At 45.4% G+C, this 43,220-nt stretch carries 35 protein-coding genes; 14 read left to right on the forward strand and 21 right to left on the reverse strand.

The features are described from left to right. Positions 1–120 precede the first annotated feature (120 nt). A complete protein-coding gene (locus QUA04_RS15230) occupies positions 121–867 on the reverse strand; it encodes a Uma2 family endonuclease (RefSeq protein WP_333258172.1) in 747 nt (248 codons plus the stop codon). A 197-nt stretch (positions 868–1,064) separates the two neighbouring features. Between QUA04_RS15230 and prfB the strand changes: the two genes are divergently transcribed. Beyond that, positions 1,065–2,199 (forward strand): peptide chain release factor 2 gene (gene prfB, locus QUA04_RS15235; RefSeq protein WP_333258173.1). Its coding sequence is split into 2 segments (ribosomal slippage): positions 1,065–1,136 and positions 1,138–2,199, totalling 1,134 coding nucleotides; the frame shifts between segments, so codons are not numbered across the junction. Positions 2,200–2,371: 172 nt separating this feature from the next. Continuing rightward, complete coding sequence (rpsU, locus tag QUA04_RS15240; protein WP_006632476.1) at positions 2,372–2,566, forward strand: 30S ribosomal protein S21; 195 nt, start codon at positions 2,372–2,374, stop codon at positions 2,564–2,566. Positions 2,567–2,577: 11 nt separating this feature from the next. Here rpsU and QUA04_RS15245 read toward each other — a convergent pair whose 3' ends face one another. The 11 genes from QUA04_RS15245 to fbp all read right to left on the reverse strand — a co-directional run bounded on the left by QUA04_RS15245 (position 2,578) and on the right by fbp (position 14,642). After that, a complete protein-coding gene (locus tag QUA04_RS15245) occupies positions 2,578–4,041 on the reverse strand; it encodes an AtzE family amidohydrolase (protein WP_333258174.1) in 1,464 nt (487 codons plus the stop codon). 14 nt (positions 4,042–4,055) lie between these two features. Then, entirely contained in the window at positions 4,056–4,232 is a 177-nt protein-coding gene (locus QUA04_RS15250; protein ID WP_333258175.1) for a DUF4089 domain-containing protein, read from the reverse strand. Between the two features lie 119 nt (positions 4,233–4,351). Further along, entirely contained in the window at positions 4,352–4,840 is a 489-nt protein-coding gene (locus tag QUA04_RS15255; protein ID WP_333258176.1) for a KGK domain-containing protein, read from the reverse strand. A 169-nt stretch (positions 4,841–5,009) separates the two neighbouring features. Further along, on the reverse strand, positions 5,010–5,462 hold the full coding sequence (locus QUA04_RS15260) for a hypothetical protein (protein WP_333258177.1): 453 nt from the start codon (positions 5,460–5,462) through the stop codon (positions 5,010–5,012). A 95-nt stretch (positions 5,463–5,557) separates the two neighbouring features. Then, positions 5,558–6,013 (reverse strand): KGK domain-containing protein, encoded by a 456-nt coding sequence (locus tag QUA04_RS15265; protein ID WP_333258178.1) that lies wholly within the window; start codon positions 6,011–6,013, stop codon positions 5,558–5,560. Between the two features lie 533 nt (positions 6,014–6,546). Further along, positions 6,547–7,038: an ureidoglycolate lyase gene (locus QUA04_RS15270; RefSeq protein ID WP_333258179.1), complete on the reverse strand. Its 492-nt coding sequence runs from the start codon at positions 7,036–7,038 to the stop codon at positions 6,547–6,549. 101 nt (positions 7,039–7,139) lie between these two features. Further along, positions 7,140–8,690, reverse strand: a complete 1,551-nt coding sequence (locus QUA04_RS15275; RefSeq protein ID WP_333258180.1) for a cobyrinate a,c-diamide synthase — start codon at positions 8,688–8,690, stop codon at positions 7,140–7,142. A gap of 256 nt (positions 8,691–8,946) precedes the next feature. Beyond that, positions 8,947–10,311, reverse strand: coding sequence for a glucose-6-phosphate dehydrogenase assembly protein OpcA (opcA, locus tag QUA04_RS15280; protein WP_333258181.1), 1,365 nt, complete (start codon positions 10,309–10,311; stop codon positions 8,947–8,949). Between the two features lie 136 nt (positions 10,312–10,447). After that, complete coding sequence (gene zwf / locus QUA04_RS15285) at positions 10,448–11,977, reverse strand: glucose-6-phosphate dehydrogenase (protein ID WP_333258182.1); 1,530 nt, start codon at positions 11,975–11,977, stop codon at positions 10,448–10,450. 261 nt (positions 11,978–12,238) lie between these two features. Next, entirely contained in the window at positions 12,239–13,393 is a 1,155-nt protein-coding gene (gene tal / locus QUA04_RS15290; RefSeq protein WP_333258183.1) for a transaldolase, read from the reverse strand. A gap of 175 nt (positions 13,394–13,568) precedes the next feature. Next, a complete protein-coding gene (fbp, locus tag QUA04_RS15295) occupies positions 13,569–14,642 on the reverse strand; it encodes a class 1 fructose-bisphosphatase (protein ID WP_333258184.1) in 1,074 nt (357 codons plus the stop codon). A 322-nt stretch (positions 14,643–14,964) separates the two neighbouring features. On the opposite strand from fbp, the gene QUA04_RS15300 reads away from it, so the two are divergent. The 7 genes from QUA04_RS15300 to QUA04_RS15330 all read left to right on the forward strand — a co-directional run bounded on the left by QUA04_RS15300 (position 14,965) and on the right by QUA04_RS15330 (position 28,637). Next, positions 14,965–15,099 (forward strand): DUF4058 family protein, encoded by a 135-nt coding sequence (locus tag QUA04_RS15300; protein WP_445242330.1) that lies wholly within the window; start codon positions 14,965–14,967, stop codon positions 15,097–15,099. Between the two features lie 205 nt (positions 15,100–15,304). Then, complete coding sequence (locus tag QUA04_RS15305) at positions 15,305–17,836, forward strand: ankyrin repeat domain-containing protein (protein WP_333258185.1); 2,532 nt, start codon at positions 15,305–15,307, stop codon at positions 17,834–17,836. A gap of 29 nt (positions 17,837–17,865) precedes the next feature. After that, on the forward strand, positions 17,866–19,224 hold the full coding sequence (locus tag QUA04_RS15310) for a protein kinase domain-containing protein (RefSeq protein WP_333258186.1): 1,359 nt from the start codon (positions 17,866–17,868) through the stop codon (positions 19,222–19,224). A 415-nt stretch (positions 19,225–19,639) separates the two neighbouring features. Beyond that, a complete protein-coding gene (locus QUA04_RS15315) occupies positions 19,640–21,913 on the forward strand; it encodes an AAA-like domain-containing protein (RefSeq protein WP_333258187.1) in 2,274 nt (757 codons plus the stop codon). A 36-nt stretch (positions 21,914–21,949) separates the two neighbouring features. Then, positions 21,950–25,456, forward strand: coding sequence for a WD40 domain-containing protein (locus QUA04_RS15320; protein ID WP_333258188.1), 3,507 nt, complete (start codon positions 21,950–21,952; stop codon positions 25,454–25,456). A gap of 4 nt (positions 25,457–25,460) precedes the next feature. Next, positions 25,461–25,553 carry an AAA-like domain-containing protein gene (locus tag QUA04_RS15325; RefSeq protein ID WP_333258189.1) on the forward strand — a complete coding sequence of 31 codons (93 nt, stop codon included), beginning with the start codon at positions 25,461–25,463 and terminating at the stop codon, positions 25,551–25,553. A gap of 9 nt (positions 25,554–25,562) precedes the next feature. Then, positions 25,563–28,637, forward strand: coding sequence for a WD40 domain-containing protein (locus QUA04_RS15330; RefSeq protein ID WP_333258190.1), 3,075 nt, complete (start codon positions 25,563–25,565; stop codon positions 28,635–28,637). A 217-nt stretch (positions 28,638–28,854) separates the two neighbouring features. Here QUA04_RS15330 and QUA04_RS15335 read toward each other — a convergent pair whose 3' ends face one another. Further along, positions 28,855–30,057: a phytochelatin synthase family protein gene (locus QUA04_RS15335; protein WP_333258191.1), complete on the reverse strand. Its 1,203-nt coding sequence runs from the start codon at positions 30,055–30,057 to the stop codon at positions 28,855–28,857. 802 nt (positions 30,058–30,859) lie between these two features. Between QUA04_RS15335 and exaC the strand changes: the two genes are divergently transcribed. Both exaC and QUA04_RS15345 read left to right on the forward strand, forming a co-directional pair. Further along, positions 30,860–32,380 (forward strand): acetaldehyde dehydrogenase ExaC, encoded by a 1,521-nt coding sequence (gene exaC, locus QUA04_RS15340; RefSeq protein WP_333258192.1) that lies wholly within the window; start codon positions 30,860–30,862, stop codon positions 32,378–32,380. Between the two features lie 159 nt (positions 32,381–32,539). Beyond that, positions 32,540–32,887: a DUF779 domain-containing protein gene (locus tag QUA04_RS15345; RefSeq protein ID WP_333258193.1), complete on the forward strand. Its 348-nt coding sequence runs from the start codon at positions 32,540–32,542 to the stop codon at positions 32,885–32,887. Between the two features lie 104 nt (positions 32,888–32,991). On the opposite strand, the gene QUA04_RS15350 is transcribed toward QUA04_RS15345, so the two are convergent. The 4 genes from QUA04_RS15350 to QUA04_RS15365 form a co-directional block, all read right to left on the reverse strand. Then, a complete protein-coding gene (locus QUA04_RS15350) occupies positions 32,992–33,483 on the reverse strand; it encodes a DUF3598 family protein (protein WP_333258194.1) in 492 nt (163 codons plus the stop codon). A 113-nt stretch (positions 33,484–33,596) separates the two neighbouring features. Next, on the reverse strand, positions 33,597–34,667 hold the full coding sequence (locus QUA04_RS15355; RefSeq protein ID WP_333258195.1) for an FAD-dependent monooxygenase: 1,071 nt from the start codon (positions 34,665–34,667) through the stop codon (positions 33,597–33,599). A gap of 211 nt (positions 34,668–34,878) precedes the next feature. Continuing rightward, positions 34,879–35,430 carry a DUF2854 domain-containing protein gene (locus QUA04_RS15360; protein WP_333258196.1) on the reverse strand — a complete coding sequence of 184 codons (552 nt, stop codon included), beginning with the start codon at positions 35,428–35,430 and terminating at the stop codon, positions 34,879–34,881. 164 nt (positions 35,431–35,594) lie between these two features. Further along, positions 35,595–35,741 (reverse strand): hypothetical protein, encoded by a 147-nt coding sequence (locus tag QUA04_RS15365; protein WP_190657804.1) that lies wholly within the window; start codon positions 35,739–35,741, stop codon positions 35,595–35,597. Between the two features lie 9 nt (positions 35,742–35,750). Here QUA04_RS15365 and QUA04_RS15370 point away from each other — a divergent pair, with 9 nt between their 5' ends. Further along, positions 35,751–36,011, forward strand: coding sequence for a hypothetical protein (locus tag QUA04_RS15370; protein ID WP_006632500.1), 261 nt, complete (start codon positions 35,751–35,753; stop codon positions 36,009–36,011). A gap of 202 nt (positions 36,012–36,213) precedes the next feature. Then, positions 36,214–36,384: a hypothetical protein gene (locus tag QUA04_RS15375; RefSeq protein WP_333046052.1), complete on the forward strand. Its 171-nt coding sequence runs from the start codon at positions 36,214–36,216 to the stop codon at positions 36,382–36,384. A gap of 209 nt (positions 36,385–36,593) precedes the next feature. Here the strand turns inward: QUA04_RS15375 and ppk1 are convergent, their stop codons facing one another. Together ppk1 and QUA04_RS15385 are read right to left on the reverse strand one after the other, a co-directional pair. Beyond that, positions 36,594–38,777, reverse strand: coding sequence for a polyphosphate kinase 1 (gene ppk1 / locus QUA04_RS15380; RefSeq protein WP_333258197.1), 2,184 nt, complete (start codon positions 38,775–38,777; stop codon positions 36,594–36,596). Between the two features lie 125 nt (positions 38,778–38,902). Beyond that, on the reverse strand, positions 38,903–39,121 hold the full coding sequence (locus tag QUA04_RS15385; RefSeq protein ID WP_006632503.1) for a helix-turn-helix domain-containing protein: 219 nt from the start codon (positions 39,119–39,121) through the stop codon (positions 38,903–38,905). Positions 39,122–39,287: 166 nt separating this feature from the next. Between QUA04_RS15385 and QUA04_RS15390 the strand changes: the two genes are divergently transcribed. Beyond that, positions 39,288–39,758 carry a hypothetical protein gene (locus QUA04_RS15390; RefSeq protein WP_333258198.1) on the forward strand — a complete coding sequence of 157 codons (471 nt, stop codon included), beginning with the start codon at positions 39,288–39,290 and terminating at the stop codon, positions 39,756–39,758. A gap of 145 nt (positions 39,759–39,903) precedes the next feature. Here QUA04_RS15390 and QUA04_RS15395 read toward each other — a convergent pair whose 3' ends face one another. Further along, a complete protein-coding gene (locus tag QUA04_RS15395) occupies positions 39,904–41,292 on the reverse strand; it encodes a UDP-glucose/GDP-mannose dehydrogenase family protein (RefSeq protein WP_333258199.1) in 1,389 nt (462 codons plus the stop codon). A gap of 179 nt (positions 41,293–41,471) precedes the next feature. Beyond that, on the reverse strand, positions 41,472–42,410 hold the full coding sequence (locus QUA04_RS15400) for a UDP-glucuronic acid decarboxylase family protein (protein ID WP_333258200.1): 939 nt from the start codon (positions 42,408–42,410) through the stop codon (positions 41,472–41,474). Between the last annotated feature and the right edge of the window lie 810 nt (positions 42,411–43,220).

Raw genomic sequence — 43,220 nt, forward strand, 5'->3', positions numbered from 1 at the left:
GATCGCTGGTATTTATAATTATGAACTTTCTTTAAAGACTAAATTAGAGCTCGCCTGAGACTTTCGCAAGAGGTCTATTAGTCACAAGGAAGAATGCGCTCAAGCCGATCGAATTTCACGTCACGATTCAGGCAGGTTATCGGGATCGATCCCTTGCGATCGCAAATACTCAGCTAGGCGTTCGGCCCGCTGTTGTAGACCCTCAGCTCGCTGTTGTTCTACTCTCAACTGTTCGCGCATCTGCCCCGCCACTGCATCGGGCAGGGGATAGGCATTTCCTGACTCGTCGTACCAAACCAGAATTTCTTGCTCGATGCCCCCAATAACTTGCTGAGATCGCCCCATGCCCAGTCCCACTTCTGGCATCCAATAGGGTTCGCCAATCTGCTGCCGATACTGCCCGTCAATCAGCTTGTAGGCTTCAAACGGTTGATGCCGATCGCGTCGCCAAAATTCGGGGTTGTAAATAATGTAGTACAAAACCCCTAACCCGGTATAAATCGACATTTTCTCGTCGTACTCTCCACCGGGTTTGTGAGACACCATTTCCAATGCTAAGATCGGCACAACCTCGTTTTCTTCCCAGACAGCATAGCTGCGGCGAGATTTGCCTCCTTTTCGGCGCTCCACCCCCAAACTGAGAAACCCGTCGGGGACGACAGGCACTTTGGGACTGATTCCTGTGGTGTGATACACCGCCATATCCACCCCAAAGTACCAATCCATGCGAGCCGACCAAATGCTGGTCAGGACAAACAACAATAGGTTCGGCAGCAGATTCTGGTCTTCGTTATCCACAGGAGTATCGTCCGAACATGGCAGGTCTTCGGTGGACGGCAAGCTTAATTTTAGTTCTGGGGAAATCATAGCAGTTAACTTCCATCGAGATCGTTAACCTGATTTTAGATTATAGCAACTTTTTTTGAATTTTTAATGCGGTAAAGTTTTTAATTCAACGGGTTGGCACTATATTTAATCAGGAAGAAGCAATAACATTTTGTTTGTTGAAATATCCCAATTTCAGCTAAACTTAAAAATACACCCCACAACTAGGAGAACTCACAGTGGAAGTTCTAGACATCAAACACAATATCGAAACATTGTCCGATCGACTGGGTGCAACCCAGGACTATCTTTGACATCCCCGCACTCACAGCCAAAATTCAAGACTTAGAGCAAATCTGCGCCCAACCAGCATTTTGGGACGACCAAGATCGAGCTCAAGAAACCCTCCAAGAACTTAATGACTTCAAATCTCATTTAGACCAATATCGCGGCTGGCAAACGAGCTTGGAAGATGCTAAAGCTATTTTAGAACTGCTGGAGTTAGAAGCCGACGAGTCCCTGTTCCAAGAAGCCTCATCGAGTCTTTCTCAGTTAACCCGCGAACTCGACCAGTGGGAACTGCAACAATTACTATCGGGGCCCTACGATGAAGGCGGCGCTGTTTTGACGATTAACGCCGGGGCCGGCGGCACAGATGCTCAAGATTGGGCCGAAATGCTGCTGCGGATGTACACCCGCTGGGGGGAACGTCAAGGTTACAAAGTACATTTAATGGAAATTTCCGAGGGAGAGGAAGCAGGTGTTAAATCTGCTTCTTTGGAAATTGTCGGCCGTTACGCTTACGGTTATATGCGATCGGAAAAAGGCACTCACCGCTTGGTCAGAATTTCGCCTTTTAATGCTAACGACAAGCGTCAAACCAGTTTTGCAGGCGTCGAAGTGATGCCAATTCTCGATCGATCCGTCAAGTTGGACATTCCCGAAAAAGATTTGGAAATCACGACTTCCCGCGCTGGCGGCAAGGGCGGGCAAAATGTTAACAAGGTAGAAACCGCAGTCCGCATCGTTCACCTTCCTACCGGTTTGGCCGTTCGCTGTACTGAAGAACGCAGTCAGTTGCAAAATAAGGAAAAAGCTCTGGCATTACTCAAGGCTAGGCTGTTGGTGATTGCTAAGGAACAGCGGGCTTCGGAAATTGCCGAGATTCGCGGCGACATGGTGGAGGCGGCTTGGGGCAACCAAATTCGCAATTATGTTTTTCACCCATACCAAATGGTCAAGGATTTGCGTACTGGAGTGGAAACAACCGCCATCGAAGATGTGATGAACGGCGAATTAGAGCCGTTTATTCAAGCTTACCTGCGGCAGGAAAATCAGTTGATAGCCCAAACCGATTCAACCGCGCGAATATAATTGGCGCCTTCACATACAAAGTCCGTCTGCGCGGACTAAAGAATCAAGAGCGGTGATGGCAGCGGATTTGGTATAATTTTGGGGTTTTGGTCGATCGCCCGACCTTCAACAGGTCGCGCGGCCAAAAACCTTGATATGATAAAACTTGATCTACCGAACAAAAGGAGAAATAATGACCCAAGTTGTAATAGGCGAAAATGAAGGGATTGAGTCAGCCCTGCGACGGTTTAAGCGACAAGTTTCTAAAGCGGGTATTTTCCCCGACATGAGAAAGCACCGCCACTTTGAAACCCCGTTGGAAAAGCAGAAGCGCAAAGCTATTGCCAGAAGGACTAAGAGACGCTTTCACCGCAACAACAAACCCTAGAATTATTAGCACTAAATTGATTCGGCAGATATAATGCCTTGCGATTCTAGTACCGCAGCGACTCGGAGAATCACCGCTTCGCTGTAGGGAGCACCAATAATTTGTACCCCCAAGGGCAAAGCGCCGGGCCGCTGTACGGGCACGCAAAGAACGGGCAAGCCAATAAATGATAGGGGTTGGGTGAACAGTCCGAGATTGGGACGCACTAAGATTTCTTGTCCGGCTATTACCATTTTCTCGACGCCAATTTCAGGGGCAGCTATCGGGGTTGCGGGTGCGAGGATGATGTCTGTTTGTTGGAATATTTCGCGAATTCGATCGCGGTACCACTGTCTGAATCTCTGCGCTTGCAAGTACCAAGTCGCAGGGATCAGGGTTCCGGCTAAAAAGCGATCGCGCGTGGCGGGATCGAAGTCTTGAGGGCGCGATCGCAAATTGTCTAAATGCAAGTTTCCGCCCTCGCAGGCGGTAATGATAAATGCAGCAGCCCTGGCGCGATCGGATTCCGGTATGGTGACAGTTGCAAGCCCCCCTATTTTTGGGGGGTTTGTTGTTTTTTCTGTGTCATTACCACCATCCAAGGCATTTGTCAAGGCTTTAGCAACTATTTCTACAGCATCGATTGCTTCCGGTTCGGCCCCTGTGGCGAAATACCCCTCAGCAACAGCAATTCGCAATCCTTCGATGCCTTGATTTAACTGCGGCGAACAAAGTTCAGGCGGGCGTTGAGTGCAAACTGGGTCACGAGAATCAGGGCCTTGCAGGATATCGTACAACAGCGCCATATCTCTGATCGATCGCCCAAACGGCCCCACACAATCCAAACTACTCGAAAATAAATAAGCGCCAGCCCTGGACAAACGGCCGTAAGTAGGCTTAAACCCAAATACACCGCACAAAGCAGCCGGTACGCGGATGGAACCGTTAGTATCAGAACCGAGAGTGATGGGTACAAAACCGGCGGCGACTGCTGCTGCGGAACCGCCGCTGGAACCGCCGGCGATGCGCGTAGTATCGTGGGGATTGCGAGTCGGGCCGTAGTGGCTGTTTTCCGTGACGAAACCGTAGGCATACTCATCCATGTTGAGCGTACCTACGAGGATTGCACCGGCTTGTTTTAGTCGGGCGACCACCGCCGCGTCCTGGGTAGCCGGAGGATTGTCAGCGTTGATTTTTGACCCAGCTAGGGTGGTAATTCCGCCGATGTCAAACAGGTTTTTGACTGCGAAGGGAACGCCTGCTAAAGGGCCTGGGTTTTGGTTATTTGCGATGGAATTATCTATATTTTCCGCTGCTGCGAGTGCGCTTGATGCAGTGATTGCAGTAAAGCAATTAAAAGCTTTATCCTTAACAGCAATCCGTTCCAAAGCAGCACTTACCGCCTCTGTAGCCGTAACCTTACCACATTTAACAGCCGCTGCCGTAGCAACCGCATCAGCCTTATCTAAAAAACATCTGCGTTCATCTGCCCTCATCTGCGGTTAATAATCTAAGGTTCAAACACCGGCGCGACTTCTACTTCTGGGGGTAAAGGGAATTCAGTAACGAGTCGGGCGATCACAGCTATCCTCTCGAAGTTTACCACAACGCCTGGACGGTGTTCCGGGTCTAAGGGTAAGTTTATCAGTTCAGCGGTGCGATCGACATATTCTTCTATATTTATCATTAGTCCATCCCAAAAAAACATCAGCGTTCATCCGCGTACATCTGCCCTCATCTGCGGTTGAAAATCTAAGGTTCAGATATAGGTGCGATGATTATTGTATTGTAATCGCGATCGGGCTGTCAGTTATTATTGCTCAGCTTTTTATATTCCTCTGATTGTCTGATATCATCTAAAGGCGATATAGGTTCAGTTGGGCGATCGGGACTGAACTCTATACATATATCAATAACAGCTTCCTTATACTTTTTATAATCATTATTTTCGTAATATGAATTTACGACTCTTGCCTGCACTATCAATTTCCCTTCCTGCCATCCTCCCGAATCCACTTTTAGAAGTTTACAATTTACTGAGTTTATACATTTCCATTGAATTTCACTGCACTTAAAACCTTTTGAATCGAACGAAATCGTGCTTAAATCTGATTTGATATCCACACGTTCCGTAGAACCACCGCGATACATTGGTTGGCTGTGATAGCTTGTTAAAAACCTTTCTTTAAATTCTTGACTCACTAAATCCTTAAGTTTCGCTACTGTAAATGTATTATTGTTATCAAACAACAAAACATCATCATCGCGGTCTAGTGGTTTAAATTTCTCATTCATAAAATTTGATGCGGTCGTGTACCGTTAAATATCAGGGGTGTAAAAGCATGAGTTACAAATGTTCCGGTGGGCAATGCCCACCCTACGAATACAACTATTTTGACATTTTTTAGGCCAGATTAATTAGTATATTTCAGAAATTCAGCCCGGTTCGATGTTTGTTTCCCACTCAAACACTGACAGTTTCCCGCAACTTCTCAACTGCAACGTCTAGGGGAGGCAAAGAAAAATCCTCAGCATCCATCAATTCCTTAACCTTCTCAAAAATCTCAACCTCCGCCTCTTCCTGATCCGTCAGCTTATCATAAAAATAAGGGTCAGTAAACCACTGTTCAAACGCTATCATTAACAAGCCATTGGGCGAAAGTTCAAACCGCCAATACTTAGAAATTCTGCTGTCAACCACTTCAAACATCGGCGCCGGATTATGGATGGGATAATAGCTATAATTATCATTGCAGATGTAGTACCAAATAGTCCCTTTCCATTCTCGGATAGCATAAACAACATATTCCTTGCCTATAGTTAGCGGTAACTCAACCTTTCTAGTGTAACCGCGTGGCGGATCTATATATGTTTCAGGAAGAGATGCACCCGTATTAGCAATACAGCGAATTTTCATGATTTTCCCAATTTATCGTTATTGGAGATTTATGGTTACTTTTTAGCAATAATTTATGTGATTTTATCGCCTGCCTCCGTATCTTTGTCGGGCTATTAGGTGTTATTAGTGAGGTTTTTGTACTCCTCAGATTGACGGATGTCATCTAAAATAGATTCCGGTTCGGCAGGTTCATCAGGACAAAATTCTAATTTAATTACCTCGATTGTGTAGTAGCCACTGCTTGTTGCCCAACTTAGAGATGCTTCTATTCTTAGTTTGCCTTTTTGCCAGCCTTGAGAACCAATCTTTAGAAGATGACAATCTATTCCTTGAGAAGGAAAAATCCATTTACTCTCAAAAGCTCTAATATTTACTTCTCCAATTGAAAAATCCGAAAACAAACTAAAAAATATTGGATTAATCCTACCCGTTGTTCCCTCGGGTCTTTTGTTAAGTTTTTCAGCAAGTTTCTTACTCATTAATTCTTGAAATCTATTAAGTGTAAAAGTATCTTTTTGAATCAGTAAAATATCTGTGTTGCAGTCTAATTCTTTAAACTTAGCGTTCATAGTCGTTTGTTGATTTGGCACACTTTATTGAGAAAATATCATAATTACTTGTAGTAGTCAATACCGCTTTCAAAGCGAGATGTATTTGAATTTTACATAGGAAATGAGTTTGTTTGTCTGTACGACCTCATGTTGAAAAATTGCTGCGACTTGAGAGTCCGAAAAAACTTGTTTTTGCAGGTGCAGTTTCCGCCAGCAACTTACCCCGCGAAATCACATACCGAACCGCAGCGCGCCTCCTAATTGCATCATAACAATCATCAGCATCCAACACAATTAAAAACGACATCGCGCAGAACAATGCTATACTTTTGCTCAGGCATGAACATTGCACTTATTTTAATACTTGTAAACTTTATCCTTCCTAGTGGCGATTCAGCCTAGTGAGGCCAAAAAAATTCCCCAATCACTTGCGAACCCCCTCCTTCTTCTCCTCTGCGTCCTCTGCGCCCTCTGCGGTTAAAAAATATTACTCACAAAAGCAAGCTATAACGAGAATCACCCGCAGAAAGCGCAACTACAAATCGCCAATATCAGACAATCTCAAACTCCAGATTGTGATTTTTTACCAAATCAAAAGTAAAATGGTCAACCACATTAGTATTGCTCAATTCCAGATTGTAAAAATCAACAAAATCCGCATCAAAATACGGTCCAGCGTGCCAAGTCCCCACATCTAACTTAATAAAACAATTGCCCGGAATCTGAAAAGCAGCCATATCCTCTAAACTCGGTTTATAGCTATCCCCAGGAGGCGCAACCGCCATCAACCAATCCTTCCCATCCAAAGAACCCAAACACTGAGTACATTGAATATGCCGCGTAATTTTGCCAAACTTGCGACCTTTCTCGTGCAGCCGCATAATGTAAAATCTAGGAATACCATTTTGCAAGTTTAACTGAGCATCCTCAGCATCGAAAGACTTGCCATCAACAGCCGCAAAGATAACTTGACCGTAACTCTGAAAATTCTCCGGTGTCACCCATTGTGCGGATAACTGCTTAGTCGAAATTGATTCGCTCATAAATCCCAACATCTCTAGCTTGATCCGTCACGAACATTCTAATACAGTAACTCGTCTCTTTTCTCTTCTGTGTGTCCTTTGTGGCCTCTGCGGTTAATTAATTAAATAAAAAAATCTAGTTTGCTTTCTCGATCGCCCAAATTACCCTTACAATCAAACTCAGCACACTGCTGCAAAAAACGAGCCGGAATATCAGGGCGAGCACCCCAATGCAAATGCAAATAAGAAGCGTGCACCTGACAAACTCCCCAACCTTCAGCAACCGCCTCAACCTCCCCCCGCTTCCCATACCTCCAACTGTGATAAACTGGATTACTCGGTTCAACAGTTAAATGCGATCGATGAAACTCATGTCCCCAAACCTCATCAAGAGCAGTTAACACCGAACTATCCCTCACCGCCACAGCTTCTCGGTATCCCAGCGTCAAACGCTTTCCCATCGCAGCAGCAGTTTTCAACACTCCCACCCCTTCCCAAGAATTGCCATCGAAGTCTACAATAGAATCGCACAAATACATCAAACCGCCGCACTCCGCATAAGTCGGCATTCCCGAAAAAACCGCGCTTCTTACCGCATCCCGAATTAAAACATTACTGCTCAATTTTTGAGCAAACACTTCGGGAAAACCACCACCAAAATATAACCCTTGTACATTGTCAGGAAAAACCGAGTCATCAAGGGGACTCCAAAATACCAACTGGGCACCCAACTCTTCCAACAAATCAAGATTGTCCTGATAGTAAAAATTAAAAGCCCGATCGCGCGCAACTGCAATCCTCACTCCAAATTGTTTTCCCAAAGAGTTGACAACATCATCTTTTTGAGTTATAATCCCCGAAGGGAGAGTGTGTCTACCCAAAAGTTGCTCAGACCCCTCACCCCCCTCATTTCGAGTTGCAGTCAACAAAGGCAAAAGTTGCTCCCAGTCAAAACTAACAGCAGCCAAATCAGCCAACTTATCGATCGCAGCATGAAGATTCGGCAACTCCTCAGCAGGAATCAAACCCAAATGTCGATCGGGAATAGTAACAGCCTCATCCCTACGCAAAACGCCTAAAATCGGGAAATTGAGCGGTTGGAGAGCATCTTGAAGCAGTTCTAGATGTCGATCGCTCGCCACCCGATTCAGCACCAAACCAGCGAATTTAAGGTCAGGGTTAAAAGAACGAAAACCGTGGGCGATCGCAGCCACAGAACCAGAGAGCCTGCTGCAATCTATCACAAACAATACCGGCAAATTCAGCAAATAAGCCACATGAGCCGTAGAAGCAAAGGAAAAATCATAATTGCCTTCTTCTTTTCGATAATTAATCCGTGTATCCGCGTCAAAATCCGTGTCGTGGCTTCGTGATTCCTTATTTTTTCGACTCACTCCATCAAATAGTCCCATCACCCCTTCAACTAAGGCATAATTCGCATCTTGAATATGACGATAAAAACACTTCTGCACGTAACCTTCAGAGGTTAATATCGCGTCTAAATTCCGACAGGGCCGACCAGTGACAAAAGCATGAAACATCGGATCGATGTAATCCGGACCTACCTTAAAAGATTGAACATTCAAGCCGCGACGGATTAAATAAGCTAAAAGGGCGATCGTCACAGTCGTCTTTCCCGCGCCGCTGCGTTCGCCAGCAATTACTAAAGCCATAGTTCTAGATTAGTTACAAAAAATACATATTTAACGAACCGCGAAGACGCGAAGGGCGCGAAGGAAGAATGAGAAGAAGAGAGGTAATTTAGTGGCTTTTGGGAAGTAATTTAGAGTTTCGAGTTAAATAACAGGATTAATTCAAAACTCCTAACTTAAAATTCATAACTCCTAAAAAAGTAAGGCAGACATTGCCTGCCCCACTGAATATTAACTCAATCCTTCTTCCTTCTTCCTTCTTCCTTCTTCCCTCTTTTTACCGCTTAGCTAACTTCAGTATTTGAGCCGTCACTGCCAAACTTTCTTCGTAAAGCACATCTCGGCCCCAACTCTGCAAGTGCTGGCCCAGCAACTGTTCCGTCACCTGATCGAACAGAGGACTCACCTGGTTAAACCGATCGGTTTGAGCGCCACCCTTCGTTTCCATCCGCATACAGCCGCCCACTTCCGAACACAGAACCGTACCGCAGTCAGCCTTTTCGTTTGTAGAATTCAAACGCAAAGCAATCAAATCGCCCGCGACATCGCCCGAATCAGCAGTAGGAATAGCAGCCAACTCCGCTTCGACAACCCGTTCGTCGGGCCCCGCGAATTTAATTCGCTTGATTTGGTAATCGCCCTCTTCCTGTTTGAAAGCAACCGGACGCCACTGAAGCCGACTCGCCAGCCAGCCCAAATACATCAGCGCTTGCGTAGAATTGTCCTGTTCGTAATCGATCGTCACCCGATCGATTTCCCGAATCGCAGCCCGACGTTCCGGGGCGTCAAAAGCCTCAGCAGCCAACTCCTGCCACGCGGCCAGCCGACGCCAATTCAGATCCGCGATCGGAATTCCCTCCTCGATCAGACTTTGCATCAACAGCAATTCAGCTTCACACTCGGCAAAGCTGCTAGAGTCAACAATCACAGAACTGCTAATTGTCGCCAGCCGCTGGAACAAACCTCGATCGGCATCAGGATTCGCCTTCCACCACAGCAGCGTCGGCAAATCAGCGATAGTCAACGCCGTCACGATGCCGCTCACCCGTTCCAAAGCAGCTTCCGTACCCCGGAGCGTAATGTACTCGCAGCAGATCAGATTGCCAGTGGTGCGCTTGTGAACCGGACAATAAGCAGCCACTTGAGCCTGCACGCCCGTATCTTCCCCCGCAGTCGGGCACAGAGCAATAATCCGGCAGGGATTGGCAGCCACAATCGCGTCAGCCACGCCCGATCCCCCGGAACCCAAACCACTCGATCCCATCTCCTCGCCATTTGAATTTTTGCGAGCCACTTCTTCCCGCAAAGTCGCCAGCAATTCAGCGTTAGGTTTGCCAGTTCTCGGCAGTCCGTAAGCTTTTTGGGCGGCCCTGATGCTAGATGCCGTCATCGGCCCGGTAATACCGTCCACCGGCCCGTCGTAAAACCCCAGATCCGCTAATAACCGCTGAGTTTCTTCGGGTTCGTAGACTACAAAAGTAAAAGTTGTTGCCCTACTAGCGATCGGAGAATCGCCCTTTGAACCAGATTCTCTGTAACTTTCCCAAATTTGACTCAATTCAGCCTCTATCTGGTCGAGCGACACATCTTTAGGATTTTGCAGCGAAACCAGAGGCGGAGCTTTCATCGGTGTCATCGTCATAAATCTTTTCTCCTTTGTTATTTGTTATTAGTCATTAGTCATTGGTTCTTAGTAATTGGTTCTCAGTCATTGGTTCTTAGCTAATCAATAATGACTAATCCTGACCAATAAACTAAGGACTGCTGACTAATGACTCTTAAAGTCTGCGCCACTTGCGGCCGTCTCTGTTAATTAGCAGTTCTGCTTCCGCCGGTTCCCAAGTACCCGCTTCGTATTTAGGAACCAACTGTTGTTCGTTGGACGATTCCCATTCCATCAGCGCCGGCGTTACCACCCGCCAAGCTTCTTCCACTTCATCAGAACGGGTAAACAAAGTTTGGTCGCCCAGCATACAATCAATTAACAGTCGATCGTAAGCATCCGAAGATGTCACCCCAAAGGAAGAACCGTAACTGAAATCCATATCCACCGTCCGCGTCCGCAAATCCGGCCCCGGCATTTTCGCCTCAAACCTCAGCGAAATCCCCTCGTTCGGATGCACGCGCATGGTCAAAACGTTAGGAGTAGTTTGTTGGGCAGCGGACTGAAAAATTAGCAGCGGCACTTCGCGGAACTGAATCGCAATTTCGCTAACTTTTTTCGGCAACCGTTTGCCAGTTCGCAGGTAGAAAGGCACTCCCTGCCAGCGCCAGTTGTCAATCATAAACTTCATCGCCACAAAAGTCGGCGTTGTCGAGTTGGGAGCCACCCCCGGTTCTTCGTGATAACCTGGCACCTGTTTGCCCTTCATCCAACCTGCGGAATATTGACCGCGAATCGCTGAGAACTCCAAGTTATGCAAATCTGCCAAGCGAGTTGCTTGCAGAACTTTCATCTTTTCGGTGCGGATGCTGTCAGCGTCCAAGGAATTCGGCGGTTCCATCGCCGTCAGACAGAAAATCTGCATCAAGTGGTTTTGCAGCATATCCCGCAACGCCCCAGAGGATTCGTAGTAACCGGCCCGGTCTTCTACGCCTACTGTTTCTGCAACTGTAATTTGTACGTGATCGACAAATTGCCGATTCCACAGCGGTTCAAAAATCGCGTTAGCAAACCGGAACACCATTAAATTCTGAACAGTTTCTTTACCCAAATAGTGGTCGATCCGGTAAACTTGCTGTTCTTGGCAAACCTTCTGCACGACTCGGTTAAGAGCTTTTGCCGAACTCAAGTCGCGGCCGAAGGGTTTTTCAATTACCAAGCGGTGTTTTACTGGATCAACCAGCATTTGAGCAGCGCCCAGTTGCCTAATTGCTTCTGGGAAAAAGTTCGGGGAAACTGATAGATAAAATATGTGATTGCCGCGAGTTCTCCTTTCTTCGTCGAGTTCCGCTAAGAAAGCTTTGAGTTTTTGATAGCTTTCCGGGTTGTCAATGTCGCCCGGGCAATAGTACAAACCTTGAGCGAAATCTTGCCAAAATTCTTCATTGCCAATGCCGCCGCCAAATTCTTCAATGCCTTCGCGCATTTGCTCTCGGAAGTAATCGTGACTCCAAGGGCGGCGGGCTACTCCCACCACGGTAGTTTCCGGTGGCAAGCGTCGATCGCGCTTCATCTGATAAATTGCAGGTACCAGTTTGCGCTGGGTGAGATCCCCAGAAGCTCCGAAGATTACCAGAATTTGTGGTTCCGGCACCCGTTCTTTTCGCAAACCGACCCGCAGTGGATTTTCAAGTAGTGTTACCATTATTTATTTTCCTTGTTCTAGTGATGTTAACCCTGCCAAGACACCATGATAGTTTGCGGTCATTTCTGCTAGTTTCTCGGTGAGAGAGTTAATCGGTTCTTCATACTGCTAGAGGAGGCAGAGGATTTGGCTCTCTAGGAACTCTGAGAGCCATTAATCTCAAAATCCCTAGAGAGGATTTAAAACTCAGCATTTAAGAACCCAAATAATTATCTATTCCGATTCCTAAATGCTTCTGCCTTTCAGGATACAGATATCTGTCTAGGCGACGGGTGACAACTTCTGCACTTTCTCTTCCAAGGAATCCATCAGGGATTGGAACGGGGTGACGAATTTATCAATCCCGTCGAGGAGCAAGTCTGCCATCACTTGGTCCAAGTTGATGTCGATGTCGGGATCTTTGAGACTTTCGATCAGCGTGTAAGCTTCTGCAACATTGTTCTCAATCCGGGGTGCGACATCGCAGTGGTCGAAACAAGCTTCAACGGTGTTCGGCGGCAAAGTGTTAACGGTGTCGGGGCCGATTAGTTCATCGACGTACATGACATCGCTGTAGTTGGGGTTTTTGGTGCTGGTGGAAGCCCACAGCAAGCGCTGTACTTTCGCTCCTTTGGCTGCTAAAGCTTGCCAGCGATCGCTCGCTACGATCTCTTTATACTTCTGGTAAGCTACCTTTGCATTGGCGATCGCAATTTTCCCCTTCACTGCTTCCAGTTTAGCTTTTGTGGAAATATCTGTGACATTTTTGAGTTTCTCGTCAATCTTGCCATCGACATTGATGTCGATCCGGCTCAAGAAGAAACTGGCAACAGAAGCAATATTGCTAATATCCAAACCTTTAGCCGCCCGCGCTTCTAAACCGCGAATGTAAGCCCAGAAGGTTTCGACGTAGCTGTCAACGGAGAATAGCAAAGTCACGTTAACGTTAATGCCTTCGCTGATGACTCGCTCGACTGCGGGCAAACCTTCAGCGGTTCCCGGAATCTTAATCATCACGTTTTCTTTGCCGAGGGCTTTGTAATAGCGCATGGCTTCACTAATCGTGCTTTCTGTATCGTTGGCGATCGTCGGTGGCACTTCAATGCTAATGTAGCCGTCCAAACCCTTGGACTCTGCGTAAACTGGGGCGAAGATGTCGCAAGCGTTGCGGATATCTTCAAATACCAGAGATTCGTAAATCTCCATTACAGATTTACCCGCCCGGATGCCCGCTTCGATATCCGCGTCGTAAATCACATTACCCGCGATCGCTTTCTCAAAAATAGCCGGATTAGATGTAATCCCGCGCAGTCCTCGACTTTCAATCATCTGTTTGAGTTCGCCGGACTTGATCAGATCGCGAGTCAAATTGTCCATCCAGATGCTTTGGCCAATTTCTTTGATTTCTAACAGGTGATTCGTTGGTGTTGCTGTCATTACTGTAACTCCTACAATTTGGTAGCTGTTAATTGGAACTTGGAAATTGGAAATTGAAACTTGAAAATTGGTAATGGGGAATTGGTAATTGGGAGTCGAAAGTTATCAGTTAAAACCCTCTTCCTTCTTCCTGACATCCGTTACATCCGTTACACAATCCGTTGCCGAACTTCCTTCACTCTTGGACTGTTCTAGGATTGCGCGATCGATCTTGAATAAAAGACTCGACCATCGCTACATTTTCTTTGCTGCCGATAATTAAGGGCGATCGCTCGTGCAGTTTGGTCGGCACAACGTCTAAGATGTCTTGAATGCCTGTGCTGGCACGCCCGCCGGCTTGCTCCATCAAAAACGCCAAAGGAGCCGATTCGTATAGCAAACGCAATTTGCCCTCGGGGTTTTTCACCGTTCCGGGGTACAAAAACACGCCTCCCTGGAATAAAATCCGGTGGAAATCTCCCACCAAAGCCCCGCCGTACCGGGCGCTGTAGCCTTCGCTGCGGTGTACGTAGCGAATGTAGTCCCTCAAAGATTCCTCCCACTGCCAGAAGTTGCCTTCATTAACGCTGTAAATCGGGCCGCGATCGGGAACCTTAATGTTTTCGTTAGCTAGAATAAACTCGCCCAAACTGGGGTCGAGGGTAAAGGAATGAACACCCTGACCGATCGAATAAACCAGCATGGTACTGGGGCCGTAGAGTACATAACCAGCGGCAATTTGTTTGTGTCCATGTTGCAGCAAGTCGGAAGCAGAACCGTCTGCATCGTCTCCCTCTTGCTTGCGGATGCTGAATATGGAGCCTACATTGAGATTGATGTCAAGATTGGAAGAACCGTCTATGGGGTCGTAGAGCAGACTGTAACGCCCGATCGGACAATTTTCGGGAATGTAGTAGGGTTTTTCCATTTCCTCCGAAGCCAAGCGGCACACAAGTCCGCTTTGCTGGAATACCGAGATAAACACTTCATTGGCATAGATATCCATCTTTTTGACGGATTCTCCCTGCACATTCGTAGCCCCTGTAAACCCCAAGGCATCTGCCATTAACCCGGCTCTGCTGAGTCGCCTAGCGATCAGCTTGGCCGCCAGCCCGATGCGATTCATCAGAGCGCTGAGATCCTGAGCATCTGCTGAAAAGCTGTGGAGTTGCTGGAGTACGTGACGGGAGAGAGTCGTGCAATCTCGGTCTAAGGCTTGCACCTGATCGATCGGGCCCAGTCGGGCTTCCCCTGTCGGCGCTTGTACCATGATATTGATAACCTCCCTGTCTTGCGGCTCTGAGTTTGGGATTTTCAGGTGCTTGACACTTGCGCCTGTATCGGCTATTAGACCGATCGTCCCCTAACTTCTATCTTAGGGAGGGTTTTGCCAAAGGGCGTCGAACTTTAGGTGAATTTTAGATCCCGATCGAAAATTGAGGAGTTCGATCGACTGTTGAGTCGGGAATTGTATCCAAAATCACTACTTTTTTTGATTAACCGCAGAGGACGCAGAGGGCGCTGAGAGAAAAAGTGGCGATAGAGAAGCCTACGAACGTTGGCTAGCATCTCAAAAAGACCGACAACTTCCTTTGCGCGAAGAAGATGTAGAACCTATTGTTAATTTGCCGGAATTGCTTGCAGGCATTTACGATCGCGCCGGCTATGATTATCGGCTCGATTACGATCAATATCCCGTACGTAAATTTTCGCCAAAGGTGATATGACCCTCAAAAATTCTGGGTAAGTTATCCATAGAAATACGGTAATTGAAATTTAAGCAAATATACAGAGTCCGTCATTGACTTTTCTATTGACTTGTTTGAAATATACTCAAACACTCAATTTACATTGCATAAATTTTTCAAAATTTGGGTTTTTAAAACCCAAATATAAAATTTTTGTTGGTACTCATCAACCCAGGATAATGCTATGGATATTGTTGAACAAATTCCCCATAACTTAGTCAAACACTATCAAATTAAAAAGCTACTCGGAGAAGGCGGTAGTAGCACAACTTATGAAGCCGTTGACCTCCAAACACACCAGCGAGTCGCACTCAAAGCTTTGTCTTTACAGAAGATGAATGACTGGAAAGTCCTGGAACTATTTGAACGAGAAGCCAATGTTTTATCAAAATTGAATCATCCGGGAATTCCGCGTTATTTGGATTATTTTTATGTCGATACTCCCGACAACCGTTGTTTTTATATAGTACAAGAACTGGCAGAAGGGCAATCTCTAGCAAGTTTAGTCGAAAGTGGCTGGCACGCTAGTGAGTCCGAAATTCAACGCATTGCCACACAAATTTTGAATATTTTGGTTTATCTCCATTCACAGACACCACCTGTTATCCACCGGGATATTAAACCAGAAAATATTGTTGTCAAATCGCCCATCAATTCCCACAAAGAAAAAGACTGGGCAGTCTGCTTAGTAGATTTTGGAGCAGTGCAAAACACTTATTACAATACTTTAATGCGAGGAAGTACCGTAGTTGGAACCTATGGTTATATGGCTCCAGAACAATTTCTCGGACAAGCCGTACCTGCAACAGATTTATATGGTTTAGGAGCGACATTGTTGTATTTACTAACCCACCGTTCCCCGGCGGAATTACCAACAAATATACTAGAGGGAGATTTTCGCTCTCAAATTCAGATTTCTTCAGCATTTGCCGATTGGTTAGAAAAAGCGATCGCGCCAGATTTAGAAAACCGCTTTCAATCGGCACAAGAAGCGCTTGAATCTCTTCGCAATCCTCGAATAGTTAGCGTTAAATCCAATCCGACGCAATGGAAAAAACGCCTCAAAATAGGAATTGCTGCTGTTGCTGCTGTTGCTGTTTTTAATCACTTTAAATATCCCATCCTCAACCGGATTGGATTTACACCCTATGCAGTTGTCGAGGCTGCCAGACAGGGAGATACTAAAACTGTTAGGCATTATCTGGATCTTGGCATTAGTGCCAATAGCAGGGTAAAGAACGACGAGAATTTACTACACTTGGCTGGCTCAAAAGAGGTGGCAGAATTGTTAATTGCCAAAGGTGCAGATGTCAACGCTAAGGATTCATATGGCCATACCCCATTACACGTTGCTACGGCATCCGATCGCATAAAAGTGGCACAGACGCTAATTGCCAAAGGTGCAGATGTCAACGCTAAGGGTACAGATGGCTATACCCCATTACACTTTGCTGCTATGTTGGATCGCATAAAAGTAGCACAGATGCTAATTGCTAATGGTGCAGATATTAACGCCTGGACAGGAAGTCAATATTTTAATAAAACTCCTCTGTTCTTTGCCCGATCGCCTGAAATGGCCAAGTTGCTGATTGCTAAAGGTGCGGATGTCAATGCCAAAAACAAAAATGGCATGACTCCTCTACATACGGCGCGATCGAAGGCGATCGCACAAATACTACTCTCTGCGGGCGCAAAAATTAACATCAAAGAAGAAAATGCCCGAAATGGCAAGGGTACAACTTTATTACATAACGCAGTCAAAATAGGCTTTAAGGAGTTGGTACAACAGCTAATTAAAGACGGTGCAAATGTTGCGATTCTGGATTGGGAAAAAAGAACTCCCCTGCATCTTGCTGTCGATCGAGGCTATCAAGATATCGCTGAACTGCTAATTGCTAATGGTGCAAGGGTTAACGCTAGAAATGCGAACGGTCAAACTCCATTGTATCGAGCGATCGCGATCGGACACAATGAGATTGCTGCACTGCTAATTAACAATGGTACAGATGTTAATAATATAGATGGATCTGGCACAACTCCACTGCACAAAGCCGCACATTATGGCAATGTAGAAATCTTAAAATTGCTGATTGCTAAAGGTGCAGAAATTAATATCCAGGATAATCAAAGAAAAACTCCACTGGATATCGCCGTAGACCTGAAACTTCAGGATACAGTGGCGCTGCTAATTAGTAAAAACCCAGATGTTAATAGTGAAGACAAAGAAGGCAGAACTTTACTGCATATCGCTGTCGATTTCAAACTTGAGGATGTAGCCAAACAACTCATTGCCAAAGGTGCATTCGTTAATGCCAAAAATAACTTGCTTCAAACTCCCCTGCATCTTGCTGTTGCTCAAGGATCTCAAGATATCGCTGAACTGCTAATTGCTAATGGCGCAAGGGTTAACGCTAGAAATGCGGACGGTCAAACTCCATTGTATCAAGCGATCGCGATCGGACACAATGATATTGCTGCACTGCTAATTCAAAACGGTGCAGATGTTAATAATAGAGATATGTGTAACACAACTCCACTCCACAAAGCAGCACATTATGGCACTGTAGAAATCTTAAAATTGCTGATTGATAAAGGTGCAAAAATTGACGCTACAAACTGCGATGGCGACACGCCGCTCAAGATAGTAAAAACCAACTGGAACCCCGACCGAGACCCAGCAGCCAAAATACTCAGATCTCGCGGCGCAACAGACTAATTATCCACAATCAACCCAGGCAGAAAAATATGGAAACACTACAACGATCGGAAAAAATCATTGCTGAAAGATATCGCATTCTCGGCAAATTAGGACAGGGTGGAGTTGGAATCACCTATGCTGCTGTAGATTTAAACAGCAATCAAAAAGTTGCACTCAAAGCTTTATCCCTGCGTCTGACAACTGAATGGAAGAAAATCGAGTTATTTGAACGAGAAGCAAAAACTTTATCGGGATTGAATCATCCGGGAATTCCTCACTACATTGACTACTTTCAAGTTGATACTTCCCAAGATCGTTGTTTTTATATCGCCCAACAACTCGCACCGGGAAAGTCTCTCGCACAGTTGATAGAAAATGGCTGGAAACCAAGTGAAGATCAAGTGCGTCATATCGCCTATCAATTGCTAGAAATTCTAGCTTACCTGCAATCGCTGTTACCTGCTGCGATCCACCGAGATATTAAACCTCAAAATATTATTCTGCAAAAAAATGGGCGAGTTTTCCTAGTGGATTTTGGCGCAGTTCAAAATACTTACCACCATACCGTTACTGGAGGCAGTACCGTTGTCGGAACCTACGGTTACATGGCTCCAGAACAATTCCGAGGAAAAGCTGTATTATCAACAGATTTGTATGGATTAGGAACCACACTACTTTTCCTGTTAACCCAGAAATTTCCATCGGATTTACCCAGAGAAAAGCTGAAGGTAAAATTCCGCGAGCTCGTCTCTATTTCTACAGAGTTTGCCGACTGGCTAGAGAAGATAACTGAACCCGCAATTGAAGATAGATTTCACTCAGCAAAAGATGCTTTATCAGCGCTGCGAGGGGAACAACCAAGGGGGATTAATCCCGACAAAATGTTTCAGCGATCGCCCCAAGCCCGAATTACTTTAATTGACACTAAACGGTGGTTATTAATCAAGATACACCCCGATCGTTCACCTAGCAAACTCAAGTGGTTTTTCCAGTTCATTCATCTGAGTTATAAATTTTTACTTCCATTCTCTTTGATTCTGGGATTTTTTCTATTTAGCTTGGGTGAATACACTACAACTTACTGGCTAAGTATATTATCCTTACAATTTTTCTTGATATCGATCCTGGCTATAACAACATTTACCCTATTTTATGCTTTGATATGGTTGTGTAGGTGCTTGTGTTGGACTGATTATCGTCAATTCACTAGACCAATTCAAATCCGTCCTCAAGATATCCAGCGGGTAAAGTTGAGGGGAATTCATCTGCCATTGCTCAAAAAATCGATTACTTTTTGCGGGATTCGCGCCAAGCCGCGTAACTATTGTTTTGGCTTATTTTTGCCACAAGCTGAGAAAGAATGGTTGGTAAGAGAATTGAGTGATTGTTTAAGTAAACTAAAATAAATCATTGTTGTTATCCACAGAGTTGATAAAAAAACCGTTTCTTTTCTGAGTGCGTGGATTAAATAAATGCGGAAGTATAGAAGATTTTATGTACTAACTTAGGCAATAATAATCATCAAAAAATCCTGGCTCTGGCATGAGAATAAAACTATAAAGAATCTCGATATTTATGAAATAGGACTGCAAAAGGGGAAGGCGATCGCACTTCTTGAATACGTAGCTAAAAGATTAGTTGAGAGTCGCGATCGCCTTTTCGATTGGTTATGCTTGAATCAGGGCGATCGTTTCTGCCAGTTTACCGCTCAACAAAAATAAAGATGTTTGTGCTTAAATACCGTCAAGGCAAGAAATATCTCGCCCTGAGTGGGGTAGTGTCCTTAAGCTCCAGTATCTCCTAAGCGTGAAGGTTCGATTGATGAGTATTTCTACTCGAAATAAAAAAACTATCCTGTTTTTGGCAGCCAACCCCAAAAATACCACCCCTGTGGACTTACAGAAAGAGGCGAAGGAAATTGCAGAGGGGTTGCAACGCTCTAAAAAGGCCGACAAGTTCCAACTTGAGCAACAGTGGGCGGTGACACCCAGAGAAATGCAGCGAGCCATATTAGATTATAAACCAGAGATTGTGCATTTCTCCGGGCATGGTGCAGGAGAAGGGGGTTTAGCCCTAGAAGATGATATGGGGCAGATTAAGCTGGTAAATGCCAAAGCTTTGGCAGCTTTGTTTGAGGCGTTTAAGGAGTACGTGGAGTGCGTCATACTCAACGCTTGCTATTCAGAAGTGCAAGCGGCTGCGATCGCACGTCACATTCCATACGTGATCGGCATGAAGCAAACGGTGGGAGATAACGCCGCACGAGAATTTGCTGTAGGTTTTTACGATACCTTGGCGGCGGGGGAGTCGATCGAATTTGCCTACAAGTTGGGTTGCGTTAGCATCAGCATGGCTGGTATTCCCGAAGAACTTACTCCGGTATTAAAGAAAAAGTCAGATTTTTCTGAGTTGGATGCAGATCCATCGCGCGATACTTCTGGTAGCGATATCGTTGAGGAGTTGTCGCCTGTGGTGCCAAATGCGCGATCGATCGCCGCACCTCCCGTTTCTCTTCTCAATTTAGATAACCCAGAAGGTTCTGTTAGTTTAGATTCACCCCTATATATTGACCGTCCTCCCATTGAATTGGACTGCTACCAAACTATTCTAAAACCCGGAGCTTTAATCCGAATTAAAGCTCCCCGGCAAATGGGAAAAACTTCCTTAGTGCAGCGAATTTTATACCACGCCAAGGAAAAGGGATATCAAACAGCGTATTTAAACTTTCAATGGGCTGATGGCAGTTTTCTTAGCCATCTTGATGAGTTGTTGCAGTGGTTTTGTGGTGAGATTACCAATGAATTAAATTTAGAAGATAGGTTAGGAGAATATTGGAAAGGTGTTCTCGGCAGTAAAAATAAAACTACGAAGTATTTCCAACGCTATCTACTATCTGACAGCGATCGGCCTCTTGTTTTAGGGTTAGATGAAGTCGATCGCATTTTTGAGCATTCCGAAATAGCCACCGACTTCTTTGGATTATTACGAGCTTGGCACGAGCGGGGAAAAAATGAGGAAATTTGGAAAAAGCTGAGGTTAGTCATTTCTCACTCTCAAGAAGTTTATATCCCTCTCAATATTAATCAATCGCCATTTAACGTGGGATTGCCCATAGAGTTACCTGAACTCAATCAGAGACAGGTAAAAGATTTAGTGAATCGACACCAATTAAATTGGTCAAATCAAGAGATTTGTGACCTGATGGAAATGGTGGGCGGTCATCCTTATTTAGTTCGAGTTGCTCTCTACCAAGTTGCCAGAGGGAGAATTACCTTAGATAGCTTGCTAAAAGTCGCTCCTACTGAAGAAGGCCCTTACTACGATCATTTACGACGGCATTTAGTTAACTTGGAAACAGATGCAGAACTAGCAGTAACAATTAGACAAGTGATTAACAGCGAACAACCTGTAGAGATTCACACCGGAGAGGCTTTTAAATTGCGAAGCATGGGGTTGATCAAATTTCAGGGAAATGCTGTAATGCCATTGTGTGGTTTGTATCGTCAATATTTTAGCCATCGCCTAGCCTCTCCCCGAGCGAATATGACTGCTGTGCAACCACCTAATAACCAATCAAGCTTGCTAGAGAGTAATTTAGCAGCTATTATTTTTTCTGATGTAGTTAATTCCACCGCTTTATCAGTTGCCAACCAAAAGCTGACACTAGAATTAGTGAATCGAGATTTCAACATCATCCGAGGCATTTGCGCTAAACATCAAGGCAAAGTCCTGAAAGAAATGGGCGATGGTTTATTAATTTGCTTTCCCGAAAGTGCCGTAAAAGCAGTTGCCTGTGCGCTAGAAATACAACGAAGTCTCGCCCAAGCTGCTACAACCTTACCTCCGAGTCATGTCCTCCAACATCGCATTGGTATTCACTTGGGGGAAATATTCTCTTTTAATAATGATATCAGAGGGGCTGGTGTAAATTTAGCGGCTCGTTTAGAAGGGAAAGCAGATTCAGGTGGAATCTGTATTTCTGAGACAGTTTATCAAGTCGTTAAAACCCATTTATCTTTAAATGTGATTGACTTAGGAATGCAACAGTTAAAGGGAATTTCTGAACCTGTACGGCTGTACAAATTGATTCCTTGATTCTCGGATTTTCCACCTCTGAACTAACAATGACCTATGAAAGATTATCAATATCAAGTTGGAGGTAGCCTTCCTGCAAACGCCCCAACTTATGTCACTCGAAAGGCAGATGAAGAACTTTATCAAGCTTTAAAAGCCGGAGAATTTTGCTATGTTCTTAATTCCCGACAAATGGGAAAATCATCCCTGCGAGTGCGGACAATGCAGCGGTTACAAGCAGAGGGAATCGCCTGTAGTAGTATTGATATCACAGAAATTGGCACCTCAGATATTACGCCAGAAGAGTGGTATGCAGGTGTGATCGATAGCATCGTCAGCCGATTAGATTTGTATGACGTTTTTGATTTAGATGAATGGTGGGATCAGAACAGATTACTATCGAATGTTAAACGATTTAGTAAATTTATTGAAGAAGTATTACTCAATAATATATCAGAAAATATAGTAATTTTTGTCGATGAGTCGGACAGCTTAATCAGCTTGAATTTTAAAATAGAAGATTTTTTTGCTGTGATTCGTGATTGCTATAATAATCGAGCGGATCAACCCGAGTATCGTCGATTAACATTTACGATGTTAGGGGTGGCAACTCCATCAGATTTAATTCAAGACAAGCGACGCACTCCTTTTAATATTGGTCGAGGGATAGAGTTAACGGGGTTTCAATTAGCAGAAGCCCAACCTTTGGCAATTGGGTTAGAGAGTCAAGCAGAAAATTCACAATCCTTGTTAGAAGCGGTGTTATATTGGACTGGTGGACAGCCGTTTTTAACGCAAAAAGTTTGTAAATTGCTACTCAATCATGCCAACTCTGCATCCATGCAATATCCCGCTGAGTGGGTAGAAAATTTAGTTCGAGAAAAGGTGATTGAGTATTGGGAAGGGCAGGATGAACCAGAGCATTTAAAGACGATTCGCGATCGCATTTTACGCAGCGAACAACGGGCAAGTAGGTTATTGGGACTATATCAGCAAATTTTGCAGCACCATGAAATAGCGACTGATGATAGTCCCGAACAAATGGAACTACGATTAACTGGATTGGTGGTTAAGCAGTCTGGCAAACTTAAAGTTTATAACCGGATTTATCAATCGGTTTTCAACCTAGATTGGGTGGAAAAGCAATTAGCGAATCTCCGCCCTTATAGCGAAAGTTTTAAAGCTTGGATAGAGTCTGATTGCCAAGATGAATCGCGACTGTTGCGGGGTCAAGCCTTGCAAGATGCTCAAACTTGGGCAGCCGATAAAAGTTTGAGCGATTTGGATTATCAGTTTTTAAATGCCAGTCGGGAAGTCCAACAACGGGAAGTTGAACGAGAGTTAGAAGCCCAGAGACAAGCGAATAAAATTTTAAAAGAGGCAAATGAGACGCTAAGGAAAGCAAAAGAATTTGCTATGTATGAGGTAACTCAAGCCAAGAATTTAGCAAATGTAATTCAGGAAACTGCTTTTTCTAATGAATCATTTCGTTCAGGACAGACATTTCAAGCATTGTTAGAAACATTGAAGGCAGCGGACGCATTCAAACAACTAGATGCTTCAGCCGAGACTACAAAAGACATGAAAGCGCAAGTAATAGCTGCACTGCAACAAGCCGTTTCCGAAGTCAAAGAGCGCAATAGTTTGGAAGGGCATAGCATTTCTGTCAGAAGCGTCGCCTTTAGTCCAGATGGCTTGACTTTGGCTTCTGCAAGCAGTGACAAGACTATCAAACTGTGGCACCTGGAAACCCAAAAACCCATCGCTACCCTCATCGGTCATCGCAGTTGGGTCAATAGCGTTGCCTTTAGTCCCGATGGCAAAACCTTGGCTTCCGCCAGCGAGGACACGACCATCAAACTTTGGCACCTACAAAGCCAAACAGCCATCGCTACCTTCACCGGCCATCGCAGTACGGTCAGAAGCCTCGCCTTTAGTCCTGATGGCAAAATTTTGGCTTCCGCCGATGACATGACCATCAAACTGTGGAATCTGGAAAGCCAAACACCCATCGCTACCCTCACTGGCCATCACTGTACGGTCTGGGGCATCGCCTTTAGTCCCGATGGCAAAACTTTGGTTTCCGCCAGCGAGGACAAGACCATCAAACTGTGGCACGTACAAAGCCAAACAGCCATCGCTACCTTCACCGGCCATCGCAGTACGGTCAGAAGCGTCGCCTTTAGTCCTGATGGCAAAATTTTGGCTTCCGCCAGCGATGACACGACCATCAAACTTTGGAATCTGGAAAGCCAAAAACCCATCGCTACCCTCACCGGTCATCGCAGTACGGTCAGAAGCGTCGCCTTTAGTCCAGATGGCAAGACATTAGCTTCTGCCAGCGAGGACATGACCATCAAACTTTGGAATCTGGAAAGCCAAAAACCCATCGCTACCCTCACCGGTCATCGCAGTTGGGTCAATAGCGTCGCCTTTAGTCCCGATGGCAAAACCTTGGCTTCCGCCAGCGATGACACGACCATCAAACTGTGGCACCTACAAAGCCAAAAACCCATCGCTACCCTCACCGGTCATCGCAGTACGGTCAGAAGCGTCGCCTTTAGTCCTGATGGCAAAACTTTGGCTTCCGCCAGCGAGGACAAGACCATCAAACTATGGCATCTGCAAAACCAAAAAATCGCTACTCTCACTCACCATAGCAGTTGGGTCAATAGCGTTGCCTTTAGTCCCGATGGCAAAACCTTGGCTTCCGCCAGCGATGACAAGACTATCAAACTGTGGCACCTGGAAACCCAAAAACCCATCGCTACCCTCATCGGTCATCGCAGTTGGGTCAATAGCGTTGCCTTTAGTCCCGATGGCAAAACCTTGGCTTCCGCCAGCGAGGACACGACCATCAAACTTTGGCACCTACAAAGCCAAACAGCCATCGCTACCTTCACCGGCCATCGCAGTACGGTCAGAAGCCTCGCCTTTAGTCCTGATGGCAAAATTTTGGCTTCCGCCGATGACATGACCATCAAACTGTGGAATCTGGAAAGCCAAACACCCATCGCTACCCTCACTGGCCATCACTGTACGGTCTGGGGCATCGCCTTTAGTCCCGATGGCAAAACTTTGGTTTCCGCCAGCGAGGACAAGACCATCAAACTGTGGAACCTGCAAAGCCAAAAACCCATCGCTACCCTCATCGGTCATAGTAGTTGGGTCAATAGCGTCATCTTTAGTCCCGATGGCAAAACTTTGGCTTCCGCCAGCCATGACAAGACCATCAAACTGTGGCACCTGCAAAGCCAAAAACCCATCGCTACCCTCACCGGGCATAGCAATTCGGTCATTAGCGTCGTCTTTAGTCCAGATGGCAAGACATTAGCTTCTGCAAGCAGTGACAAAACCATCAAACTGTGGATTTGGGATTTCGATAAACTAATGGCATTAGGTTGCAATTGGATTAGCGATTATCTTAGAACCAACCCGAAAGTAACAGAAGAGGATAAACAGATGTGTGCTGATTACCTTAGCCAAGAGTCAATCAAATCAGAGACAGGTAACAGATTTAGTGAATCGACACTGATTAAATTGGTCAAATCAAGAGATTTGTGACTTAATGGAAACGGTGGGTGGTCATCCTTATTTAGTGCGAGTTGCTCTCTACCAAGTTGCCAAGGGTAGAATTACCTTAGATCGGTCTATGAATTAACAATGACCTATGAAAGATTATCAATATCAAGTTGGAGGTAGCCTGCCTGCAAACGCCCCAACTTATGTCACTCGAAAGGCGGATGAAGAACTTTATCAAGCTTTAAAAGCCGGAGAATTCTGCTATGTTCTTAATTCCCGACAAATGGGAAAATCATCCCTGCGAGTGCGGACAATGCAGCGGTTACAAGCAGAGGGAATCGCCTGTAGTAGTATTGATATCACAGAAATTGGCACCTCAGATATTACGCCAGAAGAGTGGTATGCAGGTGTGATCGATAGCATCGTCAGCCGATTAGATTTGTATGACGTTTTTGATTTAGATGAATGGTGGGAGCAGAATAGATTACTATCGAATGTTAAACGATTTAGTAAATTCATTGAAGAAGTATTACTCAAAAATATTTCAGCAAATATAGTAATTTTTGTCGATGAATCGGACAGCTTAATCAGCTTAAATTTTAAAATAGAAGATTTTTTTGCTGTAATTCGTGATTGCTATAATAATCGAGCCGACAAACCCGACTATGGTCGATTAACATTTACGATGTTAGGGGTAGCAACTCCCTCAGATTTAATTCAAGACAAGCGACGCACTCCGTTTAATATTGGTCGAGGAATAGAGTTAACCGGGTTTCAATTAGCAGAAGCCCAACCTTTGGCAGTCGGCTTAGAAACTCAAGGAAAAAAATCGCAATCATTATTAGAAGCAATCTTATATTGGACGGGTGGACAGCCATTTTTAACACAAAAACTTTGTAAGTTACTGCTCGATAGTGCCAACTCTACACCCATTCAAAATCCCGCTGAGTGGGTAGAAAAATTAGTCCGACAAAAAGTGATTGATAATTGGGAAGGACAGGATGAACCGGAACACTTGAAGACGATTCGCGATCGCATTTTACGCAGCGAACAGCGTGCCAGTAGGTTATTGGGACTATATCAGCAAATTTTGCAGCACAAGGAAATAGCAACTGATGATAGTCCCGAACAAATGGAACTGAGATTAACTGGGTTGGTAGTTAAGCAGTCTGGCAAACTTAAAGTTTATAATCAAATTTATCAATCGGTTTTTAACCTAGATTGGGTGGAAAAACAATTAGCGGAACTGCGCCCTTACAGCGAAAGTTTTAAAGCTTGGATAGATTCTGATTGTCAAGATGAATCGCGACTGTTGCGGGGTCAAGCCTTGCACGATGCTCAAAATTGGGCAGCAGATAAAAGTTTGAGCGATTTGGATTATCAGTTTTTAAATGCCAGCCGGGAAGTACAACAACGGGAAGTTGAACGAGAGTTAGAAGCACAGAGACAAGCGAATAAAATTTTGACTCAAGCGAATCAGACGCTAATTAAAGCAGAGCAATTGGCCACCTATAAAGTCACTCAAGCCCAGAATTTAGCAAATGTCATCCAGGAAACGGCTTTTTCTAATGAATCATTTCGTTCAGGACAGATATTCCCAGCACTGTTGGAAGCATTAAAGGCAGGGCAAGCATTCAAACAACTAGATTCTTCAGCCGAGACGACAAAACATATTAGAGGACGAATGATAGCTGCGCTGCAACAAGCAGTGTCCGCAGTAAAAGAGCGCAATTATTTGGAAGGGCATAGCAATTCGGTCAGAAGCGTCGCCTTTAGTCCCGATGGCAAGACATTTGCTTCTGCAAGCAGTGACCACACCCTCAAACTGTGGAACCTAGAAAGCCAAAAACCCATCGCTATCCTCAGAGGGCATAGCAATTCGGTCTATAGCGTCGCCTTTAGTCCCGATGGAAAGACTTTGGCTTCTGCAAGCACTGACAACACCCTCAAAATGTGGAACCTAGAAAGCCAAAAACCCATCGCTACCCTCAGAGGGCATAGCAATTCGGTCTTGAGCGTCGCCTTTAGTCCAGATGGAAAGACTTTGGCTTCTGCAAGCCGTGACAACACCATCAAACTGTGGAACCTAGAAAGCCAAAAACCCATCGCTACCCTCACCGGGCACAGCAATTCTGTTTTGAGCGTCGCCTTTAGTCCCGATGGCAAAACTTTGGCTTCTGCAAGCTTTGACAACACCATCAAACTGTGGCACCTGGAAAGCCAAAAACCCGTCGCTACCCTCACCGGGCATAGCAATGAGGTTTTGAGCGTCGCCTTTAGTCCCGATGGCAAAACTTTGGCTTCTGCAAGCTTTGACAACACCCTCAAACTGTGGCACCTGGAAAGCCAAACAGAGGTCACCACACTCACCGGGCATAGCGATCAGGTATATAGCGTCGCCTTTAGTCCCGATGGCAAAACTTTGGCTTCTGCAAGCGATGACCACACCATCAAACTGTGGCATCTGCAAACGCAAAAACCTATCGCTACCCTCACCGGGCATAGCAATTCTGTTTTGAGCGTCGCCTTTAGTCCCGATGGCAAAACTTTGGCTTCTGCAAGCAGCGACAAGACCATCAAACTGTGGCACCTGGAAAGCCAAGAACCCATCGCTACCCTCACCGGGCATAGCAATTATGTTTTGAGCGTCGCCTTTAGTCCCGATGGCAAAACTTTGGCTTCTGCAAGCCGTGACAACACCATCAAACTGTGGCACCTGCACACCCAAAAACCCATCGCTACCTTCACCGGGCATAGCAATCCGGTCTATAGCGTCGCCTTTAGTTCCGATGGCTTGACTTTGGCTTCTGCAAGCCGTGACAACACCATCAAATTGTGGCACCTGCAAACCCAAAAACTTATCGCTACCCTCACCGGGCATAGCAATCCGGTTTGGAGCGTCGCCTTTAGTCCCGATGGCTTGACTTTAGCTTCTGCAAGCCGTGACAACACCATCAAATTGTGGCACCTGCAAACCCAAAAACCCATCGCTACTCTCACCGGACATAGCAATGAGGTTTGGAGCGTCGCCTTTAGTCCCGATGGCAAAACTTTGGCTTCTGCAAGCCGTGACAAAACCATCAAACTATGGATTTGGGATGTTGATAAACTAATGGCATTAGGCTGCAACTGGATTAGTGATTATCTCAGAACCAATCCGAAAGCAACAGCAGAGGATAAACAGATGTGTGCTGATTACCTTAGCCAAGAGCCAATCAAATAAGATTTAGGCAAAAACAGCCAGCAAGCCAGATTTTCGCTACATTTTTTTACCACTACTTCCACTTTTTCCGTTGTCCATTCCTCAGTCACAACCCTAATATTTCGCTGCGCCGAATCTTCCTCCACAACCGGCACCAGCATCGGATTATTAAATCTTTCTGTTGAATTTTCACTTTTGTAGTTAATCGAGGTTTGGGGAGTTCAAAAGGCGGTAGGTGCTAACTCTGAGGGATATTGCACTGATGTCCCTTGGAATATAAAGTGTAAAACTCCTGGAGTGCTGACATTTGTTCTCTCAATCTAGATATCTCTACATCCAAGGGAGGGAGTAGTTTCTCAAGGTGGCGAACCTCACTAAACCACAGTCGTAACTCGGGTTTGAGATTTGCATAGAGCGTTTCGGGACAGGAGAGTAATATTGCTGTTATTATCTCTGCTACGAATGGCTGTTGCGGCCACTTCCCTACAACAGACATTGCATCCGAGTCATCGCTTGACAAGCATTGGTGAACAATATCAAACAGTGAATTTAACTCAATAGCTGCCCGTAATTTCTCAAGTGTCTCTGTCGTCTCTGACGAAGTATGCACCATACTTGTGAACTCAACAGGCAAATGGTGCAGAATGGTACTGACAAATGAAGCAATTGAATCAGGTTGCTCTTTTCTCAGAATGTCTGGGAGTATTTCTGCAAAGTAAGGAGCAACACTACGCCACTGATGTAAATCACAAGCAACATGAAAGAAGGTTTCTGGCAACCTTTCACTCTTCTGCAATAAAATATAACCTCGACATTGATTAGTGACGGGATCGAGAGGTTCAAACGCTTGCCATAACAAAGGCAGAGAAACCCAGTGAGGTGGATATTTGAAACGGGCAACATCCAGTAGAAGAACTAGATCCCGCTTTGGATGATAACCACCAATAGGTGAGAAGTGACCATCACCCGTTTGTCCCAATACCTTTCGGCTGTAGGAAACAACTAGATGAATATCACCTGACGCCGTAGTCACTTTCTCAACTGCTTGCCGAAAGTTTTCCAAGCTGCTTTGGTGGTAACGGTTAGGTTTTACAACAGCACCGTTGCAACGTGCGATACAGACAAACTCATCAAAGGTGATACCGTTTTCTTTAATGACTGAAAGAGGTAAGCAACAGTCTAAAAATTCCTCTCCATACCATCTCCACACCCCTTTCCAAATGCGACCCGGATCGATGGATAAGGCATTAAGAACAACAACTAAACTACCCAATCCACAAAAAGCGGGTTCTGCTTGAGTATGAAACTGTTCCGCTAGAGCAAAATACCCTTCCATACCTCCCAATGCCAACGCTTCTCGAAATATTTGCTTTCCCTCTATGGAGGAAAAGGCAATAGCAGAATCGGGGAGTGAACGACGATAAAACCCTTGATCAGACATTGAGTGTTTTAACCCTTATTGCTTATGGTGCTAATAAATATTATTCAATATCTTCACATGGATAATGATGAATGCACTTATTTACTATTTTTTGCAATTTTAGCAATAAAACGCTGCGAAGGTTTGACTTTCGGGGTGCAAATTTAAAAAACGTGATTATTTGCGAGGGATGGCTAGGCATCAAGGTGATGAAATAATTCGGCAATTTGCCACAGATTGAGCGGTATGCAGCTCAGATCAATCAAACTTTTCTGAATAGCCTCAATCACACCAGCGATGTTTTATAAGAGTCGGTTCAAGAGTTGTAATAGTTGCAATCAATCAAATTTAAGCCGGTGATTTGGATTGGCACTGAGGTGTCGATACTCAGGAGATTTATCTTGAGGTGGCTGATAACGACATGGCAATTAGCAAATATCTCACAGCGCCACGTTCTGCTCCCTTGTTGGTTGGCATAACCAGCCATTTCGTCAATAATTACTCTCAGCTATCGGATAATTGTAGAGCAGCAAAAAGGAGAGTTAAAGTGTTTTTTGCTACCTGGTAAAGGTACTAAATTTCGGATATAACTTCCGCTGCATCACAGTTAATTAATAGTATTTACCGTTGGGTGGGAGCGGGTTTTTGAGATTGTTGGTTTTAGCCTGAGATTGTGGGTGAACCCGCCCATACAGTGACTGCCAAATATTTAACAAATGTAAAATTTTGTATATGAACTGACCGAAGTTGCGGAAAATAGACGATAGTTGATGCTCAAGAGATTTCAAGCCTCCGCGAAAACAAATTTTAATCAGGTAATAAAATGGTAGTAGCAGCACCTGTTCAATCCGGCAGTCAGTCGATTTTTCAAACTCGCTACGACAACTTTATCGGTGGCAAGTGGGTGCCACCGGTGAAAGGGAAATACTCGGAAAACCTGTCTCCAATTACAGGAAAATCAATTTGTCAAATCCCCCGATCGACCGCCGAAGATGTAGAATTGGCACTTGATGCCGCCCACGCTGCGAAAGACAAGTGGGGTAAGACTTCCCCAGCCGAGAGGGCGCGGGTTTTACACAAAATTGCCGATCGCATCGAAGAAAACCTCGATCGCCTCGCCATCGCCGAAACCTGGGACAACGGTAAACCAATTCGCGAAACCCGCCTCGCAGACATACCACTGGCGATCGACCATTTCCGCTACTTCGCAAGCTGCATCCGAGCTCAAGAAGGGTCGATCGGCGAACTCGACGGAACCACCGTCGCCTACCACTTCCACGAACCCCTAGGCGTCATCGGACAAATCATCCCCTGGAACTTCCCGATATTAATGGCCGCCTGGAAACTCGCCCCAGCCCTCGCCGCCGGAAACTGCGTCGTCCTCAAACCAGCAGGCCCCACCCCCGCCTCAATCTTGGTACTGATGGAAATCATCGCCGACTTAGTACCAGACGGCGTAATCAACGTCATTAACGGGCCAGGCGCCGAAATCGGCAAAACCCTCGCCACCAGTCCCCGGATTGCCAAAGTCGCCTTCACCGGCGAAACCACCACCGGCAGGCTAATCATGCAATACGCCTCCCAAAATGTCATCCCCGTCACCCTAGAATTAGGTGGCAAATCCCCCAACATTTTCTTTGAAGATGTCTGCGCCCAAGACGACGAATTCCTCGACAAAGCAGTCGAAGGATTTGTGATGTTCGCCTTCAACCAAGGCGAAGTGTGTACCTGTCCCTCCCGCGCCTTAATTCAGGAGTCAATCTACGATCGATTCATGGAAAGGGCGATCGATCGCATCCGCCAAATCAAACAAGACAACCCCTTAGATCCGACAACCGCCCTCGGCGCGCAAGTCTCCATCAACCAGATGGAAAAAATCGCCGAATACGTCAAAATCGGTCACGCCGAAGGCGCAGAATGCCTGATTGGTGGCGAAAGAAACATCTTATCCGGCGACTTGCAAGACGGGTATTATTTCCAGCCAACAGTCTTCAAAGGAAACAACCAAATGCGAATTTTCCAAGAAGAAATCTTCGGCCCAGTATTAGCAGTCACCACCTTCAAAGACGAAGCCGAAGCATTAGAAATTGCCAACGATACCCTATACGGTTTAGGTGCAGGAGTTTGGACTCGCGACATCAACACGGCCTACCGCATGGGCCGCGCCGTTCAAGCAGGCCGCGTGTGGACAAACTGCTATCATTTGTATCCCGCCCACGCAGCATTCGGCGGCTACAAATCATCTGGTATTGGTCGCGAAAATCACAAAATGATGTTAGATCACTACCAGCAAACTAAGAATTTGTTGGTAAGTTACAGCCCCAAAGCTTTAGGCTTTTTCTAAGGTTTTAGTCATTGGTAAGGAAAAAGGAAGAAGGACAAACTTCAATGATTCGTGAACTCCTTCTTTCTCTCTTTCCTCTCCTTCTCTGCGCCCTCTGCGGTTCCTTTAAAAAAAATCTCATTCAAAAACGAAATAAAATTGCTACACAAAGAGACTGCAATGGAAACGATCGCAAAAGTCACCGCAACAGAAGCTGCTTTAAAATTAATTAGCCATCTCAAAGCTCAGCACGGAGAATTGATGTTTCACCAATCCGGCGGCTGCTGCGACGGTAGTTCTCCCATGTGCTTTCCCGATGGCGAATTGATAATCGGTGATGGTGACGTATTGCTGGGCGAAATAGGCGGTTGTCCCTTTTATATTGCAGCGCAGCAATACAAATATTGGCAGCACACGCAGTTAATTATAGACGTGGCATCGGGACCAGGAGGCAGCGATTTTTCCCTGGAAGGGCCGGATGGAAAGCGTTTTATTACTCGTTCTCGCTTGTTTGTTAATGCTGATTAACCTGTTTTTTTAAGTACGCTCGCTTAGGGAGTAGGATTCACTGAACCGCGAAGGCGCTAAGAACGGGAAGGAAGAGAAAGAAAAAGATGCAGTTGTTGCTTCGACTACAAACGCATTTCCTCAATAAAGGAAATACCATCAAAAATCCCATTGTTAAAGACTTGAGTGCTACGAACTCGCTGATTTTCGCTTAGTAATGTCATTGTTTCTACAAAAGTAATCAGTGCGTTATCTTGAGTTTTATTGGCACGAAAACAAATAACTTCCTGTCCTGCATCCCACACTAGTGCCGAAAAATCGGAGTAACTGGTAGAATACAATTTCAGTATCCGATTTTCAAATTCACCTTCAAAATTTAACTGGAGGCTAGAACCATCTGAGTATTCATAATTATTGACTTGTCGGTAGTGACTTCCTTCAATCCAGATGGTAAAACTACCCAAAAAGCTGCGAGAAAAATGTCCGCGAGTATCAGTCTTAATGAATTTGCCTTTCCAAGTGCCAAGATGACGGGTGAAAATTTCAGGAACTTTCTCTAAATCCGGAGGGTGGAGAGGGCTGAGGGTATCTCGATCAATCACAAAATCGTTACTCATTGATTGGCCTCCTGTTTTTTTACAAAACGCGATCGAGTAAAATGCTTTTTTCTGACATATCCGATTTCTTCACCAAGTCTGGTATCTCGGTATATTGATGATTGTTAATTGGGCTAACGACGGCCTATTTTCAAACTCATTTCACGGCTAGTGCGTTGATATTCGTGCACAATAGGTAATCTTTCGGCTTGAAAATTTTCCAGCGCTTCAGCAATATTAGCACTATCTCTGAGATGTTGTGCTAAACACAAACCATCTTCCCAACCGGAAGTCATTCCTCTAGCACGTGTGGAACTTTTGGCGTGGGCCGCATCTCCAATTAAGATAACACGACCATCATAGATTTTTGGTAGGGGGTCAATGTCATAGGAAAAACGACAGACAATATTTTCCACAGGGGTTGATTCAATCACTTTTCGCGCATCCTCTGGGAGTTTTGCTAGTTCTTGGGGAGGAATGGTAATATTATTAGGTTGTAGTTTCCCGATTTCAGACTCTGTGCGGTCTTTTTCAATAAAGAAACCCCAATGAGTGCGACTTCCGCCTATGTGAAAGAAGTTGGCATAAATTCCCCTACCGCGTACATAAACAAAAAAGTTTCCTTCTGGACAGAAGCTTTGATCTTCGACAATTCCTCGCCAGACGATATCGCCTAAATAGAAGAGTTCAACGCCTGGAACTATATATTGACGAACTTTTGAGACGATTCCATCGGCACCAATTAAAAGATCGCCTTCCCATTTACGGCCATCTTTGAAGTGGGCGATCGCACTGTGGTCGGTTTGGGCGATCGATGCTAATTCCGCATTAAAATGAATACACTCAGTGGGTAACTCGTCGAGGAGTGCTTCTAGAATAGCTTTGCGGTGTACCAGCATTCCTGGGAGTTCATTTTCCTGATAGGTGACGGGTTCAGAATTGATGACACCGCCACGGAGGTTGCGAAACTCGAATAATTTAACCGGATCGCCTGAGTTAATAATTTTCTGGCTAATTTCAGGGTTTCCTTTATGCAGCGCTTCCATACCTGCTTGCACGATCAGGATACCACAGCCATCGGTGCGTGGATGGGGTGCTTTTTCAAACAAGTCAACTTGAAACCCTTGTTGAATCAGGAGAATTGCCAGGTAAGATCCTGATGTTCCTGCGCCGATAATACCTATCCTGCTTTGGGACGAAACCATTTGTGCTTCTCCTGATGTAAGATTGCCGATCGGTTCTCAACCACTATTGTAATTAAGGAAAATCCAATTGGGGCGATCGCTCAATTGCGGATTTAGTTTTTGTTGATAGCGACAGGTTTGAAGCTGCCGCTAAAATCAGTATCTGGGCTGATGCAGGATTAATTATTAATTGGCAACTTCAAAATTTACGAACTCAAAACTTCAGAATACTTTAAGCTTGAGTATTTTTAATTAGAGCCAATTCAATTTTGTCACCAGCCTTTTGAGTCACTTGTGCGCGCAAACCAGGCCCAAAAAAAGTAGCTATTTTTTCTTGCTTTTCTTCCCATAAGTCGATCGGCAGTAGTGGCGAATAAAACTCTAAAATTAACCCATAAGCACCGTCAACATCAACTTCCCGCAACCCTTGCAGGAGGGGCCGTTCCTCGTCTGTCGGGGCCAAGCCCAAGCGCTCCAAAGCATCATCTAAGTGCGCGGGTTGGCCGTAGCGAAATCGGGTGACATCTTTGCGGACTTGGTTTTGAGTATCTGTCGCCTGACTTTCTCGCAGGAGGAGAACTTCAGCAGAGGTAGGTTCGGTGAACTCCACTGGTTCGAGTTCGGCGGCTTTCAGAGCCAAACCTCCCAGCAACAGCGGAATTCCATAAAAAAAACCGGCTAGGTTCAGGGTAGGTCTGTCTGTGAAGTAGGCTCCAAACCCGACTGCTGCTATAATACCGCCAACAACTAAGGCTAGGTTTGCTAAAGAAATTTTGCGTAACATATTAGTGAGGTAAGTAGTCCGACAGAAATAATATACTTTAATTATTATCTGTCAAAAAGTCTTGAATAAATTTAGTTTTTTTGCCAAAAGACCTGCAAAAACTGCTAGCATCTATGAGCGCGGGAGCGGTGTGCATCCACAGTCTTGTCTCTAGCTTCAGAAGCTTATCCAGCCGGACTCGCCCGGGCGCGCCATCGGTAAATATCCGTGTTAATTGCGCGGCGTTGGTTCCAGAAGGCAATCGAGATCGGCAGTATCATCAAAGTATACAGAGTGGCGATCGCGATCGACACTCTTGCCCTTTCAACCATTTTTCGGACATGATTAAAGACGAAGACAAACAAACTGCTGGAGCAAACAAGGCGGTTCTGGAGCAGATTAACTCGCTCAAACGTGAAGATGAAAGGCTTTATAATATCTTAGCGATCGATGTCTGGGCCCTAGCCAAGACGATGGATGAATATCAACCGGGATTTTGGGCTGCTTTTATGAAAAACCGTGAGAAAGCCCTGAAGCGATTTTTAGCTGGAATGATGAAAAATAAACCCGCAGATACCAAACGTCCGCCTTTTTTACGCTAAAATGTGGCTGGAGTTTGGCTGAGGTTTTGATGTACAATCAAACTATAACACAGACTCAAAAACCCTGAGCAGGTTCATCACTTCCCATATAAAAACAGTGAAGGATTTGCCCAAAAAGGTATGTCGGTGAATTAAGAATCTCCGTCTGTTCGCAGGGGGGAATGTCAAATATTTTTGTTAATAGTAGCAAAGGCAAAAAACCATGGATGCACAAACAATCAAAGAGCGCGTAGCACAGATCGAGAGCAAGCGGGAATCCCTCGTGCGGCTGTTAGATCGATCGGACTTGGGAGCCCTGAGAATAGATGTGAGTCAGGCGATCGAAGAAATTGATGATCTCTTAGAAGAATTCAAGCGGACTTTTAACAGTTAAGTAGTCAATAGTCATTAGTCATTAGTTGTCAGTGGTCATTAGTTGTCGCGCATTTAATTTGGATAGTTATGTTAGTAAAAATCTTGTAGGGTGGGCCGAATATCCAGCCCAAAAAGTAAAAATTAAAGACAGTACAGCTTAATAGCTAACAAGAACAGACCACTCCTAACTGCAAATTTGACAACTGACAACTGACAACTGACTAATGACTAATTCATTACCATATCCATCAAAATTTGCTGAGAACTCACTTCCGGGCAATTAGCAGGTGGTCGTCGTTGAGAGTAGTGTCCTCCCGGCTGCAAATCCCAAGCTTGGCGGTTGTCAGCCAGCATTACCCCCAAAATTTCTTGTAATTCCTTGGCAATTGTCGGGTCTTCCACCTGAACGATCGCCTCAACCCGTCTTGTGAGATTGCGCTGCATCCAGTCAGCAGAACCAATATACACCTCTTCGTCGCCACCGTTGAAAAAATAAAACATCCGAGAATGCTCTAAAAAGCGGCCGATAATACTGATAACTCGGATATTTTCGCTAACACCCTCAACGCCGGGGCGCAAACAGCAAATCCCCCGAATAATCAAATCAATTTTAACTCCCGCTTGCGAAGCTTCGTACAAAGCAACAATGATTTGAGGGTCAACTAAAGCGTTCATTTTAGCGACAATGCGACCACAGCTACCGATGCCGTTTTCGGTGTGCAAGCGGCAGAATTCTGCCTCGCGGCGGATTAAAGCTAAAAATCGATCGCGCATATTGACCGGTGCCACCAATAATTTGCGATAAGATACCTGCCGCGAATAACCAGTCAAATAATTAAACAAATCCGTCAAATCCGATCCCAAATCCTCGCGACAACTCAACAAACCCACATCTGTATACAGTCCGGCTGTTTTGGGATTGTAATTGCCAGTGCCGATGTGGACATAGCGGCGGATGTACCCGTCCTCACGACGCACTACCATCACAATTTTGGTGTGGGTTTTGAGTCCCACCAAACCGTAAACTACGTGGACTCCCGCTTGTTCTAACTTGCGAGCCCAATTAATATTATTTTCTTCGTCAAACCTAGCTTTGAGCTCTACTAAAACGGCTACCTGCTTGCCGTTTTCCGCTGCTTGAATTAAGGCGCTGACGATCGGCGAATCTCCTGAAGTGCGGTATAAAGTCATCTTAATCGCTAAGACGGAGCGATCGTGCGCCGCCTCAGTAATAAACCGCTGTACCGTCGCCGCAAACGAGTGATAAGGATGGTGCAGCATCAAATCCCCCTGCCGGATGGCGGTGAAAATATCCTGACCATCCTCAGCATCCAACATCGATTTGCCTAAAATCATTGGTGATTCCGAGTTCCGCAAACGGGGAGGCACAACCGGAGTCCAAGGCGGGTCTTTCAGTTCCGGCACTGGCAGCCCCACAAAAGACATCAAATCCTTGAGGCCTAGCAGCCCCTCTACGACGTAAACATCTTGCTCACCGAGATCCAGCTCCTCCATCAGCATATCTCGCAGCGCAGGCGGCATAATCGCTTGAATTTCCATCCGCACCGCAGAACCTCCAAACCGGCGCTTGCGGAGTTCCTGTTCTATTGCCAGCAGCAAATCCTCCGCCTCATCTTCCTCCACTGTCAAATCGGAATTGCGAGTAATGCGGAACGGGTGATATTCCTCTACGTCCATCCCCGGAAACAAAGTTTCTAAATTGTGGGCAATCACCTGTTCTAGGGGCACGCCAGTCCAAACTGGAGATTTGCCCCTCTGCTGCCACTGCAAATCCCCCGGCAGCGGCAAAAACCTCGGCAAAACCTGCGGTACTTTGACGCGGGCAAATAATTCTTCCCGCGTGTCGGGGTCCCTGACTACTACTGCTAAATTGAGGCTGAGATTGGAAAGGTAGGGGAATGGGTGACTGGGGTCAACTGCGAGGGGAGTGAGTACGGGAAATACTTGTTCTTTGAAGTAGCGGTGCAAGTAATTGCGCTGTTCTTGATTGAGGTCAATGTAGTCGAGAATGTAGATTTCGCTTGCTGCTAGTTTCGGCCGCAGGGTTTGCTCAAAGTAGGCGTGTTGTTGAGAAACCATCGGCAAAAGCCGCTTGTTAAGGGCATCTAGCTGTTGTTGAGGCGTGCTGCCGTCGGAGGTTAATTTGCTGACTTTTGCGTGTACTTGTTGTTTGAGGGCGCCCACGCGCACCATAAAATATTCGTCTAGGTTGGAGCTAAAAATAGCGAGAAATTTGAGTCTTTCTAGGAGGGGCGTGCGGGGGTCGAGGGCTTCGTGGAGCACGCGGTTGTTGAATTCTAGCCAGCTTTGTTCTCGGTTGAAGTAGTATTGGGGGTCGCTGAGGTTGATTTCAGTGTAGGTTTTGGCGGGGGTCTTTTTTGGCTTGGGCATGGTTTGGGGGAGTCTTTGGGAGGCTCTGTTGATCGCATCTGTGAATTAGTATCGCAGGTTAAACTATTTGTTCGCATCTGCTTTTGGTCGATCGCTCAAACATTGAATTTAAGCAAAACCTTCAACTATTTTTCGAGAATTACCACGAAATCCTCAATCATCACATCAAAAGTTCGAGCCAACTTGTGGACTGCTGCAAAGTCAACCATTGCCATACCCTGAGAACGGGCATAATTGCTAATCGTACTGTAGCCCACGCCCGATCGCTCCGCAACCTCTTTGAGCGTCCATCCCTTCTCGGCAGCCAACTCTCGAACCCGCAATCTGACTAAGCCTTTGCTCATATTCACTATTTACAAAATTTTGGATTTAGTATAATATATCAAAAAGCGATCGCCCCCGGTCTGCCAACTAAAGACGATCGCCAGTTAAAATTAATCCCGACAGATAATTTCTGTCGATCGCACTTAGCAGAGATAGATTTACCTACTACCACCAGATGCAACTACAATGATATCAGAAAATCAGCTAAGATCGTCAGCGATCGGCGCATCAAAAATTATTCACAAATCGTCGATCGTCAATCCGCGATCGAGATTTGTCACCGAAGAAACAGTAGCACTCCTGTTCAACATATCACCCGAACAGATATACCGGATCGAATGCTGCCACAACGTGGTGTACGTTCATGCCAAAGGCCTCAGTCGATTTGTCAGTTACGCCGATTTCCCCCCAATCTTAGAAGTAAAACCGCCCTGTGCTCAAGATTTTGTCACATGGTACAAACGCTGGAAACGGACACAAGCACCAGAATTTTGGACTAAATTCTATACGTACAACTTCAAAACGGCTGTTTCAGTTGACAGCTTGCTTGAGTGGGGTAAATTAGTAGCTACAGTTAAATCGGTAATTTCTGCCTCAGCGCTGCAACAGCTACGAGATGTTTACGCTCAAGAAAAAACGTTGATGGAAAATTTTTAAAGCACGCGGGGCGACTCAACCCGCAATTGTTGGTAGCCAGCAAATGTAAGGTGTTGTTCGGCGCATCGTACTGCTTAGAAATGCTCGTTTGTAAGGTGCGCTTCGGCGCACCCTACGGGATAGAGGTTCTACTCAAAACTCTTCTTTACCTTCCAATCCCCACATATTGGAAACCAGCCGCTTCTAAAGCCTTCTTGTCTAAGAAATTGCGGCCATCAATCATCACCGGATGATTCATCAACTTCGCCATTTTATCGTAATCTAAATTGCGAAACTGTTCCCAGTCAGTCACCAATACCAAAGCATCGCAACCGTCTGCCAACCTTTCCGGGTCAGTTTCTACCAAAACTCCCGACAAACCGTGACGCATCCCAGTTTGAGAAACAATCGGATCGTAAGCTTTAACTTTCGCTCCCAACCGATTCAAATTCTCGATTAAATTCAGCGCCGGAGCATCCCGCAAATCGTCAGTATCCGGCTTGAAAGTTAAACCCAAAAGTCCGACTGTTTTACCTTTGAGAATCTTTAAAACTTGTTGCAACTTTTCAATAGCAATCAACCGCTGGCGTTCGTTAACTTCCACCGCCGCTTTCAGCAAATGCGCCTCGTAGCCGTAATCGTCAGCAGTGTGAACTAAAGCTGAGACATCTTTGGGGAAACAAGAACCGCCCCAACCGATGCCAGCTTGCAGAAACTTGTTGCCAATTCGTGAATCTAAACCGATACCTCGGGCAACTTGACTAACATCTGCACCGACGCGATCGCAAATATTAGCAACTTCATTAATAAAGCTAATCTTCGTAGCCAAAAAAGCATTAGCTGCGTACTTAATCATCTCCGCTGAACTGATATCAGTCATCACCACAGGAACCTCTGGCAAAGACGGATTTTCTGCGAACTTGCGATCGACAATCGGCCGGTATAACTGTAGCATCATATCCATAGCCCGCCGAGAGTTGCTGCCGAGAACAATGCGATCGGGATTAAAAGTATCGAAAACAGCACAGCCCTCGCGCAAAAATTCCGGGTTGCTAACCACATCAAATTGAACACCTTTTTTTGCTGCTACTTCCTCACCAGTAACACCCTCACCGCTTTGAGGTTTTTGACGTTCTGCTAAACCGTCTAGTACAATTCTTCGCACCCAATCCCCCGAACCGATGGGCACTGTCGATTTGTTTACGATTACTTTGTAATCGCCGTCGAGGTGAGTTCCAATTCCGCGAGCAACCGCTTCCACGTAGCGAGTATCGCTTTCCCCAGTAGGCAAAGGAGGCGTCCCCACGGCAATGAATAAAATGTCCCCGTGAGCCACTCCGGCGGCCAAATCCGAAGTAAATTCTAGATTGCCAGATTCAGATGCAGAAGACATTAATTCAGACAGTCCCGGCTCAAAAATTGGCGAATGTCCAGACTTCATTAATTTAACTTTTTCTTCGTTGTTGTCTACGCAAATGACGTGGTGGCCGATGTGGGCCAAGCAAGTGCCGGTGACTAAGCCAACGTATCCTGTACCGATGACGCAAACGTGCATAGAAATCTCCTCAAAGCTAGTAAATAAATCAGATGAAAACGAAGGAAGAAGGAAGAAGGAAAAATATCTTGTAGGAGTAGCGCCCCCGTGCCTACCCCTAGAAGGCAGCCACGGGGGGTTTGCCCCTACCCATCTCTGGGCCAACCAGGGGGGGGTTTGCCCCTACCCATCGGCCCTCTCTACTTTTGGTTTCCCTCGATGCGATCGCGAAAATCCTTTACAGTCAACTCTAAACCTTTATCCAGCGGCACAGTTGGCTCCCACCCCAACCAAGTTTTAGCACGAGTAATATCCGGTTGTCTCTGTTTTGGATCGTCTTCCGGCAGCGGTTTAAAGATAATTTCTGCCCCTGGATTAATTGTGTTTTGAATTTTTTGTGCCAGTTCCAATATAGTGTATTCGCCGGGATTTCCCAAATTCATCGGCCCGATTTGGTCGCTATTCATCAAACGAATAAATCCTTCCACCAAATCAGAAACGTAGCAAAAACTACGTGTTTGGGAACCGTCGCCGTATACAGTCAGCGGTTGGTTTCGCAAAGCTTGAGCAATAAAATTGCTCACTACTCTGCCGTCATTTTCCAACATCCGGGGGCCGTAGGTATTGAAGATTCGTACAACTCGAATGTCTACCCCATTTTGCCGATGGTAATCAAAAGATAAGGTTTCAGCTACTCGCTTCCCTTCGTCATAGCAACTGCGAATTCCGATACAATTAACGTTGCCACGATAATCTTCTGTTTGTGGATGTACGTCAGGATCTCCGTACACTTCGGAAGTGGAAGCGAGAAAGAATCTTGCTTTTACCCGTTTGGCCAATCCCAACATATTCATCGTGCCGATGACATTTGTTTTAATTGTCTTGACAGGGTTGTACTGATAGTGTAGAGGGGAAGCGGGACAAGCCAGATGGTAAATCTGATCTACCTCTAACCGAATCGGTTCCGTGATGTCGTGGCGGATCAACTCAAAATACGGGTTGTCCAGCCATTTGAGGATATTGCGTTTAGTCCCGGTGTAAAAGTTATCCAGGCAGACTACCTCGTGTCCTTGGGCCATTAAGCGATCGATTAGGTGGGAACCGAGGAAACCCGCACCGCCTGTGACTAAAATTCTCATTGTGGAAACTGCCGTTCTGTTTAGGGGTAGGACTGGAGTACAAAAATTCAGTCGCTCGAATGAAACTTTCTAATAGAATAACAAAATTGCGATCGACAATGTAAAGACTTATGCGTCACTTTTATAAAATCTTTAATTAACTTAGCATTGTCAAATACTTTGAACAAAGTGCTATAATTCGCAAATGTCAGTAGCAATTTTTATGTAAGTTTCAATATTTCCGAAAAAACACTCTTGACATTAGTTCTTTTATTTGTTAGTGGTTATTGGTTATTTGATGACTTCGGTCTGAGGTTGGGCGATGTCCTAGGGGATAGCTGCGCTTCACGGGCTTATTTGAAAAAACAAGGGTCGATTTATCTCAAAAGCAATATGAGAAAAATTATGTCGATTTCGGGAATAGAATGTCCGCCACTTTCAACTCTGAGTTGCACCCGTTCAATTGTAATTTCTGGAGATTGCAGCCAGAACGAAATCAGGTTGATTGTCTAGCCTTTAGTTTTACAGTTTCTCAAGAATCGAGCAAAGTTACGCGCCGCTAAAGCTGTCTCGAAGGCGGAATCGATGGCAGAGTAGGATAAACTTCGCAGTCTTTGTATCATTAAGCGTCCTGCGAGGATATGCAATTGACTCTGGATTGAATGGGGACATTCCGGCCGCGCATCTGCATTGACATATTCAAAAATTCTCACAAGAAAAATTGGGTAATAATCTCGGGAAAACTATAGTTTTGCCGTAACCGTTCAGGGGGGGGTAGAAGAGAAATAGCCCAAAAAGCGGAGAAAATCTGATAAATTAAGTGACATGGAA

Source organism: Microcoleus sp. S13_C5, assembly GCF_036700845.1.
Taxonomy (GTDB): Bacteria; Cyanobacteriota; Cyanobacteriia; order Cyanobacteriales; family Microcoleaceae; genus Microcoleus.

Excerpts from the sequence above, each read along its gene's own strand:
- QUA04_RS15400 (WP_333258200.1), bottom strand. The coding sequence starts at position 42,410 with ATGAGAATTTTAGTCACAGGCGGTGCGGGTTTCCTCGGTTCCCACCTA.
- QUA04_RS15305 (WP_333258185.1), top strand. The coding sequence starts at position 15,305 with ATGGATATTGTTGAACAAATTCCCCATAACTTAGTCAAACACTATCAA.
- QUA04_RS15265 (WP_333258178.1), bottom strand. The coding sequence starts at position 6,013 with ATGAACGCTAAGTTTAAAGAATTAGACTGCAACACAGATATTTTACTG.
- zwf (WP_333258182.1), bottom strand. The coding sequence starts at position 11,977 with ATGGTAACACTACTTGAAAATCCACTGCGGGTCGGTTTGCGAAAAGAA.
- QUA04_RS15395 (WP_333258199.1), bottom strand. The coding sequence starts at position 41,292 with ATGCACGTTTGCGTCATCGGTACAGGATACGTTGGCTTAGTCACCGGC.
- QUA04_RS15260 (WP_333258177.1), bottom strand. The coding sequence starts at position 5,462 with ATGAAAATTCGCTGTATTGCTAATACGGGTGCATCTCTTCCTGAAACA.
- rpsU (WP_006632476.1), top strand. The coding sequence starts at position 2,372 with ATGACCCAAGTTGTAATAGGCGAAAATGAAGGGATTGAGTCAGCCCTG.
- QUA04_RS15330 (WP_333258190.1), top strand. The coding sequence starts at position 25,563 with ATGAAAGATTATCAATATCAAGTTGGAGGTAGCCTGCCTGCAAACGCC.
- QUA04_RS15355 (WP_333258195.1), bottom strand. The coding sequence starts at position 34,667 with ATGGTTTCGTCCCAAAGCAGGATAGGTATTATCGGCGCAGGAACATCA.
- QUA04_RS15360 (WP_333258196.1), bottom strand. The coding sequence starts at position 35,430 with ATGTTACGCAAAATTTCTTTAGCAAACCTAGCCTTAGTTGTTGGCGGT.
- QUA04_RS15325 (WP_333258189.1), top strand. The coding sequence starts at position 25,461 with ATGGAAACGGTGGGTGGTCATCCTTATTTAGTGCGAGTTGCTCTCTAC.
- QUA04_RS15250 (WP_333258175.1), bottom strand. The coding sequence starts at position 4,232 with ATGATAAATATAGAAGAATATGTCGATCGCACCGCTGAACTGATAAAC.
- QUA04_RS15310 (WP_333258186.1), top strand. The coding sequence starts at position 17,866 with ATGGAAACACTACAACGATCGGAAAAAATCATTGCTGAAAGATATCGC.
- tal (WP_333258183.1), bottom strand. The coding sequence starts at position 13,393 with ATGACAGCAACACCAACGAATCACCTGTTAGAAATCAAAGAAATTGGC.
- QUA04_RS15320 (WP_333258188.1), top strand. The coding sequence starts at position 21,950 with ATGAAAGATTATCAATATCAAGTTGGAGGTAGCCTTCCTGCAAACGCC.
- QUA04_RS15365 (WP_190657804.1), bottom strand. The coding sequence starts at position 35,741 with ATGGTTGAAAGGGCAAGAGTGTCGATCGCGATCGCCACTCTGTATACT.
- QUA04_RS15255 (WP_333258176.1), bottom strand. The coding sequence starts at position 4,840 with ATGAATGAGAAATTTAAACCACTAGACCGCGATGATGATGTTTTGTTG.
- QUA04_RS15230 (WP_333258172.1), bottom strand. The coding sequence starts at position 867 with ATGATTTCCCCAGAACTAAAATTAAGCTTGCCGTCCACCGAAGACCTG.
- QUA04_RS15390 (WP_333258198.1), top strand. The coding sequence starts at position 39,288 with ATGATATCAGAAAATCAGCTAAGATCGTCAGCGATCGGCGCATCAAAA.
- QUA04_RS15270 (WP_333258179.1), bottom strand. The coding sequence starts at position 7,038 with ATGAGCGAATCAATTTCGACTAAGCAGTTATCCGCACAATGGGTGACA.
- ppk1 (WP_333258197.1), bottom strand. The coding sequence starts at position 38,777 with ATGCCCAAGCCAAAAAAGACCCCCGCCAAAACCTACACTGAAATCAAC.
- QUA04_RS15335 (WP_333258191.1), bottom strand. The coding sequence starts at position 30,057 with ATGTCTGATCAAGGGTTTTATCGTCGTTCACTCCCCGATTCTGCTATT.
- QUA04_RS15245 (WP_333258174.1), bottom strand. The coding sequence starts at position 4,041 with ATGAGGGCAGATGAACGCAGATGTTTTTTAGATAAGGCTGATGCGGTT.
- QUA04_RS15375 (WP_333046052.1), top strand. The coding sequence starts at position 36,214 with ATGGATGCACAAACAATCAAAGAGCGCGTAGCACAGATCGAGAGCAAG.
- QUA04_RS15385 (WP_006632503.1), bottom strand. The coding sequence starts at position 39,121 with ATGAGCAAAGGCTTAGTCAGATTGCGGGTTCGAGAGTTGGCTGCCGAG.
- QUA04_RS15370 (WP_006632500.1), top strand. The coding sequence starts at position 35,751 with ATGATTAAAGACGAAGACAAACAAACTGCTGGAGCAAACAAGGCGGTT.
- QUA04_RS15350 (WP_333258194.1), bottom strand. The coding sequence starts at position 33,483 with ATGAGTAACGATTTTGTGATTGATCGAGATACCCTCAGCCCTCTCCAC.
- fbp (WP_333258184.1), bottom strand. The coding sequence starts at position 14,642 with ATGGTACAAGCGCCGACAGGGGAAGCCCGACTGGGCCCGATCGATCAG.
- QUA04_RS15315 (WP_333258187.1), top strand. The coding sequence starts at position 19,640 with ATGAGTATTTCTACTCGAAATAAAAAAACTATCCTGTTTTTGGCAGCC.
- QUA04_RS15275 (WP_333258180.1), bottom strand. The coding sequence starts at position 8,690 with ATGGCTTTAGTAATTGCTGGCGAACGCAGCGGCGCGGGAAAGACGACT.
- opcA (WP_333258181.1), bottom strand. The coding sequence starts at position 10,311 with ATGACGATGACACCGATGAAAGCTCCGCCTCTGGTTTCGCTGCAAAAT.
- exaC (WP_333258192.1), top strand. The coding sequence starts at position 30,860 with ATGGTAGTAGCAGCACCTGTTCAATCCGGCAGTCAGTCGATTTTTCAA.
- QUA04_RS15345 (WP_333258193.1), top strand. The coding sequence starts at position 32,540 with ATGGAAACGATCGCAAAAGTCACCGCAACAGAAGCTGCTTTAAAATTA.